The organism is Flavobacterium sp. SH_e (genome assembly GCF_025717045.1).
Classification (GTDB): Bacteria; Bacteroidota; Bacteroidia; order Flavobacteriales; family Flavobacteriaceae; genus Flavobacterium.
Genome location: NZ_JAOVZN010000010.1, coordinates 1 through 41,492, shown reverse-complemented (window position 1 = coordinate 41,492; position 41,492 = coordinate 1). Strand labels below are relative to the sequence as shown.

General features: G+C 33.3%; 24 protein-coding genes. 16 read left to right on the top strand and 8 right to left on the bottom strand.

Annotation, left to right across the window (positions count from 1 at the left end):
* The first annotated feature begins 359 nt into the window (after positions 1-359).
* From OD917_RS21450 to OD917_RS21435, 4 genes are all read left to right on the top strand, one after another.
* Positions 360-4,058 carry a two-component regulator propeller domain-containing protein gene (locus tag OD917_RS21450; RefSeq protein ID WP_263525423.1) on the top strand — a complete coding sequence of 1,233 codons (3,699 nt, stop codon included), beginning with the start codon at positions 360-362 and terminating at the stop codon, positions 4,056-4,058.
* Positions 4,059-4,234: 176 nt separating this feature from the next.
* On the top strand, positions 4,235-7,204 hold the full coding sequence (locus OD917_RS21445) for a SusC/RagA family TonB-linked outer membrane protein (protein ID WP_263525422.1): 2,970 nt from the start codon (positions 4,235-4,237) through the stop codon (positions 7,202-7,204).
* Between the two features lie 14 nt (positions 7,205-7,218).
* A complete protein-coding gene (locus OD917_RS21440; RefSeq protein WP_263525421.1) occupies positions 7,219-8,961 on the top strand; it encodes a RagB/SusD family nutrient uptake outer membrane protein in 1,743 nt (580 codons plus the stop codon).
* 262 nt (positions 8,962-9,223) lie between these two features.
* The gene (locus tag OD917_RS21435; protein ID WP_263525420.1) at positions 9,224-11,017 is read left to right on the top strand and encodes an alkaline phosphatase; all 1,794 of its coding nucleotides are present in this window, start codon (positions 9,224-9,226) and stop codon (positions 11,015-11,017) included.
* Between the two features lie 146 nt (positions 11,018-11,163).
* On the opposite strand, the gene OD917_RS21430 is transcribed toward OD917_RS21435, so the two are convergent.
* The 3 genes from OD917_RS21430 to OD917_RS21420 form a co-directional block, all read right to left on the bottom strand.
* Positions 11,164-12,081 carry a helix-turn-helix domain-containing protein gene (locus OD917_RS21430; protein ID WP_263525419.1) on the bottom strand — a complete coding sequence of 306 codons (918 nt, stop codon included), beginning with the start codon at positions 12,079-12,081 and terminating at the stop codon, positions 11,164-11,166.
* A gap of 38 nt (positions 12,082-12,119) precedes the next feature.
* A complete protein-coding gene (locus OD917_RS21425; RefSeq protein ID WP_263525418.1) occupies positions 12,120-12,995 on the bottom strand; it encodes an SDR family oxidoreductase in 876 nt (291 codons plus the stop codon).
* A gap of 430 nt (positions 12,996-13,425) precedes the next feature.
* Positions 13,426-17,496, bottom strand: coding sequence for a two-component regulator propeller domain-containing protein (locus tag OD917_RS21420; RefSeq protein ID WP_263525417.1), 4,071 nt, complete (start codon positions 17,494-17,496; stop codon positions 13,426-13,428).
* A 761-nt stretch (positions 17,497-18,257) separates the two neighbouring features.
* Between OD917_RS21420 and OD917_RS21415 the strand changes: the two genes are divergently transcribed.
* From OD917_RS21415 to OD917_RS21390, 6 genes are all read left to right on the top strand, one after another.
* A complete protein-coding gene (locus tag OD917_RS21415; RefSeq protein ID WP_263525416.1) occupies positions 18,258-21,200 on the top strand; it encodes a SusC/RagA family TonB-linked outer membrane protein in 2,943 nt (980 codons plus the stop codon).
* 10 nt (positions 21,201-21,210) lie between these two features.
* Positions 21,211-22,818 carry a RagB/SusD family nutrient uptake outer membrane protein gene (locus OD917_RS21410; protein WP_263525415.1) on the top strand — a complete coding sequence of 536 codons (1,608 nt, stop codon included), beginning with the start codon at positions 21,211-21,213 and terminating at the stop codon, positions 22,816-22,818.
* A gap of 26 nt (positions 22,819-22,844) precedes the next feature.
* Positions 22,845-23,912, top strand: coding sequence for a SusE domain-containing protein (locus OD917_RS21405; protein WP_263525414.1), 1,068 nt, complete (start codon positions 22,845-22,847; stop codon positions 23,910-23,912).
* 104 nt (positions 23,913-24,016) lie between these two features.
* On the top strand, positions 24,017-25,114 hold the full coding sequence (locus OD917_RS21400; protein ID WP_263525413.1) for an arabinogalactan endo-beta-1,4-galactanase: 1,098 nt from the start codon (positions 24,017-24,019) through the stop codon (positions 25,112-25,114).
* A 3-nt stretch (positions 25,115-25,117) separates the two neighbouring features.
* The gene (locus OD917_RS21395) at positions 25,118-26,149 is read left to right on the top strand and encodes an arabinogalactan endo-beta-1,4-galactanase (RefSeq protein ID WP_263525412.1); all 1,032 of its coding nucleotides are present in this window, start codon (positions 25,118-25,120) and stop codon (positions 26,147-26,149) included.
* 86 nt (positions 26,150-26,235) lie between these two features.
* Positions 26,236-28,674: a DUF4982 domain-containing protein gene (locus OD917_RS21390; RefSeq protein ID WP_263525411.1), complete on the top strand. Its 2,439-nt coding sequence runs from the start codon at positions 26,236-26,238 to the stop codon at positions 28,672-28,674.
* A 184-nt stretch (positions 28,675-28,858) separates the two neighbouring features.
* Here the strand turns inward: OD917_RS21390 and lepB are convergent, their stop codons facing one another.
* Complete coding sequence (lepB, locus tag OD917_RS21385) at positions 28,859-30,469, bottom strand: signal peptidase I (RefSeq protein ID WP_263525410.1); 1,611 nt, start codon at positions 30,467-30,469, stop codon at positions 28,859-28,861.
* A 246-nt stretch (positions 30,470-30,715) separates the two neighbouring features.
* Between lepB and OD917_RS21380 the strand changes: the two genes are divergently transcribed.
* The 5 genes from OD917_RS21380 (at position 30,716) to OD917_RS21360 (ending at position 34,665) form a co-directional block, all read left to right on the top strand.
* A complete protein-coding gene (locus OD917_RS21380) occupies positions 30,716-31,813 on the top strand; it encodes a sensor histidine kinase (RefSeq protein ID WP_263525409.1) in 1,098 nt (365 codons plus the stop codon).
* Positions 31,810-32,502 (top strand): LytR/AlgR family response regulator transcription factor, encoded by a 693-nt coding sequence (locus OD917_RS21375; RefSeq protein WP_263525408.1) that lies wholly within the window; start codon positions 31,810-31,812, stop codon positions 32,500-32,502. Before OD917_RS21380 ends, OD917_RS21375 begins: the two co-directional genes overlap by 4 nt.
* Before the next feature lie 166 nt (positions 32,503-32,668).
* Positions 32,669-33,433: an intradiol ring-cleavage dioxygenase gene (locus OD917_RS21370; RefSeq protein WP_263525407.1), complete on the top strand. Its 765-nt coding sequence runs from the start codon at positions 32,669-32,671 to the stop codon at positions 33,431-33,433.
* 20 nt (positions 33,434-33,453) lie between these two features.
* Positions 33,454-34,146, top strand: a complete 693-nt coding sequence (locus OD917_RS21365) for a hypothetical protein (RefSeq protein WP_263525406.1) — start codon at positions 33,454-33,456, stop codon at positions 34,144-34,146.
* A gap of 15 nt (positions 34,147-34,161) precedes the next feature.
* Complete coding sequence (locus OD917_RS21360; RefSeq protein WP_263525405.1) at positions 34,162-34,665, top strand: hypothetical protein; 504 nt, start codon at positions 34,162-34,164, stop codon at positions 34,663-34,665.
* A gap of 113 nt (positions 34,666-34,778) precedes the next feature.
* Here the strand turns inward: OD917_RS21360 and OD917_RS21355 are convergent, their stop codons facing one another.
* A complete protein-coding gene (locus OD917_RS21355; RefSeq protein ID WP_263525404.1) occupies positions 34,779-35,558 on the bottom strand; it encodes a hypothetical protein in 780 nt (259 codons plus the stop codon).
* Between the two features lie 113 nt (positions 35,559-35,671).
* A complete protein-coding gene (locus OD917_RS21350) occupies positions 35,672-36,130 on the bottom strand; it encodes an RNA methyltransferase (protein ID WP_263525424.1) in 459 nt (152 codons plus the stop codon).
* Positions 36,131-36,512: 382 nt separating this feature from the next.
* Between OD917_RS21350 and katG the strand changes: the two genes are divergently transcribed.
* The gene (gene katG, locus OD917_RS21345) at positions 36,513-38,783 is read left to right on the top strand and encodes a catalase/peroxidase HPI (RefSeq protein WP_263525403.1); all 2,271 of its coding nucleotides are present in this window, start codon (positions 36,513-36,515) and stop codon (positions 38,781-38,783) included.
* Between the two features lie 230 nt (positions 38,784-39,013).
* Here the strand turns inward: katG and OD917_RS21340 are convergent, their stop codons facing one another.
* Positions 39,014-39,859 (bottom strand): PorT family protein, encoded by an 846-nt coding sequence (locus OD917_RS21340; protein ID WP_263525402.1) that lies wholly within the window; start codon positions 39,857-39,859, stop codon positions 39,014-39,016.
* 25 nt (positions 39,860-39,884) lie between these two features.
* Positions 39,885-41,492, bottom strand: a 1,608-nt coding sequence (locus OD917_RS21335; protein WP_263525401.1) for an MBG domain-containing protein, incomplete at its 5' end; no start/stop codon positions are given.

Genomic DNA, 41,492 nt, shown 5'->3' with positions numbered 1-41,492 from the left:
TTTTTGTTTTTGATGGGTTTTAAACAAGATTATCCCAATCATGCTGGAACCTCAAAAAATATATTCATTTGAATCTTATTTATAGCTAGACGATATTTATCTTCTTAATAAAGAAAATTAATTGTACATCAGAAAACAAGAGGTATAAAGAAGCACAAAATAGAGATATTTAAAAAAAAAGAGTTAAGATGTTAATAGATAACATTTTGACTCTTTTTTTATTGAACCATTTTTGAGAATATTTGATGTTCTCAACCGCTAAGTGTAAATTTTAGTTTGGATTATTGTTTTTTTAGTTAACGTAAAGTTTATGTTTGAATAAACTCAGGATGGTATACTTGCGTGTTAAATAACATACAATGAACAGAATATTTATAATGTTTTTACTTTTGACAGTAAATTCATTCGCGCAACAGATAAAATTTGAAAATTTTACAACGAATCAAGGATTATCTAATAATTCTGTAGTAGATATAGAAAGCGATAGAGATGGAGGTCTATGGATTGCAACTTGGGACGGTTTAAATTATTTTGATGGATATAATTTTAAAATTTTTAAAAACGATTTTAATAACCAGAAAACAATTTCCAGCAATTACATTACTAAACTTAAAAAAGATATTTCTGGAAAAATCTGGATCATGACAAAAGAGGGTCATGTAAACTGCTATCTTGGAAACAATGAATTTGAAGAGTTTAAATTTAAAACCACTCCGAAAAATCTTTATTTATCTCAGAAAGGAAATATTGTAGTAGAAACAAATACTGCATATTACGAATACAAAAACAAATCTTTTTCTGAAATATCTTCACAGAATGTCAAGAAAACTGATGTTGGTGATCTAAAGAAGATTTTGCTTCAAAAATATCCCAAACTTATTATTAATGATGTCCTAAAAGATAAATTAGGAAATATATGGTTTGCTACTCGCGAAAATGGATTGTTTATTATTACAAATGAAAATAAAATAGAACATCTTACGGCAGATCTGTATGCGCCATATTCTTTTAAAAACAACGAAATAGAAACTCTTCACAATGACGACTTCGGGAATATTTGGTTGGGTCAAAAAGATGGAGGTTTGAGTATGGCTTTTACAGGTTCTGAGAAAATAAACTCAATTATACCACATCCTGTAAAACAGCCTAATCTTCCAGATGAAACTATTAGAGCAATAACTAAAGATAGTAATGGGAAAATCTGGCTTGGTTATTACACAAAGGGACTTTATTGCTATAATGAAAGAAGCCATTTTTTCGAGAAATTTAAAATAGGCAAAGCAAGTTCTCACCCAGACTGGGAGCGAATTAGAAGTTTATTTACTTCGAGCGATGGAAGTATTTGGGCAGGAACCTATAAAGGAATCTTACGTGTTTTAGAAAATAAAGTTATTAGCTATGAAACTTCTAGCCTAGAAGAAGTTTCTATCAATAGATGCTATTCTATAATTGAAGATCAAAATGAACAGCTTTGGATGGGATGCTGGGGAGGTTTGGCTAAATTTAATTTGATAACGAATAAGTTTGAAAATTTTAAAGGACAGGAATTATTAAGTAAATATCACATCAGAAACGTCAAAAAAGACAATCAGAATCTTATTATTTCTACCGAGAATAATGGCGTAATCGTGTTTAATTTATCTACTCATTCTTTAAAAAGAATTACTACCAGAGAAGGAATTTTAGGAAACAGTATTTATTCTGTTTTTGTTGACAATGAATCTGATAATTATTGGATTGCTTCTTTGGGAGGCTTGAGCATTTTTAATAAAAAAACAGGAATAGTAAAAAACATTACAGAATTAGAAGGATTGCCAAGCCACATGGTTTACGGACTTATTGATACAAGAGATAAGGTTTGGATTAGCACTACAAAAGGAATTGCTTCTATTGATAAGAAAAAGTTTACTGTTACCTCTTACAATCCAGATCACGGATGGCAGGCTATAGAGTTTTCTGAAGGAGCGTATTATCAAGATTCTAAGGGGAATTTATTTTTTGGTGGAGTAGAAGGACTTAATTATTTTAATCCAAGTACGATTCATATCAATAACTCAAAAGCAAAAGTAAAACTAAAAATCGATGGGGTTGAAAATGATATGGCATCAATTGAAAAAAGCTTTAGTAATAATGAGTTAGAAATTGAAGTTATACCAATAATCTTTCCAAGAAACAGCAAAAATGAAATCTATTATAAATTGGAGGGTAGAGATGAAAATTGGATTCTTTTACCTGCCAACAATAAAATAGAATATTCTAATCTTTCTTCTGGCGATTATAGTTTCTTGATTAAACAAGGAAGGTATGGAAAACCAGAAGCAGTCTTTTTTTCTCTTCATATCGGAAAAGCGTTTTACGAATCGATATTGTTTTATATGCTTCTGTCAGGATTTATACTTCTGATGTCAATAATTGTCGTGTATGTCAAAAACAAAACAGCTCTTGCTCAGCAAAAATATCTTGAAGAGCTTGTTGCAGCTAGAACTGCTGTGATTGAAAACCAGAAAAAAGAAATGGAGCAGGTAAATGATGAATTGGATGAAAAAAATAGAAAAATTTTAGAACAGAAGGAAAAACTTCTTATTCTTCACAGCAATTTGAAAAAAGAAAATTTTGAAATAGAAAAGTTTAAAACTTTTATGCTGGCAGAATTTCAGGAGCCAATATCCAAAATTATTAAAATATCTAGCGCATTTAAAAAAGATACAGAAACGCATCGGGATTTAATAGTACAATCAGGGAAATTGGTAAAACTAATTTCCGAATGGAATTATTTGGAACATGTAAAGGATCTAGGTCCAATTAAAAAATCGCCTGTAGGTTTGTTTCCTGTTTTTAAGAACAATGTCGAAAAATTAAAAAAAGATTTACAGCTAAGTGAAGTCAATTTTAACTGCGAAATAGATAATTCAAATTGTTTTGCTTCAGTAGATGTTTTGCGTTTAAAACTTTCTATGCAATATTTTTTTAACGATTTAAGCAAATATTCAGACAGGGACAGCACCTTAAATATTTCAATTAGTCATAAAAACAATTTTGTAGAAATTAAAGCAATTTCAGATAGTGTAATTTTAAAAGAGAACTGGTACAATATTTCACATTACAGTCCATATTTTAAAGCCTTACAGCTTTTACTGGAAGATTTAGAAGGAGAATTAATTTCATCTGAAGAAGAAGATTTTGAAATCACGTTACAAATTCCAATAGAAGTAGTTGATCCTGATGTTAATTTTAAGGAAACCATTTCTTGGAAAAATTTTAATTCGACAGATCAATTTTCTGATGATAAAAAATGTCTTCTGGTTTTTGGAGATTCTTATAACAATCAAGCTGCAAATCAGGTTTTGGAAAGTGAAAATTTCAATTTGATTTTTGAAAACTCTATTTTCAATCTGAATTCAATAATGAAACAAATTGATATTTCAGCTTTGGTTTTATATCAGACAGAATTCTCTAAAAAGCTAATTGATTTTTTAAAATTGAATAAAGAAAGTTCAAATATTAAAATTCCGATGATTTATATCTCAGAAGACATTAATTACGAACTGAACGAACAATTATTAGAAATAGGCATAGAAACTCACATTCAGCTTCCTGCCAGTGCATCATTCGTTAGAAAAAAAATTGACAGTCTGATTAATCAAAGTACAGAACCTCTGCGAGAGCATAAAATTCAGGAGAAAATTTTTGAAATTCTCACAGGAGATAATGAGCATGTCACAGCCAACGACAGACTTTTAAGAAGGGCTTTGGAAATAATAAAAGGACAATTGCATAATCCTTCATTTAATGTAGAAGTGCTTGTTGATGAACTAGGAATTTCACGAGTAAAATGCTATCGCGTATTCAAGGAAACGTTAAATCAATCTCCTTCCGATATTTTAATGTCACTGCGATTACAAAAGGCAGAAGTTTTATTAAAAACAAAGAGGTTGAACATATCTGAAATAAGTTTTGAATGTGGTTATAATGATCCAAAATACTTTGGACGTTCTTTTAAAAAGTATTTTGGGAAAACTCCTAAAGAGTTTAAAGAGTTTAAGGAATACTCGGTTTAGGATTTTTGTTAGCCCTGTATTTGCGCAAAGTTAGGTCAATGTTAATGTGCAAAATTCACCTTTTTTGCTGTTAATTCTATCCTAATTTGAATTAAAAGTCCTCTTTTGAATAACAAAAATCCTCCCTTTGGAGGTGTCGTTAAGATACTTTTGGCAAAACAAAAAAAGTATTTTAAATGAAAAAAATTTATGCGTTATTACTTCTTGCCTTTGGATGTATGTCATACTCCTATGGGCAGATAAATGTATCAGGAGTCGTGGTTTCTGATGTTGAAAAAGTGCCTGTACCAGGGGTTTCTGTTTATATTAAAGGAGAACCTAAAGGCGCAGTAACAACTGATTTTGATGGGAATTTTAAAATTAAATCTCAGCAAAATGACGGTATTTTAGTTTTTTCTTATGTAGGATTTAAAACTAAAGAGGTTTCTTTCTCAGGTACTCAAAAATTAACTGTTTCTCTAGCAGAAGAAGTTAGTACTTTAAATGAAGTAGTAGTTGTTGGTTACGGTTCTCAAAAGAGATCTGATGTAACTGGAGCAATTTCTTCTGTAAAAAGTGAAAGTTTTAACAAAGGAGTAGTGGCCAATGCAGGACAATTGATTCAAGGTAAAGTTGCCGGGGTTAACGTTGTCGCTTCTAGTGGTGAGCCTGGAGCTACTCAAGATATTATTATTCGGGGAGTTGGAAGTTTACGCTCTGGTACAACACCTCTTTACGTAGTAGATGGATTTGCTTTAGATAACAGTAATACTGGTGTTGCTTCAAATCCTTTAAACTTCATTAACCCACAAGATATTGAAAGTATTGATGTGCTTAAAGATGCATCTGCGTCTGCAATTTACGGTTCTAGAGCTGCAAATGGAGTTGTGGTAATTACAACTAAAAAAGGTTCAAAAGGAAGAAGCCAAATCAATCTTTCTATGTCAACTGGTTTTTCTTCATTAGCGAATAAAGTTGATGTTTTTAGTGCTGACGAATTTAGAAGAGCAGTTGCGTCGGTAAATGGAAATTTACAAGATGGAGGTGCAAATACAGATTGGCAAGATGAATTAACAAGAACTGGAGTTTCTCAAAACGTTAATTTGTCGATGAGCGGAGGAACAGAAAAATCTACTTATTCTGCATCTGTTGGTATGGATGATCAGGAAGGTGTTCTAAAGAACAGTGATTTAAAACGTTATTCTGGACGTTTGAATTTAACTCAAAAAGCATTGAATGATAAATTTAATGTGGCTTTCAATTTGACTGGAACAAAACTAGAAAACTCTAGACCAGATGCTAGAACAGTAGTTGGAAATATGCTGACAATGAACCCAACTGATGCTGTGTATGTAAATGGGCAACCAAATACTAATTTGAGCAACGATGTTTTGAATCCATTGATCAGTCAAAACATTTACTCAGATATTACAAACAACAATCGTATTTTGGCTAACATATCTCCATCTTACGAATTCATTAAAGGATTAACTTATAAGTTTAATCTTGGTGTAGATTATTCTATGTCTGAAAGAGATATCCAAGTAATGCCTTATTCATCGGCAACAAATACAACTTTAGGTTCTTTGAATAACATAATTACTACAAATAACAATACTTTATACGAGAATACGTTAACATATAATTTCAATGTAAAAGCGCATAGTTTTACAGTTTTGGCTGGTCAATCGTACCAAAAAATTCAAGTAAATCAAAAAAGCTATAATTTATCTGGATTCCCTGATAATGGTGTAGAACCAAAAAATCAGATCGAAACAGCAAGTGAGCGTACAACACAATCTTCTTCTGCGGTAGAAAACGAACTTCAGTCTTTCTTTGGAAGATTAAATTACGCTTTCGACAACAAATATTTACTAACAGCAACAATGCGTGCTGACGGTTCTTCTAAATTTGGTAAAAACAATAGATATGGATACTTTCCATCTGTAGCATTAGGTTGGAATATTACTAAAGAAGATTTTTTAAAGGAATCAGAAATACTTAATAATCTTAAATTAAGAGCGAGCTGGGGACAAACAGGTTCTCAAGAGATTCCTTCAAAAATTACAAAAGCGAGTTATACTGAAAGTAACACAGGAAACGATACTTACCCATTAGATCCTTCTGCTACAGATTTGAGCGGATATCCTTATGGTTCAATCTATACACGTTTGGCTAACCCAAATATCCAATGGGAGGTTTCAACACAAGCAAATATTGGATTAGATTTTAGTTTATTCAATAATAGATTATCAGGTACTGTTGATTACTTTAACAAAGTTTCAGAAAACATTTTATTAGAAGTTGCGCCTACAGATCCAATTCAGCCAACATCAAAATATTGGACAAACATTCCTAACATGCAGATCAAAAACAATGGTATTGAGGTGGCTTTAGATTACAGCAGTGATAAAAGCAAAGATTTCTCATATAACATTGGTGGAAACATTTCTTTCACAAACAATAAAGTAGAAAATTCTCCTTATAAAATTTTAACTACCGGTGGTGCACAAGGAGGAGGACAGTCTGGAGCAACTATCAACGGTGTACTTAACGGACAACCTATTGGTTCTTTCTACATGCTTGATTTTATAGGAATTGGTCCTGATGGTTTAAACCAATTTGCTGATACAAATGGTGACGGGCAAATTCTTGATGATGACCGTATCGTTGCAGGAAGCGCTTTACCAGATTACATCTATGCTTTCTATTTAAACTTTAAATACAAGAATTTAGATTTAGGATTTAATTTCAATGGTGCTGGTGGAAACAAAATCTACAACCACGTTGCAATGACTTCATTCAACAGAGGAAGTTTAGCAAACTCTTTTAATACTACTGATAGAGCTACTCAATATTTAAATGAATCATCGACTAACTCGAATACAGTTTCTACAAGATATTTAGAAGATGGTAGTTTCTTAAGATTAAACAATGCTACTCTAGGATATAATTTAAGCCCAAAATTAGTTGGACTTGGTGATGTGATGGATAATATTCGTCTTTCAGTTACAGGACAAAACTTATTTGTAATTACAAAATACAGCGGTTATGATCCTGAAATTAATACAGGAACATCAGTTGGTGATATTCAATCTTTCGGAATTGATTATTTCAGTTACCCAAGAAGCAGAACGATTGTATTTGGCTTAAATGTAGCATTCTAATAAAAAAATATAACATGAAAAATAAAATAATAGTAGCAGCTCTTGCAATTGGTTTGTTATTTACCTGGAGCTGTACAGACTTAGAAGAAAAAGTACTGGACGAATCCTTGAATGGAGGAGGACAGGCAGAAGCGATAAGTGGTGCAATTGCTCCAGCTTACGGTCAGTTAAAAGCAACTTGGATCCATACTAACAATTTTGGTTTACAGTTAATTGCGAGTGACGAAGGTATTTTACCTTACAGAGGAGGAACAGATTGGTATGATGGAGGTAAATATTTAGCAGTTCACGCACATACAACGACACCTACAAATGACTTAGTGACAAGTACGTGGAATGAACTTACTAAAAACATTTCAAGAACACTATCTGCTATTGAAGTTTTAACTCCGCTTGCAGAAGATGGAAATACTGAAGCACAAGGAGCGCTTTATGAAATGAAAGCTTTAAGAGCATATTTAAATATGATGACTTTAGACAGCTGGGGACTTGTATTCAAAAAAGAATCGTCGGCTGCAACTTCAGAAATTCTTAGAGGACAAGACGCTGTTACATACATTGAGAATGAATTATTGTCTGTTGCAGATGTAATTAATACAGATAAAGGACCAGGTAGAATGACTCAATCTGCTGTTTGGGGACTTCTAGCAAGATTAAATCTAAATGCTGCTGTTTACCGTGATCCTTACGGAACACCAAATTTTACATCAGCAGATATGGATAAAGTTATTAAATACACAGATAATATTATAAACTCAGGAAAATTTACTTTATCTCCTGAATATTTTGACTTATTTGATGATGATAATAATTCTAACAAAGAGTTGATTTTTGCAATTGATCAGCGTGGAGTTTTAAAAGACGAAAACAACCGTTGGGCTTATTGGTCTATTCCAGGATCAATGTTTCCAAGACCTGAATCTATTAATGCAGATGGAACTGACGGTCCAGCGATTACTTCAGATTTCTATCAAACTTGGGTTGACGCTTACGGATCTGTAGATCCTGCTGATGCTGATTCAAGATTTTATAAAAACAATGCAAAAGTGCCAGATAACTTAAAAGATCTTACTGGATTTTCTCCTTTAAATGATGAGAATCACTACTACTGTGTAAAAGCAGAAGAGTTCGAAATTGATAGAGGAATTTTGAGAGGCATTCCGTGGGCTGCTAGAAAAGATGCTAACGGAGCATTTTATAAATGTGACACTGGATATAGAATTTACCCAGTTAAACAAATTAAAGGAAACGGACCAGACAAAAATGTGGGTTATGTTAACCTTACTTTGAAAGTTGATTTCACAAACGAAGGAAGTACACACGCTGCTGGATATAGAGTTTCTAAATACCAATTTAGCCATACTTCACCTGATGGAAATTACTACAGTAGTGTAGATATGGTTTTATTGAGATATGCTGAAATTTTCATGATGCGTGCTGAAGCTAAATTGAGAAAAGGAGATAACGCTGGTGCACTTGCTGATATAAATACAGTAAGAACTTCAAGAACAGCGCGTGCTCCAATCCCTGCGGCTCTTCCATCTATCAACTTGAATATTTTATACAGAGAATATGGATTTGAATTTTACTGGGAAGGTTTAAGAAGAAATACCCAAATTCGTTTCAGCCACTTCGAAGATAAATGGACTGAAAAATCAGATACAGATGTAAACAAAAGATTGTTCCCAATTCCTCAAGTAGCAATTGATGGAGCGTCTAACACACCAGGATATTTAGTTCAAAATAAAGGATATTAAGTAGTTGTTTTGTGTTTTATAGGAAGGCTGCCTATTGCTTAAGGCAGTCTCCTTTCGCTTAGTTGTTAAAACAGGGTGGTTAGCTTATAAAACCCCCTGTTTTTTAACTTTTTTCTTCAAAAATCCCAAACTCGTTTATAAAAGTTTTAAGTTTTAATCTGACTGCCCTTCAGGAAAAACAAATTCTTTTTATAATAAATCACCTTTTTTGCCCCTCAAACCTACCGCATTTTTTACCCAATATTTATTAATTTATTTCAAAATGAAAACATCATTTTTATTCATAAGTTTATTTCTTTCTCTTTTTGGAGCAGGAAATCGGCTATATTCTCAGGAGCAAGTTAAAATACATTCACATAATGATTATAACCAAACCGTTCCTTTCTGGAATGCTTATGCAAATGGGGCGTCATCTATTGAAGCTGATATTTTTCTAAAGGACAACAATTTATATGTATCACATGATGAGAAAGGAATTACCTCTTCTAGAACTTTAGAAGATTTGTATTTAAAGCCTTTAGAATCTGCTTTAAAAATGAATTTCAAAAAAGAGAATAAATTAACTCTACTAATAGACATTAAAACAGATGCTGAACCTACTTTGAACAAATTGGTTTCTGTTTTAAATAAATACGAATCAATTATTACTAATAAGGATATTAAAATAATTGTATCAGGAAATAGACCTGATGCAGAAACGTATGTAAAATATCCAAATTTTATCTACTTTGATTTTCAAGAATTAGGAAAATCTATTTCAAAAGAAAACTGGTCAAAAGTTGCTATGGTTAGCGCAGATTTTAAAAAGTATTCTGTTTGGAACGGATTAGGAAGACTAACTCATAACGATTATAACCGCATAAGCTCAGTTATTGCAAAAGCTAAAGAAACGAATAAACCATTCCGTTTTTGGGGAGCACCAGATTCAAAAAGTGCATGGAAAGCATTTTTAGAATTAGGAGTAGATATCATCAACACTGATTCTCCATACAATTGTGTTCAATATATTCAAACGCTTCCTACAAGATTGGTAACCGTAACAAATTCTTCAAAAGTTTATAAACCTACTTATAAAACAGATAAAAAAGAAGAGCCAGTTAAAAACGTAATTCTTTTAATTGGTGATGGAAATGGTTTGTCACAAATATCTTCGGCTGTTTTGGCTAATAATGGAGCATTATCTGTTACACAATTAAAAAGTATTGGTTTTATAAAAACACAATCTGCAGATGACTTTACAACAGATTCGGCAGCTGCTGGAACTGCATTGGCTACAGGCCAAAAAACAAATAATAGAGCAATTGGAACAGATAGTTTAAGAAAACCAATTGCAAATATTATGGAAGTTTTGCAAAAAAGAAAATACAGTACGGGTGTCATTACAACTGATGAAATCACTGGCGCAACTCCAGCTGCTTTTTACGCACACACAGAAGAGAGATCTAATACAGAGGAAATTGCTAAAGATTTATTAAAAAGTAAATTGAATTTGTTTATTGGAGGAGGAGCTTCTACTTTTAAAAATACTTCTTTGAGTTCTAAATTTAAATTATTGAATTCTGTTAAAGAATTAGAAACAGTAATAAGCGATACAGTTGGAGTTTTTATTGCTAACGGAAGAGTTCCATCGGTTATGGAAGGAAGAGGAGAATTACTCGCAGATGCTACAAAATATAGTCTTGATTTTTTGAACAAAAAGAAAAAGCCATTTTTCTTAATGATTGAAGGAGCACAGATTGATAGTTTTGGGCATGTTAATAATGCGGGCGGAATTGTATCTGAAACTATTGATTTTGATACAGCAATAACTCAAGCATTAATTTTTGCAGATAATAATAAAGGAACTTTGGTAATTATTACAGCAGATCACGAAACTTCTGGATTTGCGATTCCGCAAGGAAATGTAAAAAAACATAAAATTGAAGGAGACTTTATAACAAACGACCATACTGCAACGATGGTTCCTATCTTTTCTTATGGACCTCATTCGCAAGATTTTCAAGGAGTTTATGAAAATAATGAAGTGTTCAATAAAATACTTTCATTATTGAAATAAAGTCTAATCATTTCAAATCAGCTAAATAACAAAAAGGCCGTCTCAACGCTTGGAGACGGCCTTTTTGTTTAGTCTTTTAAACCTACATAAGTTTTGGCTTGGGCAGGATATTCCAGAAATGATCATAATTAAAAAACATAAAAATCTCAATTAAAACCAGCTCGAAACTCCAAGGGAGAAAGATCTGTTTTAATTTTAAACAATTTACTGAAGGATTGCGGATGTTCAAAACCCATTTCGTAAGCAATTTCACTTATTGATAAATTTGTTGTAGATAATTTCTCTTTAGCCACTGCTATTAGCTTGGCGTGTATGTGCTGTTGCGTGTTCTGCCCTGTAAGCACTTTTAGTAGAGTGCTCAAATATTTTTTGGAAACATTTAGTTCTTCTGCTAGAAATTGTACAGAAGGTAATCCGTGTTGCGAAATACGATGTTCAAAATAGTCATCAAGTAGATTTTCTAGCCGTTCCAAAATTTGATGATTGGTTTTCTCTCTTGTAAGAAACTGACGGTTGTAAAATCGGTCTGAATAGCTTAGAAGACTTTCTATCTGCGAAATGATAATCTGTTTGCTGAAACGATCAATATTCGTATGGTATTCTTGCTTAATGTTTTCAATAATACCACTGATCGTTCTCTGTTCTTTTTCTGAAAGAAACAGCGCTTCGTTTACTGAGTAATCAAAAAAATCATATCGTTTAATAGTTTTTACAAGTGATGTATTCCACAGAAAATCAGGATGTATTAATAGCATCCAGCCAGAACGTTTTTCAGCTGGGTCATGAGCTGGCTGGATTCTGAAAACCTGATTTGGCTCCATGAACGCCATAACACCTTCGTCAAAATCAAATTCTTGTTGTCCGTAATGCATTTTTCCAATCATTCCCTTTTTCAATGAAATCATATAGAAATCAAGAATCCAGTTTATTTCGCCAATGTCAACAGACTGTTTAATACTGCTGTAATCCACTACGCTAATGAGCGGATGCTCTGGTTTAGGCAGACCGCGAAGTTTGTGAAATTCGCTTATTGTTTTGATTCTCTGTGTCTGCCTTTGTTCCATAAATACAAATTTAGTGATGTTTTGCTGTTCTTGTCTCTTTAGAAATAGTTTTGTTTCATATCTTCCAGTAATCCAATTTGTTCGGGTTTCCAGTTTAGAAGCTTCTGCGTTTTTACGTTTTCTGCGGGACTGTCAAAAGAAATAAAACGGCTCATCCACTCAAAGTGTGCAGTAAGATCATCGCCTGAGAGAGAAGCAGAGGGCAGGTTTAACTTTTCGCTGATTAAGGTTGCAATGCTTTTTATTTCAATGCTGTATTCGCCCACAACATTATATAGTGCACCTTTTATACCTTTCTCTGCTGCAAGACGGAAAGCTTTTGCCGCATCTAAACGGTGTACTGCAGTCCAGCGGTTTGAACCATTTTCAGGATAAGCCGAAATACCGTTTTTGCGCGCCTGTGCAATAATAAATGGAACAAAGCCCTTGTCGCCTTTGTCATGAACCGAAGGTGCTAGACGGATTACTGAAGCATTAATGCCTTTTTCAGCCAGTGCGAGTGCAGTAGTTTCAGAAGAACGAGGAATGCCAGATGATCTGCTTTCTTCCGTAATGATTCCATTAATGAGTGGTAATCCCAAAGTGCCTGCTGTTACTATCAGCGGTTTGTTTGTACCAAGTAATGCTTCGCCCATTGCGTTAATAGCCTCTTTGTCCATTTCTGTGGCTTTTGCAAATTGTGTAAAATCGTGAAAAAAAGCTATATGGATAACAGCATCAGCCTGTAGAGTTCCATATTTTAATATTTCCAGATCTTCAAGATCTCCTATTAATGCTTCTGCGCCTAAATCTCTTATGATCTGTGCAGATTTTTCTGAACGCGCCAGACCTATTACCTGATGCCCAGCACTTATTAATTCTCTTACTACCGCAGAGCCAATGAAGCCCGAAGCTCCAGTTACAAATATTTTCATTTTAATACTGTTTTTTATTTAGACAAAGATCAGTACAATAGAAAGAGTAAATGTTTCCAAAAGTCAGATTGTTGTAGCCAGAATGGAAATGCCTTCTTTTAAAAGGTTATATTTATCCAAATCAAAACCATATAAATCTGGTGCTCTATGCCCACCTTTTCGTCATTTATTTAATTTAGTGAGAATATCATAATGAAGAAATTTGCTTTAAAAATTTCCTATATTTAATTTCTTTCCTAAAATGCCTTTATGTAGTTTTTGAAGTTCAGGCATTGTCTCAGGAAGAATATTATAACCAATAAGATGATTATTTAATTGTTCTCTAAGTGTAAGCAAAGGGCTTATCATAAATACTTCTGGTATCCATCAAATGGTCTTCTGTAAATGTACTCTTATATAACATTTACTATGAAGCTTTTTTAAAATTTTGTTACTCAGTATCTCTTTTCTGAATGATACTCAATTCTTTATTAAAAGAATTTCTATATTTTTTTATATATTCTGAAGGTTTCATTCCAAACAGTTTTACGAATTGCTGACGGAAATAACGCTGATCTTCTATACCAACCTGAGGACCAACTTGTGCAATATTGATGTTTTCAGTAAGCATAATTACGGCAGCTCTACGGATTCTGATAGATCTAATAAAAACATTTACGGTTTGTCCAGAAATCGCTTTAATCTTCTTGTAAAGACTTGAATGACTCATTCCCATTGCAGCTGAAAAACTCTTTAGGTTAAATTCGCTGTTTTCAAGATTGGCTTCGACGATTTCGATACATTTATCAAGAAATTCTTTGTATTCAAGAGGAACTTTATTTGCATTTTCGCGAAGTGTTATACTATCCAAGAAATATTTGCGCAATTGTCCTCTGTTTCTAAGAACAGAATCAACTCGCGCCAAAAGTATGTCACTATCAAAAGGTTTGGTAACATAATCATCGGCACCTTCTATAATACTTTGTAAGTGAATATTATTACTAGTTGTAGCCGTGAGAAGTATTACCGTAATATGGCTCAAATCATCATTTTGTTTGATTTTTTTGCATAAATCCAAACCGTTCATACCTTCCATTGAGATATCGCTGAGTACAATATCTGGCATATGTTTTTCTACCAGTTTTAATCCTTCTATACCATTAAAAGCAGAATAAACAATATAGTTTTTAGAAAAAAGCTGAACGAGATATTGATTCATCTCTGGATTATCTTCAACAATTAGCAATATTTTTTTTGTGCTAATTAGTTCTTCTTGTAAAGTTTCTGGATGTGATGGCTTGATTCTTTTTTCAATTGTATTTTGATGTGCAACAGGTATTCCTTCAAGAAGTTCAGCCACAATTGGAGACATTTGCTGTTGCTTTTCGTTTATGTTCATTTCTGTAAAATGACTGTTTCCTTTTAAAAGTGTTACAATAAACGAAGTTCCTTCCCCAACTTTACTTTTACAAATTAATTCACCATGATGTTTATTCGTAAAATATTTAGCAATATAAAGACCTATTCCAAATCCGTTGCTAGCTTTAGTTTGAATTTGCTTGAATTTTTCAAAAATCGTATCAATGTCATTTTCATCGATACCGCTTCCAGTATCATTAATAATTATTGAAACATCATCAATATTCTCAGTTATCTCAATGGTGATTGATCCTCCATTTGGGGTAAATTTAAAAGCATTTGAAATTAAATTGAAAAGAGTAATTTCTATTTTTTCATAATCTCCATATATTTCTGTCGATGCTTTTTCTTCAATAAACTGATATTTCAGACTTTTAGCTACTGCCATTTGTGTAAAACTCTCGTAGATTTCTCTGCAAAGAACATTTAAATTAATCTTCGAAATTTTGAGTTCATCAAGATCAGTTTCTGCTTTTCTAAACAACAGTAATTGATCTGTAAGACTCAATAATCGTTTAGCATTTTTATAAGCGAGATTTAGATCAAGATCATCTTCAGAATGTTTCTTTCTTTCCACTACACTTTTAAGCGGATTTATAATTAAAGATAGTGGGGTGCGTAATTCATGAGCCATATAAGTGAACATCGAAAACTGCTTTTCGGCATGTTCTTTGTCTTTTATATGTTCCATACGAGCAAGTTTTATTTCGTAGCGAAGTCTCTCTTTGTTTTTATGATAACCTACATAAGCATAAATAGCACTGATTATACCAATTATATAAAATGTATAAGCCCACCAAGTTCTATACCACGGCGGAAGAATTTTTACAGTTGCCAACGCCACTTCATTATTCCAATTTCCGAAAATATCGGTTGTCTTAACCTTAAAAATATAAGTTCCTTCGGTCAGTCTAGAATAATTTGCTCTATTATTTTTTGAAGTATAATTCCAGTTTTTGTCCCAACCTTCAAGGAAATATGCAGTGTTGATTTTTTCAGAATTGACATAATCGAGATACACAAAATCGAAACTTAAAGCCGATTTTTCATAAGGGAGTTCGGCACTGCTGATCATTTCTAGCTTTTTTTCTGTTATATAAGGGCTATCCAATTTTAAAGACTGATTATTTACAAGCAAATCATTTAATAAAAATTTACCTGTATTTTTTTTGTCTTTAATACTGTCCGGATGAAAAACATTGAATCCGTTTATGCCTCCAAAAATAAATTCTCCTGTTGACAGTTTCGTACCTGAATTCCAACTAAACTGATTGCTCTGGACACCATCGGTGACACCAAAATTTCTAAATCTATTATTTCTGGGGCTAAATCTTGAAATTCCATGATAAGTACTCATCCATAAATTTCCTTCTTTGTCTTCTAATAAACGAAGTATTGTATTGCTAGGAAGTCCGTTTTGAGTGGTGTATTTTTTATAAGTCCCTGTTTTTCTATCAAATAAAAGAAGACCGCCTTCGACTGTACCAATCCAAAGATTCTTATTTTGATCTTCAGTGATGCATCTGACGGTATATTCAGAATGATATTTTTTTACCTTTTTTGTTTTCGGTTCTATCTCAAAAAAGGAATTGAAAGTTCCGCCCCAGATTTTCCCGTCTTTAGTTTCATAAAGACAGGTAACATCGCGTAAAGTATTACTGTAGCAGATAAATTTATTTTGTTTTCTATCCAATTGATATAGAGCACCAGAGTTTGTTATAGCAAGCCACAGTGTATTTTTTGAATCTAAAAAGAGGAGCCATGATTCCTGTTCCGCTTTTTTAGTAAATTGATTGTAAATTGAAAAATTTTGAATTGCCTTTGATTTTGGATCGATTCGGCACACGCCACCTTTCCACATAGCAACCCAAATGGCATTATCAGAATCTCTGACAATACTTGTAACAAAATCACTTTGAATTTTTCTGCCAGCAGCCGATGTTGTAGAGTAGACGTCATAAGTGTTTTGCTTCCTATTCCAATATCGCATTCCAGCGCCATCTGTTCCTATCCAGATATTTTTCTTTTCATCTTCACAGAAAGAAAGCATGAAGTTTGCCGCAGGATCTTCATCTTCTTTATGAGTCAGTGGGTTCTTGCTTTTAAAATGATTAAAATAGAGCGGTTTTTTCCCCATCATACTTACGCCTCCGCGAAGGGTTCCAAACCACAATTCTCCAGTTTTGCTTTCAAATATGTCGTATAAGGATTTACTATTAAGCAATGGAAATGGCCCACTGGCTCGATATAAAACTGGAGCAGTCTGATTTTTTGTTATGGTGAAAATACCAGCTCCATCGGTGGCAATCCAGAGTCTGTTTTCTTGCTGAAAGAAATCACGCACTACTGTTTTTTCAAGAAAGTAATTTTTAGAATAACTATTTAGACTTTCATTATATAAATAAGCACCTTCGTCTGAACCAACCCAAAGTCCTTCATTTGTAAATTTAATGCAATTTGCGCCCGTAATTGTGTTGTTAAGAAGCGTCAGTTTTTTGGATTTAATATCGTATTTACAAAGTCCAATATCAGTTATAAAAACATAGAAGATTTGTTTTTTCTCATTGTAGGCTATTGATCTTGCGATGTAATTTAATTTTCCTTTGAATGGTATTGCAGTTCCAATTTTTTCGCCCTCTTTATAAAGTACTATTGCTTCTTTTGTGGCAACAAGAATAATATGCAGAGAATGTACAGCAATTATTTCGTAAGCAGTAACATTTAAAACTTTGATTTTGTTGTTACTATCATAATATTTTAGCGGACTGAAAGAAGATCGTTCAGCATTAAAAATAACTGGTCCAGCAGTTGTTCCTATCCACAAATTATTTTCAAAGTCACCTTCAATACAGCTTATGGCATTTCCTTGAATAGAATTTGGATCGGTATGAATATGGCGATAAATTTTAAAATCATTTCCATCATATCGATTAAGTCCGTCAAAAGTTCCAAACCACATATATCCGTTTTGATCCTGATATATTGATGCCACAGAATTATTAGAAAGCCCTGAAGAAATATCAAGATGCTTTATTGGGTAATTCTGCCCAAACATACTTATCGAAAGAAGACTAATAAAAAGAAAAGACTTTAGCTTATTCATTGATTTTTTTTAAAAGCTTGTTACTCTTTGGTACAAGACACCACGATCTGAAAATCGGATTTGATTTTACATGGATATATGTTAAATCAGTATACTTTACGAAAATAATGATTTATTGTAAAGCGTGTAAAAATAACATTTGTTTTTTGGATTAATTGTTACTGTGATTTTATGTTTTTTGTTAAACATTTGGAATACTGCGATTTTTTAAAGTATATGTTTCTAAAATTTATCAGTTAAAATCTACAGTCAGTTTGATTATTAAAAACATTGTTATAGATGGGAATTATTTCTTTTATCGTTTTTTTTAGAGTGAAAAAATGAATAATATGTTTTTATTGGGTGTTATATGCATGCTTTTACGAAATTGTCCCCTTTTATAAATGAATTTTTCCCTGTCTTAAAAACTTCCTGTAGCCTTAATTTGCAGTATGAGTTGATAAGCGATATCGTTTGAACAAAGTTGCTTTGTTTTTTCTTTAAAGCATATCAAAGAATGCGACCTAACTAATTATCTTAACCAAAAAAAACTAACATGACCAACACTCCAATTAAAAATTTACGGTAGAAAACCTTACTTCATTCATTCTAGAAAAATAGAATAGCTTATTTGACAAGCAGATTTTAATCTTTTAGAGATATTTCTATAAAATATTATTAAATGTAAATGGAGAATATTTCCTTAAAAGTTATATTTCTGCAAATGATTTCGTAATCAAACAAATTAACCAAACTAACTTAAAACCAAACTGATTAAAAGTATGAAAAGAATTAAAACCAAATTTTTACTTTTATTACTCTTACTTCCTTTTTGTGTCTTTGCTCAGAGCACAATAAGTGGTATTGTCTTGGAAAAGGATTCCAAGCAGCCCATACCAGGAGTAAACATTAAAGTGGTAGGTGCAAATATTAGTGCCTCTACTGATTTTGATGGAAAATTTCAATTAACTGGAGTAAAATCAAATAGTCAAATTGCATTTTCCTATACTGGTTATACAACCCAAACTATTCCAGTTGGCGGACAAAAAAACATTACTGTATATCTTGAAGAAGACACCAACCAGCTGAAAGAAGTAGTTGTTCAGGTAGGATACGGAATCGTTAAAAAGAAAGATGCTACAGGATCTGTTACGGCACTTTCTACAAAAGATTTTAACAAAGGAAATAATGTTACTACAGAAAGTCTTTTTAACGGAAGAGTTGCTGGTTTAACAGTTAATTCAACAGGTGCGCCAGGTTCTAGTTCTCAAATTAGAATTAGAGGAGGAAGTTCGCTTTTTGCAAGTAATGATCCTCTTATTGTTATCGACGGATTACCTCTTGATAATACTACAAATACAGGATCTTCTTCTTTTTTAGCATCATTAAATCCTGCAACTGTTGAGTCGATAACGGTTTTAAAAGATGCTTCGGCCTCAGCAATATATGGTTCTAGAGCTTCAAATGGTGTAATTATTATAACTACTAAAAAAGGTAGTAAAACATTATCAGTAGATTACAACGTGCAATATGCAGCAGGTTCTCTGACTAAAACTGTTGATGTTTTTAGTGCAGATGAATTTAGAAGTGTTATTGCTGACAGAAGAAGTGATGATTTAAATAAATTGGGAACTGCAAATACTGATTGGCAGAAAGCAATTTATAGAAACACTGGTACGATAGATCAAAGTTTAGCCGTAAGAGGAAATTTATTTAATGTTATTCCAACAAGTTTAACTCTTGGAAATACAGATCAGCAGGGTTTACGATTGACCAATACTTTTAAAAGAAATACGGTTGGTTTAGTAATGAATCCAACGTTTCTTGACAATCATTTAAAACTTAGGCTTTCTGCTAATTACACAAACGAAAAAAACAGATTTACAGATGCTGTTGAAGGAGCAGCTATAGGTTTTGATCCGACACAACCAATAAAAGTTGAAGGCGCACCTTATGGAGGTTATTTTGAATATACTACAGGGATTGATGCCAATGGAAATTACCCTTTAGTTTCAACTGCTGCAAGAAACCCTGTCTCACAATTAGTAAATACAAATGATAGAGGAACAAATGACAGGATTTTTGGAAATTTTGAAATCGATTATAAATTTCATTTTTTACCTGCTTTAAGAGCTGTTGTAAATGTTGGTTTTGACGAATCTGATGGAGATAGAAGAAGATTGGTTGGCGCTGATGCAGGTTCTGCGCCATCAAACAACAACATTCCGTATGGAACAGATGAATACACAGAAGCAACTAGAAAAAATAAATTATTAGATACTTATTTAGTTTATAACAAAACTTTCAATTCATTGAATTTTGAAATGACTGGCGGTTATTCGTATCAAAAATTTCAAAGTTCAAGATTTGAAACGGGCAATATTCTAAACCCAGATTTGCCATCAACATTTCCTGAAACTACTCTAGATACGGATGTTGTTTTGATAGGATTCTTTGCCAGAACAAATTTGAACTTTAGAGACAAATATTTATTAACGCTGTCTTACAGAAGAGATGGTTCATCAAGATTTGAAGAAGATAATCGCTGGGGGAATTTCCCTTCTGTAGCTTTTGGATGGAAAATCAAAGAAGATTTCTTTAAAGAAAGTACTGTCTTATCAGACTTAAAATTAAGATTGAGTTACGGAATTACAGGACAGCAGGATATTCCTGAACCAAACGGATACTTGCAAAAATATCAAGTGGGTGGCGGAAACTCTGAGTATTATTTTGGAGATAGTCCGGTTCCAGTTGCACTTCCTTCAAAAAGAACAAACGATTTGAAATGGGAAGAAACTACTTCGTACAATGCAGGTCTTGATTTCGGATTTTTAGATAATCGCTTAACTGCTGGACTTGATGTTTATTACAAAGAATCTAAAGATTTGTTAGTAAATGCAGCAATATCTGACGGAAGTAATTTTTCGAACCGTGTTTATCAGAATGTGGGAAGCTTTACCACAAAAGGTGTCGAGTTTACGATTAATGCGAATGCAATTAAAACAGAAAATTTTAATTGGAATATGAATTTTAATATTTCCAAGTTTGAACGAAGAATCAAAAATCTTGTTGGAGGAACCGATATTTATTTAGGAGACAATATTGCAGGAACAGGAACTCCTGGGCAAATTTTTAGAGAAGGTTACACTCCTTATTCGTTCTATGTTTACAAGCAATTATATAACAGTGAAGGAAAACCAATCGAGGGAGCTTTTGCAGATTTAAATGGCGATAATATTAAAAATGATTCAGATAAATACATTTATAATAATCCAGATCCAGATTTTACATTGGGATTTGCTTCTAATATGAATTACAAAAAGTTTGACTTTTCATTCAATTTAAGAGCAAGTATTGGTAACCGAATTTTTAATGCCGTAGATGCAAGTAGAGCGCAATATGATGCTATGGAAAATGGTGGAGTTTTAAGTAATATTCCATCTCAGGTATTAGAAACTAATTTCCAAACTACTTCAAATGTTGTATTATCAGATCTTTATATTGAAAATGCTTCGTTTCTAAAATTAGATAATATTACGCTAGGATATACTTTAAATAATTGGGTAAACAGTAAAGCCTCGTTAAGAGTATCAACTGGAGTTCAGAATGTTTTTGTACTTACAAAATACAGTGGCTTAGATCCTGAAATCACAAATAATGGTGTAGACAAAACGATTTATCCAAGACAGCGATCAATCTTATTTGGTCTTAATCTTAAATTTTAATAGCGAAATCATGAAAAAATATATAGTAACAGCAATAGTTGCATTGACTTTGGTTTTTCAGTCGTGTACTGATGATTTAAATGTAGTTTCGGAAGATGATGATGTTCTTTCTTCAGATGTATTATTTTCTACGCCTGAAGGTTACCAGAAAGCATTTGCCGGAGTGTACGGAAACTTAACTTTAACAGGAGTACTTGGCCCAGATAATTCTTCGCTTGAAGGAGTAGATGCTGGTACAAGTCAGTTTACAAGATGTTTGTTATACATGCAGGAATTAACTACCGACGAATTGGTTTGGAGTTATGAAAATGACGCGGGAACGGCTGAATTACAGCGTAATATCTGGACGGCTGCAAATCCTATTATTTTAGGAATGTTTAGTAGAACAATGGTTTCTGTAGCTTATGCAAATGAGTTTTTGCGTCAAAGTACTCCAGAAAAATTAAGTTCAAGAGGTATTACTGATGCAGCAATTCTGGCAGATATCGCACTTTACCGTCAAGAAGTTCGTGTTTTAAGAGCCTATGCTTATTATAACATGATGGATTTATTTGGAAAAGCGCCAATGTATACTGAGAATGATCCTTTAAATTTTGCGGGACCTGAATTTAACAGAAAACAGCTATTTGACTATGTGGAATCAGAATTAAAAGCGGTTTTACCTGATTTAAAAGCACCAAGAACAAATGAATACGGAAGGGTAGACCAATCTATGGCACGTATGATTTTGGCTAAAATATATTTGAATGCACAAGTTTATATTCAGGAAGATCGTTTTGATGACTGTGTTGCAATGTGTAACGAAATCATTGCTGGCGGTTACACTTTGAAACCGAAATACCTGGACAATTTTAAGGCTGACAATAATACTTCTGAAGAAATCATTTTTGGAATCCAATCGGATGGAGCAGTTTCTCAAAACTGGGGAGCAACAACTGTTTTAACAAATGGACAAATTGGAGCTTGGGAAAATAATGGCGCTGATTTTGGAATTGGAGGTTGGACAGGAGCGCTTAGAATTAGAAAAGAATTTGTTCAAAAGTTTGATGGAACAAAATTCAGCCAGGATACCAGAAATACAATAGGAAAAGGTGTTCAGGGCGATCCATCAAAACAAAGATCTATTGATATCGATGATATTGGTGTAAAAACGCAAGGTTATATTTTATCTAAATTTTCTAATAAAACTTCAACAGGAGTTAACGGAAGCAGTTCTACTTACGCAGATACTGATTTCCCATTATTTAGATTGGCAGATGTATATTTAATGTATGCAGAAGCTACTTTAAGAGGCGGAAACGGAACAACAGCTCAAGCTTTAGATTATGTAAATGCATTAAGACAAAGAGCCAATTCCAATTCAACTGTTGGAAATATTACTTTAAGTGAATTAACGCTTGATTTTCTTATTGATGAAAGAGCCCGTGAATTGCATTGGGAAGCGCACCGAAGACAAGATTTAATCCGTTTTGGTAAATATACTGGAGGATCTTATAACTGGGCATGGAAAGGAAATTCTTCAAAAGGAATTGCTATTCCTACTTACATGAGTGTTTTTCCAATTCCAGAAGGATCATTGGGAGCAAATAGAAATTTAACTCAAAACACGGGTTACTAATTTTTTTAACTTAAACGATATACAAAATGAAACTTATATATAAATTATTTATAGCTGTAGTATTGCTTACAGGATTTTGGTCTTGTGAAAACGAAGAAAATTTAATGATTTTGGAACCTCAGGAAGCTGCTTTTGCTCTTATAACTCCAGAAAATGGTTCTTCTGTTATTCTAAATAAAGAAACTCCAAACAATACTGCTTTGACTTTAACTTGGGAAAAAGTAAGTTACGGAACTCCAACAATTGTTACCTATACAGTACAATTTGCAGCTAGCAATACTGAATTTGCTGCACCAGTAGATATTACAACTGCTACAACCACACACGCAACTATTTCAGTAGCAGAACTTAATGCAAAAGCTTTGTCACTTGGTCTTGCGCCTGATGTTGAAGGAACAATTGATATCAGAATTAAATCGACTGTTGGAACAACGCTTTCAGAACCAAAACTTTCTACACCAATCACTATTACGGTAACTCCTTACAGAGGTGAATTCCCTAAAGTTGATTTGTTTTTAGTAGGGCCAGGTACATCTGCAGGATGGAGTGTAGATAACAACAATATGCCAATTTTTAGAGATACTAAAGAAAATGCAAAACAATATTATACAGGATACTTCAATCCGGATGGTTTTAAATTAATCGAGCAAATTGGTTTCTGGGCTCCAATGTACGGAACAAACGGTGCCGCAGTACAATACAGAGCAACAGAAAGTGACCCTGATCCAGGAGTTTTCCCAACTACAGCTGCAGGTTATTATAGTTTTGAAATTAATCTTGAAGAATTAACGTATAAAATCACGCCTTATACAGGGCCAATGACAACGTATGCTACAATCACTTTAACAGGATCTGTATTAACAGGTGATGATACAGGATGGAATATGGATGTTCCTTTGGTTAAATCTGATTTTGATGGACATATCTGGAAAGTTACTCAAACTTTAAAAGCAGGAAAAATGAAATTCAGAGCAAACAATAGTTGGGATGTTAACTGGGGAGACAATGGAGGAGATATTATTGTTGAGGCTGGAAAATATGATATCTGGTTCAATGACTTAGATGGCCGTTACATGTTTATAACAGTTCCATAATTGAATTAAAAAAAAGAAGCCTCTAAAAGCTTTTTGAGGCTTCTTTTTTACATTAAAAAGAGCTTACTTTTTAAATTCAAAATTTCTTAATTACAATTCATATCATGAAAAAATATATAAAAATTCTTGGGTTATTAGCTATAACTGCAATTCAGTTTTCGTGCTCAAGTAATGATTCAACAGATACAGAAACGGTTGCTCCGCCAGATGCAAGTGATACTTTTATCAGGGCATCAGATGTTTCTTTTCTTCCTCAAATGGAATCTTTAGGAACTAAATTTTATAGCAACGGAAAAGCGGAAGGAATGCTTACAACGCTAAAAAATGCAGGTTGCAATACAGTTAGAATTCGTTTATGGAAAAATCCTGTAAATGGACGTTCTGGTTTAAGTGAAGTAAAACAGTTAGCTCAAAAAGCAAGACAAGCAGGTTTAAGAGTTTGGCTTACCGTTCATTATTCTGATGATTGGGCTGATCCAGGAATGCAGACTACTCCGGAAGAATGGAAAAATTTATCTTTTACTGAGTTAAAAAAAGCAGTTTCGGATTATACAGCAACAATAATTTCAGAAATCAATCCAGATATTATTCAAATTGGGAATGAAATCAACAGCGGATTACTGTGGCCACAAGGACATTTAATTAATAACGAAGAACAATGTTTAGCTTTATTAAGTGCTGCAAGTGCAACAGTTCGAAGCAAAGCTCCAAATACAAAAATAATGATTCATTATGCAGGTGTAGATGGAGGAAGTACAGATTGGTTTTTCAACAAAATGAAAAATGTTGATTACGATTATATCGGACTGTCTTATTATCCGGTTTGGCATGGTAAAGATTTAGAAGTAGTAAAAAATACGATTAATGCTTTAGGGAGTAAATTCAGTAAAAAAGTCTTGATCGCAGAAACGGCTTATCCTTTTACTTTATTGCATAATGACCAAACGAATAATATTGTTGGGACAAATGATCAGCTAGTGCCTGGATATCCGGCAACTCCAGCGGGACAGAGAACTTTTGTCACGGATATTAAAAATATAGTAAAAACATCAGAATTCGGACAAGGATTTGCGTATTGGGGAGGTGAATGGGTTGCTTTTAAAGGACCTCAGTCAACAAGCGGTTCTACATTCGAAAATCAAGCTTTATACAGTTTTGATAACAATGCGTTATCAGTAATGCAAGCTTTCAGTAAAGACTAAAACATGAAAAAATCACTTAAAAATGTTTCCTTATTAATGCTAGTTGCCATTTTATTTGCTTCCTGTAAATCAAAAATGGCAACTGAAAAATATTCATTTTCTAAAGGAGCAGATGTTGGCTGGCTACCGCAAATGGAGGCGACAGGATATAAGTTTTACGATACAGACGGTTCTGAGAAAGACTGTCTTCAATTATTAAAAGATCGTGGAATAAATACCATCAGATTGCGTGTTTGGGTAAATCCAAATGATGATAAAGCCAGTGGACATTGCAGTCCAGAAGAAATTGTTGTCATGGCAGTTCGAGCGCAAAAAATGGGAATGCGAATCATGATCGATTTTCATTACAGCGATTCGTGGGCAGATCCGGGAAAACAGAATAAACCAGCTGCATGGGCAAAACATTCTTTTCCAGAATTGCTAACTGATGTTTACCAACATACTTATGATGTTTTAAAATTGTTGAAAAAAGCTGGAGTAACGCCAGAATGGGTTCAAGTTGGAAATGAAATCCCAGGTGGAATGCTTTGGCCAGAGGGAAGCACAGACAACTTTAACCAACTGGCGCAATTGCTTAATAAGGGATATGAGGCGACAAAAGCTATAGATTCAAAAATCAAAGTAATTGTTCATTTGGATGAAGGAAATAAAAATGAAAAATTCAGATGGTTTTTTGATAAAGCGACTGAAAATAAAGTGAAGTATGATATAATTGGTCTTTCGTATTACCCTTTTTGGCTCAAAACAGATTATAAAGAAAACATTTCAGATTTAGAAAATAACCTGAAAGATATGGCTTCTCGATACAACAAAGAAGTTATGGTTGTCGAAGTTGGCGGTGATTATACATTAGAACAAAACACCAAAGAAATGCTTGAAGCTACTATAAAAGCAGTAAAAAGCGTACCCAACAATAAAGGTTTGGGAGTTATTTACTGGGAACCAGAAGGCGAGAAAAGTTGGAGCGGTTATCAGCTTAACGCTTGGCTTCCTGACGGAAAACCATCACCAGCATTAGATGCTTTCAAAAATTAAATAATCAATTAAATTTTACCATTAAGAAAGTAAGAGGTTTAAACTTTATTTACTTAATTTCTTAATGGTAAAAAATAAGACAGAAAATGAAATCAATTTTTAAATCAGTACTATTCATATCTCTATTATTTTTTTCGTCTGGAAAAGTTATGTCACAATCCAAAACGGTTATTTTAAAAGATAACTGGCTTTTTTCTAAAGAAGTGAAAGGAGATGCTTTTTCAATAGATTTTGATGCTTCAAAATGGGAAAAAGTTACTGTACCTCATGATTGGGCTATTTATGGTCCTTTTGATAAAGAATGGGATAAACAGGTTTCGGCAATTGAACAAAACGGAGAAACAGTTCCAACTGAAAAAACGGGACGTACAGGAGCGCTTCCACATATTGGTACAGGATGGTATCGAAATAGATTTACAATCCCAGACTTTAAAAAAGGGAAAAAAGCACTTCTAATTTTTGAAGGTGCAATGAGTGAGCCTCAAGTTTTTTTAAATGGAAAAAAAATAGGAGAGTGGGGTTATGGATACAGCTATTTTTATATTGATATTACTAATGATCTTTTGGTTGGAAAAGAAAATATATTGGCAGTAAAATTGACTAATAAGCCATTTTCTTCAAGATGGTATCCAGGAGCAGGTCTTTATAGAAAAGTTAGCATTGTGGTGAACGAAGAAGAAAATTTTGCGCAATGGGGTACTTTTATTACAACGCCTGAAATGAAAGGCAATAATGCGAATGTTGACATTAAAGCAGAGTTTAATGGAAGCAACGTATCAATGGTAACTGAAATAAAGGATGCTAGTAATAATGTGGTAGCAACACAAAAAAGTACAGAAGCAGTAAATCGAAAATTTCATCAAATAATTGAAGTTGCTAATCCTCATTTGTGGAGTCCAGAAACACCTTATCTCTATACAGCGGTAACCAAATTATATGCAGCTGATGGAACTTTAAAAGACGAGCAAAACATAAAGTTTGGTATACGATTTATTAAATACGAACCCAAAATAGGATTTAGTCTTAATGGTAAAGTGACCAAATTCAAAGGAGTTTGTCTTCATCATGATTTGGGTCCACTTGGTGCGGCTGTAAATAAAGCAGCTCTTCGAAGACAGCTTACAATTTTAAAAGATTTGGGCTGTAACGCGATTAGAAGTTCTCATAATATGCCTTCTTTTGAACAGCTTGAATTGGCTGATGAAATGGGATTTATGTTTCTTGCAGAAAGTTTTGATGAATGGGCAAAGCCAAAAGTAGAAAACGGATATCACCGCTTTTTTGAACAATATGCCGAGAAAGATATTGTAAATTTAGTGAGAGCTACACGAAATCATCCGTCTATTGTAATGTGGAGTTCCGGAAATGAAGTCCCAGATCAATGGGGAGCTGAAGGGGTAAAACGTGCTAGATGGCTACAGGACATTTTTCACCGTGAAGATCCTACAAGACCCGTGACTGTTGGTATGGATCAGGTAAAAGCAACTATGGAATCTGGTTTTGGAGCTTTGCTCGATATTCCGGGATTAAATTATAGAGTGCATCTTTACGAAGAAGCGTATAAAACATTTCCCCAAGGATTTATCTTAGGGTCAGAAACGGCATCAACAGTAAGCTCAAGAGGAATTTATAAATTTCCTGTTGTGCAGGCAAAGAATAAACAATATGATGATTTTCAAAGTTCGTCGTACGATCTTGAAGCATGCGACTGGTCCAATGTTCCTGATGAAGATTTTGTTCTTCAAGATGATAAACCGTGGGTTATTGGCGAATTTGTATGGACTGGTTTTGATTATTTAGGAGAACCTACGCCTTACGATGAAAAATGGCCATCAAGAAGTTCTTATTTTGGAATTTCAGATTTAGCAGGACTTCCTAAAGACCGTTTTTATCTTTATAGAAGCAGATGGAATACTAAGGACAAAACGCTTCACATACTGCCACATTGGAACTGGAAGGGAAGGGAAGGAGAAATCACTCCTGTTTTCGTTTACACTAATTATGACAGTGCAGAGCTTTTTGTTAATGGAAAAAGCATGGGGATTCAGAAAAAAAACAATTCAACTCCACAAAACCGTTATCGTTTAATGTGGAATGATGTAAAGTATGAGCCAGGAACTGTAAAAGTTGTTGCATTTGATTCAAATGGAAAAATAGCTGCTGAAAGTGAAGTTAAAACAGCCGGAAATCCTTATAAAATTGTACTAAATGCAGATCGCGAAACTATAAAAGCTGATGGCGAAGATATCTCTTTTGTAACAGTTTCAGTAGTAGATAAGAATGGAATTCCGTGTCCTATAGCAAATAATGAACTTCAATTTAAAGTAACTGGGGCAGGAACTTACAGAGCGGCATGCAATGGCGATGCAACATCATTAGAAATATTTCACCATAATAAAATGAAACTTTTTAGTGGTAAACTTGTGGTGTTGGTTAAAGCAATTCAGACGGCAGGCGCAATTCAACTGGAAGTGACGGGTAAGGGACTTCAAAAAGGTAAAATAAATTTAAAAGCAGAACATTGATGATTAGGCAACTATAAATTTTGAGTTTTTAGAATGTTAGTAATTTCGATGTTGAGGGAGAGTTTTTTATTTAAACTCTCCCTAACTTTTTACTCAAACCATCAAAAGAGGTATATGAGGTTTTTATCAAATAGAGAAATTGCCTTATTTTTTTATATTAAAAAGACAATAACTTGGATATCATTTAGACCTTATTTTGTTTTCTTTTTTTAATTATTTTTTTGACAATAATGTAAAGGCCAACGATGGCTAGAAAATGAATTAAATAAGATTTAGGTTCGCTGTTTCCAACTACTGAAAAAATACGATTCCACCTGATTTTATTTATGCCTTTGCCGTCTTTTTCCCAACTGAACCAAATGAATACAGGTTTTCCAATTACGTGGTCAAAAGGAACATATCCCCAAAATCTGGCATCTAAAGAGTTTTGGCGGTTATCGCCCATCATCCAATAATAATCCTGTTTAAAAGTGTATGAATTGCTAATTCTACCGTTTATTATAATTTTGTCCCCTTTTACTATTAAAGTGTTTTTCTCATATTCCTGAATGATTCTCTTATAAAAAGGCAGTGTTTTTAAATCCAATTTTACTGTTGCACCTTTTTTTGGAATATAAATTGGACCGAAATTGTCTATGTTCCAGCCTAAAGAAGAATCATGAGGAAAAACATCTCCGTCTGTTCCCTTTGGAGTTAAATATTTTGTGACGCTTTTTACCATTGGATTCTTTGCGATCAAAGCAGCTTCTTTATCTGTCAATGTTAAAAAATATTGCCCTTTATCAGTTTGAGCAAAAAAGCCATTGTTGTATTTCATGCCTTCTCTGGCACCGTACATATTTACAAGAGCTTCTTGACCAATTGTTTGCCCTTTTGTATCAACAAAAAAGTTATACTGTGGTTTCGCACTTTCAGGCATTACGCTCAATTTTCCATTAATATAAATATCGCCATTACGAATTTCTAAAGAATCACCAGCTATTCCAACGCACCTCTTTACTAAATTTGTTTTCTTATCAATTGGCTTATAATAATTTCGATCAGGATGAAAATTATCCATATCACGTAATGTGTCTGCTGGCTGATTAAATACAACAATATCGTTGCGTTCTATTTTTTCTATTGCAGGAAATCTAAAGTAAGGTAGCTGAAACTTGTTTAATAATGATGTTTCTTTTTTTGTCTCATCGTCATTAAATAAATACGATTTTCTATTTAAAACAGGAATTGTGTCATGAACCATTGGCAATGCGATGGTGGTCATGGGAGTTCTTGGCCCATAATTAATTTTACTTACAAATAAAAAATCCCCAATATATAAAGTCTTTTCTAGTGACGAAGAGGGAATAGTAAAAGGCTGAATAATATAGGTGTGAACTAGAGTAGCGACAATAATTGCAAATAAAAGAGAACTTACCGTATCTGCTCCTTTAGATTTAGAATTGAGATCTCTATTCTCAATATAGACAAGATTTTCTGATGTATAATTTAAAAAAGTGATGTAGAATCCTAATGTCAGAACAACTAGTATAGTATCAACCATCGAGTTTTTTCCAAAACTTCTAATTGTTTCTACCCAAACTACAGGAATCATTATAAGATTGATAATTGGTAAGAATAATAGAAAACACCACCATTGTGGGCGGTTGATAATTTTCATTAAAACAATTAAATTATAAATTGGAATAAATGATTCTATAGCCTTTCTGCCAGCCATTAAGTAAAGCTTCCAAGTAGATAGTCCATGAATAATCTGCATAATTAAAATGAAAATAAGCCATTCTGATAAATTCATATTTTGCGTTTTTTGTGTTTAAATGGAATGAGGATAAAAAATAAACAGGATATTCAATTAAAATAATTAGTTATATGTAGTCTTTTTCTAATTATGTTACAAAGTAGCTAGGGAATAAATTATTTGGTTGAATTAAGTTTAGAGGTGTTTAGAAGAATTTTATAATCGCGAGATTTTATGGTTTCACCTCATTAATTTGATTCTAACCAAGAGGATCGCTAAATTTGGAATAAATCCGTAAGATTTATGAAAAGGAAAATTTCGTTTTATGCGCTTCATTTGTGTTTGTGTTTGGCTTTTTTATTTCTGCCTTATGCATTTACATCATCAAAAACCATTTTTACATGGCCAGATTTGTACTCAAATGTACACGACCGAATCTATTTCTTTATTTATTTCAGTTTATTGTGTTTCTTCTATTTTAACTACTATTATTTAATTCCGAAATATTATTTTAAAAACAAGCGGTTACTTTATTTTATAATGATTGCTTGTTTTCTTTTATTTTTTCTTTGGATATCAAGATTTCTAGATCATCCAGATCATAATTTTTTAGATTTTAGACCTCATCCAAGAAGTTTTTCTGGCGATCCAAAACCATTCGAAGGAATAAAACTACCACCTGATTTTCGAGGAATGCCTCCGCATCCAATGTCTTTTGATACAATGGGCGGACCACCAACACAGTATGGACATACAGCACTTGTGTATTTACTCGGAGTGATTTCGAGTCTGTTATTTGCTATTTCTGGAAGGTTGCAAAATGTAGAAAAAGAAAAAATGAAATCGGAACTTGCTTTTTTGAAAGCGCAGATTAATCCGCATTTTTTGTTCAATACACTTAATAGCATTTATGCGCTGGCTTTAAAGAAAGACGATAGAACTCCAGATGCTGTCATACAGCTTTCTGAACTTATGCGTTATATAATTTCGGAAGCTAATGAGGAAGTAATTGATTTAAGCAAAGAAATCAATTATATAAACAGTTTTATTTCACTCCAAAAAACGCGTTTGGGTAATACTGCTAAGGTTGATTATCAAGTTAGCGGAAAGCCATTTGGTAAATCGATAACCCCGCTTATTCTAGTTTCATTTATCGAAAATGCTTTTAAGCACGGCGTAAATCCAGATCAAACTTCTGAAATTGGTATTCATATTGATATTTTAGAAGATATGCTTAAGATGGAAGTATCTAACAAAAAAACATTTTCTGTCAAATCTGAAACGGGCATTGGTTTACAAAATACAATTGAAAGACTAACGTTATTATATTCAAACAGGCACCAGCTGGAAATTGAAAATAGTGCTGATAAGTATATTGTAAAATTAAGCATCAAAGTATGATAAAAGCAATTGCATTAGATGATGAACCTCTGGCATTAGAAATTCTACAGAGTTTATGTGCAGAAATTGAATATATCGATCTGCAGAAAACGTTTTCAAAATCTGAAGAGGCTTTTAAATACCTTAAAAAATACCCAGTTGACCTGTTATTTTTAGATATAAATATGCCTGCCATTTCAGGATTGGATTTTTATAAAAAACTGCCACATAAAACAATGGTGATTTTTACAACGGCTTATTCACAATATGCTGTTGAGGGATTTACATTGAGTGCCACAGATTATCTTTTAAAACCAATTTCTTTTTCTCGATTTCAGCAGGCCGCCGAGAAAGCTTTGCAGCAATGGAAATATCAGAATCAGAATTTAGAACAGCAGCATCTTTTTATCCGTGCCGATTATAGTCTGGTTAAAATCCTTTTTTCGGATATTTTATACATAGAAGGTTTAGATGATTATCTTAAAATTCATATTCAAAATCAAAAAACAGTTGTAACGCGAATGACTTTGAAAACCATACTTCAAAAATTACCAGAAACAGAATTCGTTCGTGTGCACCGTTCCTTCATTGTTCCTGTTTCTAAAATAGAGAGAATAAGGAATAAAATCATTTATATAGATCAGGCAGAAATACCAATAAGCGCTAGTTTTGAAACCGCTTTTTTTGATTTTTTAAGCAAAAAACAATAAATTTTTATTGAACTAATTTTACTACAAAATATTTTTTCTTCTCGGTTTACCTCATAATTATTGCTGATTACCTCAAACTTTTTTCGCGATTATAATTTCAGATAATTTTACTTAAAAAATACTGTTCATTATTTAAATGATTATAACAAAAAAAAAACAAGTGAATATGAAAAGAAAAGATTTTTTAAGAGGTTTAGGTTTAGTAGGAATAGGTTCATTTGCTATTCCAATCCTAAATGCATGCAGTAAAGATGACGATTCTGAAAGCACATCAACAGACACCAATACGGATAGCGATACGGCTACCGACACAGGATCTAATTCTGGTTCTGGAGACTGCTCTGTAACTTCTTCCGAAACGGCTGGTCCATTTCCGACTATTACGCCGTCTTCTTTAGTAAAATCAGATATTATCATGGACAGAACAGGAGTTGCTTTTAAGATCAATATTACAATACAGAATACAAAAGCAAGCTGTGCGGCTTTAAAAGATGCTATTGTAGATATCTGGCATTGCGATAAAGATGGATATTATTCTGAGTATGGAGGCACTTCTATGCAGTCTGTTAACTACACTTCGTCGCATTTTTTAAGAGGAAGACAGACTACAGACGAAAACGGATTAGTGACTTTTACATCTATATTTCCAGGCTGGTACACAAGCCGTGCAACACATATTCATGTTCATATTTATAATTCTAGCGGAACTTCATTATTAGTAACTCAAATTGCATTTCCTGAGGGTTCTGGCAGTGCAGTAGCTTTGGTAAATGCATCAACAGCAAACGGATATACAAAAGGATTGTCAGGCTACACATATAACGCTTCTGATAATGTTTTTTCTGATTCAGTTGCCAATGAATTAGCTGAAGTTACAGGAAGCGTTTCAGAAGGTTTTGTTTTAAAACACACGATTAAAGTTGCGGCTTAAAAACCTTTAAGTTAATTAAGATGATTAAGCAGATTCCAACACAAATATATAAGTCAGAAGCAAGAGGAGTTTTTAAAACAGAAAACCATAATTGCTTTGCCACTTTTAATTTTGCAGATTATCAGGATTTGTCCAGAAAACCATTTGGGACATTACAAATTTTGAATGAAGAAATACTTGGTCCAAATCAGCGTATTAATGTAACAGTTAAGGAGAACACCAATGTTGTTATTTTGCCATTATTTGGAGGAGTAGAATATTCAGATAATCATCTTAAATCGGAATTTTTAAGAGTTGATCAGATTAAGTTATTGAAAGTTTCAAGCGAAATGTCTTTTGAAATATTTAACCCGTATGAAAATGAAATCGTAAGTTATCTACAGATTGATTTTCTACAAGATTTGCAATTTTATCAAAATCACTCTGAACTTTCAGAAATCGATTTTAGTACTAGAAATAGAATGTCGTCTTTATTCGAAATTGGAAAAAATGCTGGTTTTATAGGTGTTTATGATGGTAGAAAGCATGGTTCTTATACTTTAAAAGATACTAAAAATGGTGTTTTTGTATTTGTGATTAACGGCGCTTTCGAAGTAGAAGACAGACTTTTAGAAGCAAAAGATGGTTTAAGTCTTAAAAAAGTAAGTGCAATAGAATGGGAAGCTCTTTCTGAAAACGCTGTTTTGCTGGTTTTTGAAGTTGCCTTAAAATAAATTGGAATATAATACATGGAAATATCAAAAATAAGGCTTGCATATCGTGTAATTATTGATAGTTCTTCTACAATATTATGGGATAAATATGTTTTTGAAGATACTTTTAAAGAATATAAAATGCAGAGCCAGCAGTTTAATTCTTCTGAAAATCCTAGAAATACTTTCAGGGAATTATTGTTTGAGAATGAAAAAGCTTCACAACTGCATTTTCTAGTCGGAATTGCTGCCGATGGATACGTTCAGCAGTTAAAGGGTAATTTTCATAGAGTTTCAGATGTGCTAGGAAATCAGTATTTTCCGTTTATTAATTATAAACTGGACATTATTAACAGTGATATTACAGATCATTTAAAACATAAAATAGGAATTACATTTTATTCTCCGCTATTAACTTATTTCGGAATTATTGATGGAAATTATGTAGTATCTAAAAATACGGATAATACAAACGAATATGAGGTTATTATGTTTCCAACAAGACAAAATCTGTCCATTTGTTTTATCCAAAAAGAATAGCATTTCATCTTTTTCATCTGGAATAATTTTAGAATAAAATATAAACACAAAAGAATCTGTTGCAAAGAATAAACTGCAACAGATTCTTTTGTGTTTTTTCTGAACTTTAAAAGTTAATTAAAGTTTTTTTGAAGATCAATAATGGTCTGATTGGGAACATCAAGATTTACAAAACCTCTTCTAGGTCTGTCTAGATCAAGAGTAAAGAGAATTACAAGAGATACTAGAAGACAGAATCCAGTTTCGACTAGCCAATCTACTTTTCCTTTTCTAGCGTCTGAATATCCGTTATAGAAAGCTGTAATGGCAGAAAGGAAAAATAACATTACCAGAATGCTTTGCGGAACTTTCGCTTTTTCGCCGGCAAGACGTGATGATGTAACGTCGATCATCGTATTCAGAGCAGGAATCATTTGCTGTGTAGCTGCCAAGTTTTTTGGATCTTTAGACAGTTCCGCAGTACGCTTCCATAATTTGGATGAAATTACTTGGGAGAGACTGTCGGCTTTTAGAATCTTTTTTAAATCTGGGCCAGCAGCATAATAGTCAATTCTTGCATCTACATATTCTTTAAAATCCTTACGAAGTAAAGTCCGAACAGAATCTGGATAAAGGTCGCAGCGAAGTAGTGCGGTACCTATATCATTGGCTTCTTCAACCACTATTTTTCTTCTCGAATCATATCGCTCGCTACTCATTCCGAATGTGAAGGCAAGCAAGAAGAAAAGCAGGGCAGTTAGCGCGGAAGTTTCTGAAGCTTTTTCCTCAGAATCTTTTTCGTTGCGCTTACGACTTCCAATTGTCTTTCCAATAAAAACAGAAAAAAGCATTACGATAAAAAGCAGAAGAGCAATGAGCCAAGCTTCAGCGTTAATTAGCATATTAGATTCCATTATTATACTGTTTTAGTTAAACCAATTTTTATATAAAGATGGAAAAAAAATGTTTACAGTATATCAAAATCCGGTTTCAGATTATAATCTGGAACAAGCTTTCACTATTTTACTTAAGAACGTGGTTTAGATAAATTTCTATCGTACATGACAATAGTTCCAGCCACAGCTACATTTAAACTTTTTTCTGATTTGAATTTTACTAAATGATGGCATTTTTCCATTACTTTTTTGGATAAGCCATGATCTTCTGCTCCTAATATATAGACACAGCGTCTTGGATGTTCAAAGGTTTCTAAGTCAGAAGCTTTATCAGATAATTCAACCCCAACTAATCTTGCTCCTTTTGGTAAATTTTCAAAAAAAGCTTCAAAAGTATCGTAGTGAAAATAAGGAATTGCTTTTACTGCATCATGAGTATCACAAGCTTGTTTTGCATATCGATTACCTATAGTAAATATAAAAGTAGCGCCTAAATTTTGAGCAGATCGCCATAAAACACCTAAGTTTTCAGGCGTTTTTCCATTTTGTATTCCTATGCCGAAGTATTCGTTTATAAAATTGTCATTCATAAAGGCAAAAGTACAAACTGAATATACATAAATCAATATTTTATTGAGTTGAAAGAATGTAGTTTTGATTTGAGATTAGATATTTTCTATTAAATCTGGAGGTTAACGAATCAATTTTTAAATGTTATAAGATTATTAAAAGAAATACTGCTCGAATTTTCGTTGAAATAAAAAGATTCTTTTTATTAAATTTATATGATTAAAAATATTTTCTTTTCTAAAAGCCTTTTGTAAAATACCATTTGACCCGTATAAGTAAACGTAATTAGGAAATAGCCCAAAAATAGATTTTGTCTATTTTAGAAGTGTTATTTATGATTCGTTCTCATATCTTTCTGTTTCATTAGTTAGTAATTTAGTAAAAAATAAAAAATTTAAACTTATGGATAATCAATCGAATGACATCAGCAAATGCCCTTTTCATAATGGGAGTATGGACAAACAAGCCGCAGCAGGAACAAAGAATCTTGACTGGTGGCCTAAACAGTTAAAGGTAAACATCCTGAGACAGAATTCATTATTATCAAATCCGCTGGATAAGGATTTTAATTATGCAGAAGCTTTTAAAACCTTGGATATTGAGGCACTGAAGAAAGATTTACATGCTCTTATGACTGATTCACAAGATTGGTGGCCTGCTGATTTTGGTCACTACGGAGGTCTTTTCATAAGAATGGCATGGCACAGTGCAGGAACTTATCGCGTGCATGATGGACGAGGCGGTGCAGGAGCAGGACAACAGCGATTTGCGCCTCTTAATAGCTGGCCTGATAATGTGAGTCTTGATAAAGCGAGAAGATTGCTTTGGCCAATCAAACAAAAATATGGACAAAAGATTTCGTGGGCCGATTTGTTGATTCTAACAGGAAACGTTGCCCTAGAATCAATGGGGTTTAAAACATTTGGTTTTGCAGGAGGACGTGTAGATGTATGGGAAGCCGATGAATCTGTATATTGGGGATCTGAAACTACATGGTTAGGTGGTGATGAACGTTATAAAGATGGTTCCGAAGGTGTGCCGAAAGATCATGGTGTAGTATCATCAGATGATGACGCAGATGGTAATATCCATAGCAGAAATCTTGAAAAACCTCTTGCGGCAGTACAAATGGGACTTATATATGTAAATCCAGAAGGTCCTGATGGAAATCCTGATCCTATTGCGGCAGCAAAAGACATAAGAGATACCTTTGGCCGTATGGCGATGAATGATGAGGAAACGGTAGCGTTAATAGCTGGAGGACATACCTTTGGAAAAACTCACGGAGCGGCTTCTTCTGATAATGTGGGTAAAGAACCTGAAGCAGCTGGTTTAGAATTACAGGGATTGGGATGGCAAAATAGTTATGGTTCAGGAAAAGGTTCGGATGCTATTACAAGCGGACTTGAAGTTATTTGGACAAAAACACCAACTCAGTGGAGTAATAACTTCTTCGAAAATTTATTTGGTTTTGAATGGGAGCTTTCTAAAAGTCCAGCAGGCGCACATCAATGGGTAGCAAAAAATGCTGAGGCATTTATTCCGGATGCTTTTGATGCTAACAAAAAACATCTTCCAACGATGCTTACTACAGATTTATCTTTAAGACTGGATCCAGCTTATGAGAAAATATCACGTAGATTTTTAGAAAATCCTGATGAGTTTGCTGATGCTTTTGCTAGAGCATGGTTTAAATTAACACATCGTGATATGGGACCAAAAGCCCTTTATCTTGGATCTGAAGTACCAGCAGAAGAATTATTATGGCAAGATCCAATTCCAGAGGTAAATCATGCCCTAATTAATGATAGTGATGTAGCTCAACTAAAAGAGAAAATTCTAAATTCAGGATTGAGTGTATCTCAGTTGGTTTCAACAGCGTGGGCTTCGGCTTCTACTTTTAGAGGATCAGATAAGCGAGGTGGTGCAAATGGAGGCCGCATAAGACTTGCGCCTCAAAAAGATTGGGAAGTAAATAACCCATCTGCATTAAAGGTTGTTTTGGATAAATTAGAAGCTATCCAAAAAGAATTTAATGATGCAAATGGAGACAAAAAAGTTTCACTGGCTGATTTGATAGTTTTAGGAGGATCGGCAGCTGTTGAGAAAGCTGCTAAAAATGCGGGAGTTTCAGTAACAGTGCCTTTTTCTGCTGGACGTATGGATGCATCTGCAGAGCAAACAGATGTTGAATCATTTGGATATCTTGAACCAAAATCGGATGGTTTTAGAAATTATAGAAAAACAAAATCAACGGTTTTAACAGAAGAACTTCTTATAGATAAAGCACATTTATTAACTCTTACTGCACCTGAATTAACGGTGCTTTTAGGAGGACTTCGCGTTCTGGATATTAATGCAGACGGAAGTAAAAATGGTGTTTTTACAAACAGACCTGGTCATTTGACAAATGATTTCTATATCAATCTTTTGGATATGAATACGGAATGGAAATCAGTTTCTAATGATAAAGAACTTTATACAGGAAACGACCGAAGCACTGGACAGCCAAAATGGATTGGAACTCGCGCTGATCTTGTTTTTGGATCAAATTCAGAACTAAGAGCAATCGCTGAAGTATATGCTGCTTCTGATGCACAGGAAAAATTTATAAATGATTTTGTTGCTGTATGGACTAAAGTAATGAATCTGGACAGATTTGAATTAAAATAATTTAGTTTTAAATACTAAGCTTATAAGAGACGCCATAATTGGCGTCTTTTTTTATCACTTATGTTTAAATAAATCTTTATACATGAAGTTTTTTCTAGATTATTTTTTATGATTGATATAGGGAGAATTGAAGAAATAATAAGAGAAAGAAAGTTTATATAAAATTAAAAGGCGGTTGATTTATCAACCGCCTTCCATTATCAACCGCAAAGTAAGTTGCTTAGTATTCATTAAGGCTTTACTTTTTTTAATGAAAAACCTAATTTTAATTGAATTCCAGCAGATAAGTATTTAGTGTCCTGAACTATTTTTCTGTTTCCAGCAACACCATTTGCTTGGGAATTTGTAATTCCATTTGAATTATATGTCACAATATTACTATTCGGATTATTTTTGACAAAATCGGATGGGCCATAATCTGCATAAATACCAGTGTATAATTGTAAATTTTCTTTTAACTTAATAGTTACTCCCGTTTCAGCGCTTACTAGAAAGATGGTATTTAAACTTGTAGAAGTTTCATCTTGCCAATTGGTTACTTTCCCAAAACCATGTGCAGGCAAATTATCTATTAGAAGATCTGAGTCGGGATAATAACCGCTCATTTGGAGTTCATCAGCAGAAGCTTTAATGTTCTGTTTTCCAGAAAATAAAACTTTATAACCAAATCCTAAATACCATTGCAAATTGGCAGAAAGGAGAGTTCTGAATTGCGCAAGAACTGGAATAGCAAAAGAAACAAAGTGCTGTTTTTCCTGATAGTTTTTTACTGTTACTCTATATTCAAAAGCAGAAGTTTGATCATCAATTTCATAAGAATTGATAGTTGTTTCATTGTCTATTTTGAATTTGTTATAGTTGTTGTTGACTTCAAAACCAGTACTTATTCCCCAATGTTTATTGAAGAAATAAGTATATCCGATTCCTAAACCTCCACCAGCTTGTAACTGGCCGTTTCCAAGTGTGCTTTCGTATAAAATTCCTGAAAGGCCACTTTTAAGTTTAACATTGATCTCCTGCGCTTGTAAAGTGCTGTATATTAAAAATATTCCTATTACTGTTTTAAATTTCATCATAACTAATTTTGAATTGAATGTCTTTTTACTTTACCAAAAGATTAATTGTTTTCTGTTCGCCATTTGATAAAACCAACATCAAAACATAAACTGCTGTTTGTGAAGGTGCAGTAATCTGGTTTTGTGCTTTTAAATTAGAAACAGTTTTGATTAGTTTTCCATTTATATCAAAAATGCTTAATGATGCTCCGTTAAGAAGTGTTTCATTAAAGTTACAGTCTAAAGTGAATACGTTAGATGGTTTTACAGGATTTGGATATAATTTCAATGTGTTACTGAAGGTCGTTTCCAAAGCTTCAAAAGGGCAAGATTTTATAGCTTTTCCTTCTTTATTTATTGCAATGACAAAATAAGTGCCATTTAAAGTCTGGTTTTCACTGTAATATTGTTGTGTCGCACCAGAAACTGCCATTCCATTTTTATACCATTGCCAAGAAACAAATTCTTTTGAATGATTATCAAAGACAAGAACATCAGCCCATTTCTGTGTTATAAGTCCTCCGTTGCTTACTTCGATTGATTTTATTACTGCGGAAGCTGCATTGTGATTTTGATCGCCATTCTGCGAAGCCGTAATTGTTGTATTTCCTGAATTTTTTATGTTTAAAACATCTCCTGAAATTTGGGCAATTTCGTTATTGTCTATAGAATAAGTTATTGGCAATCCACTGTCTGCAGAAGCGTTAAGAATTGAAGAATTTTGAGTCTCACAGCCAAATTCTAAGTTTTGATTCCAAGTAATAATTTGGTCTGCTTTTGTGATTTCAAAAGAAGCTCCTTTAAAAATAATAGTATAATCTGCGCCAGCATTTATAGTGCCCAAATTAATATTGTATGTTCCTACATTTTCACCCAAATCTCTAGAAAGACTTCCTTTTATAATGGAATCAGTATCACCATTGACAAGTCCTGATATCGTATAACTTAATACAGGATCAGCTGTTCCGTAGACTTTTGTATGTCCCGAGGAAGCAGTAATAGAAAGCGTGTATTTTTCAGTTGTAAAACTAATTTCGTTTCCATAATTAATATAACCGTTACTGTTTAAAGCATAAGTTCTAACATAATAAGTAGCGTTCCCTTTAAGATCTTTTAAAGCCGAATTTAATATACCTAAAGAACTTCCCAAATTAATTTTAGTATCAGTTATTAAAGGATTAGTATGAAGTGCATAAACAAATCCAGTTTCGCTAAGGCAATCTCCTTTATCTTTGCCAATTCCATCAGAAGAAGCAGTTCCTGATAAAACTGCTGTAGAAATGGTAATATTTTCTGCTGATGACGTGCTTAAAACAATCGGTTCAGTAGGCTGATTAATGATAACTGCAAGTGTGAAAGTACAAGAATTAGAATCTGTAATGGTTACATTGTAATTTCCAGCTGTAAGACCGTCTGCAGTAGCTGTAGTTCCTCCATAAGGAGCCCATAAATAATTATAAATTCCGCTTCCTCCCGAAACATTTACAGTAGCCGAACCATTGTTTCCGTTATGACAAGAAACGTCAGTTATTGCAGCAGTTACATTTAATGCTTCAGGTTCATTTATTGTAATTGTTTTAGTAAGTGAACATGAGTTAGTATCGGAAATCGTCACCATATAAGTTCCTGCAGTAAGTCCGTTAGCCGTTTCAGA

Bases quoted from the DNA above. Each gene is read 5' to 3' on its own strand.
- OD917_RS21450 (WP_263525423.1), top strand. From the start codon at position 360: ATGAACAGAATATTTATAATGTTTTTACTTTTGACAGTAAATTCATTC.
- OD917_RS21445 (WP_263525422.1), top strand. From the start codon at position 4,235: ATGAAAAAAATTTATGCGTTATTACTTCTTGCCTTTGGATGTATGTCA.
- OD917_RS21440 (WP_263525421.1), top strand. From the start codon at position 7,219: ATGAAAAATAAAATAATAGTAGCAGCTCTTGCAATTGGTTTGTTATTT.
- OD917_RS21435 (WP_263525420.1), top strand. From the start codon at position 9,224: ATGAAAACATCATTTTTATTCATAAGTTTATTTCTTTCTCTTTTTGGA.
- OD917_RS21430 (WP_263525419.1), bottom strand. From the start codon at position 12,081: ATGGAACAAAGGCAGACACAGAGAATCAAAACAATAAGCGAATTTCAC.
- OD917_RS21425 (WP_263525418.1), bottom strand. From the start codon at position 12,995: ATGAAAATATTTGTAACTGGAGCTTCGGGCTTCATTGGCTCTGCGGTA.
- OD917_RS21420 (WP_263525417.1), bottom strand. From the start codon at position 17,496: ATGAATAAGCTAAAGTCTTTTCTTTTTATTAGTCTTCTTTCGATAAGT.
- OD917_RS21415 (WP_263525416.1), top strand. From the start codon at position 18,258: ATGAAAAGAATTAAAACCAAATTTTTACTTTTATTACTCTTACTTCCT.
- OD917_RS21410 (WP_263525415.1), top strand. From the start codon at position 21,211: ATGAAAAAATATATAGTAACAGCAATAGTTGCATTGACTTTGGTTTTT.
- OD917_RS21405 (WP_263525414.1), top strand. From the start codon at position 22,845: ATGAAACTTATATATAAATTATTTATAGCTGTAGTATTGCTTACAGGA.
- OD917_RS21400 (WP_263525413.1), top strand. From the start codon at position 24,017: ATGAAAAAATATATAAAAATTCTTGGGTTATTAGCTATAACTGCAATT.
- OD917_RS21395 (WP_263525412.1), top strand. From the start codon at position 25,118: ATGAAAAAATCACTTAAAAATGTTTCCTTATTAATGCTAGTTGCCATT.
- OD917_RS21390 (WP_263525411.1), top strand. From the start codon at position 26,236: ATGAAATCAATTTTTAAATCAGTACTATTCATATCTCTATTATTTTTT.
- lepB (WP_263525410.1), bottom strand. From the start codon at position 30,469: ATGAATTTATCAGAATGGCTTATTTTCATTTTAATTATGCAGATTATT.
- OD917_RS21380 (WP_263525409.1), top strand. From the start codon at position 30,716: ATGAAAAGGAAAATTTCGTTTTATGCGCTTCATTTGTGTTTGTGTTTG.
- OD917_RS21375 (WP_263525408.1), top strand. From the start codon at position 31,810: ATGATAAAAGCAATTGCATTAGATGATGAACCTCTGGCATTAGAAATT.
- OD917_RS21370 (WP_263525407.1), top strand. From the start codon at position 32,669: ATGAAAAGAAAAGATTTTTTAAGAGGTTTAGGTTTAGTAGGAATAGGT.
- OD917_RS21365 (WP_263525406.1), top strand. From the start codon at position 33,454: ATGATTAAGCAGATTCCAACACAAATATATAAGTCAGAAGCAAGAGGA.
- OD917_RS21360 (WP_263525405.1), top strand. From the start codon at position 34,162: ATGGAAATATCAAAAATAAGGCTTGCATATCGTGTAATTATTGATAGT.
- OD917_RS21355 (WP_263525404.1), bottom strand. From the start codon at position 35,558: ATGGAATCTAATATGCTAATTAACGCTGAAGCTTGGCTCATTGCTCTT.
- OD917_RS21350 (WP_263525424.1), bottom strand. From the start codon at position 36,130: ATGAATGACAATTTTATAAACGAATACTTCGGCATAGGAATACAAAAT.
- katG (WP_263525403.1), top strand. From the start codon at position 36,513: ATGGATAATCAATCGAATGACATCAGCAAATGCCCTTTTCATAATGGG.
- OD917_RS21340 (WP_263525402.1), bottom strand. From the start codon at position 39,859: ATGATGAAATTTAAAACAGTAATAGGAATATTTTTAATATACAGCACT.